The sequence below is a fragment of the Novosphingobium resinovorum genome (assembly GCF_036352595.1).
Classification (GTDB): Bacteria; Pseudomonadota; Alphaproteobacteria; order Sphingomonadales; family Sphingomonadaceae; genus Novosphingobium; species Novosphingobium resinovorum_B.
The window spans coordinates 1-57,671 of sequence record NZ_JAZFAX010000029.1 but is presented as its reverse complement, the minus strand read 5'-3'; the positions used below and the strand labels follow the sequence as shown (position 1 = coordinate 57,671).

General features: G+C 68.8%; 48 protein-coding genes and 2 pseudogenes (1 of these 50 running past the window's edge). 36 read left to right on the top strand and 14 right to left on the bottom strand.

What is annotated here, in order from left to right; all coding sequences use genetic code 11:
• The 7 genes in view from V2S85_RS21320 to V2S85_RS21290 are tightly spaced (at most 30 nt apart) and all read left to right on the top strand, a layout consistent with a single transcriptional unit that may run on beyond the window.
• On the top strand, positions 1–2,453 hold the 3' portion of the coding sequence (locus V2S85_RS21320) for a glycoside hydrolase family 35 protein (protein ID WP_330704825.1). 589 nt of this gene lie to the left of the window's left edge; the window shows 2,453 of its 3,042 coding nt (coding positions 590–3,042); its start codon lies beyond the left edge, outside the window; it ends in the stop codon at positions 2,451–2,453.
• On the top strand, positions 2,450–3,697 hold the full coding sequence (locus tag V2S85_RS21315; protein ID WP_330704824.1) for a glycosyl hydrolase 53 family protein: 1,248 nt from the start codon (positions 2,450–2,452) through the stop codon (positions 3,695–3,697). The genes V2S85_RS21320 and V2S85_RS21315 overlap by 4 nt, the downstream gene beginning before the upstream one ends.
• 12 nt (positions 3,698–3,709) lie before the next feature.
• Entirely contained in the window at positions 3,710–4,825 is a 1,116-nt protein-coding gene (locus tag V2S85_RS21310; RefSeq protein ID WP_330704823.1) for a glycoside hydrolase family 88/105 protein, read from the top strand.
• The gene (locus V2S85_RS21305) at positions 4,825–6,474 is read left to right on the top strand and encodes a glycoside hydrolase family 28 protein (protein WP_330704822.1); all 1,650 of its coding nucleotides are present in this window, start codon (positions 4,825–4,827) and stop codon (positions 6,472–6,474) included. Before V2S85_RS21310 ends, V2S85_RS21305 begins: the two co-directional genes overlap by 1 nt.
• Before the next feature lie 30 nt (positions 6,475–6,504).
• Positions 6,505–8,025, top strand: coding sequence for an MFS transporter (locus tag V2S85_RS21300; RefSeq protein ID WP_330704821.1), 1,521 nt, complete (start codon positions 6,505–6,507; stop codon positions 8,023–8,025).
• Entirely contained in the window at positions 8,022–9,218 is a 1,197-nt protein-coding gene (locus V2S85_RS21295; RefSeq protein ID WP_330704820.1) for an SGNH/GDSL hydrolase family protein, read from the top strand. The genes V2S85_RS21300 and V2S85_RS21295 overlap by 4 nt, the downstream gene beginning before the upstream one ends.
• A complete protein-coding gene (locus tag V2S85_RS21290) occupies positions 9,215–10,207 on the top strand; it encodes a glycoside hydrolase family 43 (RefSeq protein WP_330704819.1) in 993 nt (330 codons plus the stop codon). The genes V2S85_RS21295 and V2S85_RS21290 overlap by 4 nt, the downstream gene beginning before the upstream one ends.
• Before the next feature lie 29 nt (positions 10,208–10,236).
• Here V2S85_RS21290 and V2S85_RS21285 read toward each other — a convergent pair whose 3' ends face one another.
• Entirely contained in the window at positions 10,237–11,355 is a 1,119-nt protein-coding gene (locus tag V2S85_RS21285) for a glycoside hydrolase family 43 protein (RefSeq protein ID WP_330704818.1), read from the bottom strand.
• Between the two features lie 83 nt (positions 11,356–11,438).
• On the opposite strand from V2S85_RS21285, the gene V2S85_RS21280 reads away from it, so the two are divergent.
• Positions 11,439–12,245, top strand: coding sequence for an alpha/beta hydrolase (locus V2S85_RS21280; RefSeq protein WP_330704817.1), 807 nt, complete (start codon positions 11,439–11,441; stop codon positions 12,243–12,245).
• 350 nt (positions 12,246–12,595) lie between these two features.
• Here V2S85_RS21280 and V2S85_RS21275 read toward each other — a convergent pair whose 3' ends face one another.
• On the bottom strand, positions 12,596–13,135 hold the full coding sequence (locus V2S85_RS21275) for an MFS transporter (protein ID WP_330704816.1): 540 nt from the start codon (positions 13,133–13,135) through the stop codon (positions 12,596–12,598).
• On the opposite strand from V2S85_RS21275, the gene V2S85_RS21270 reads away from it, so the two are divergent.
• Positions 13,118–13,468: a hypothetical protein gene (locus V2S85_RS21270; protein ID WP_330704815.1), complete on the top strand. Its 351-nt coding sequence runs from the start codon at positions 13,118–13,120 to the stop codon at positions 13,466–13,468. The two genes, V2S85_RS21275 and V2S85_RS21270, sit on opposite strands and share 18 nt — an antisense overlap.
• Positions 13,469–13,590: 122 nt before the next feature.
• Here the strand turns inward: V2S85_RS21270 and V2S85_RS21265 are convergent.
• The 4 genes and pseudogenes from V2S85_RS21265 to V2S85_RS21250 form a co-directional block, all read right to left on the bottom strand.
• A pseudogene (locus tag V2S85_RS21265) lies at positions 13,591–13,638 on the bottom strand (hypothetical protein); the annotation flags it as partial.
• A 175-nt stretch (positions 13,639–13,813) separates the two neighbouring features.
• The gene (locus tag V2S85_RS21260) at positions 13,814–14,527 is read right to left on the bottom strand and encodes a hypothetical protein (RefSeq protein WP_330704814.1); all 714 of its coding nucleotides are present in this window, start codon (positions 14,525–14,527) and stop codon (positions 13,814–13,816) included.
• A gap of 87 nt (positions 14,528–14,614) precedes the next feature.
• Positions 14,615–16,033 (bottom strand): FAD-dependent oxidoreductase, encoded by a 1,419-nt coding sequence (locus V2S85_RS21255; protein WP_330704813.1) that lies wholly within the window; start codon positions 16,031–16,033, stop codon positions 14,615–14,617.
• Entirely contained in the window at positions 16,030–17,595 is a 1,566-nt protein-coding gene (locus tag V2S85_RS21250) for an MmgE/PrpD family protein (protein WP_330704812.1), read from the bottom strand. The genes V2S85_RS21255 and V2S85_RS21250 overlap by 4 nt, the downstream gene beginning before the upstream one ends.
• Before the next feature lie 47 nt (positions 17,596–17,642).
• Between V2S85_RS21250 and V2S85_RS21245 the strand changes: the two genes are divergently transcribed.
• From V2S85_RS21245 to V2S85_RS21220, 6 genes are all read left to right on the top strand, one after another.
• Positions 17,643–18,350, top strand: coding sequence for an isochorismatase family protein (locus V2S85_RS21245; protein WP_330704811.1), 708 nt, complete (start codon positions 17,643–17,645; stop codon positions 18,348–18,350).
• 135 nt (positions 18,351–18,485) lie between these two features.
• A complete protein-coding gene (locus V2S85_RS21240) occupies positions 18,486–19,463 on the top strand; it encodes a LysR family transcriptional regulator (RefSeq protein ID WP_330704810.1) in 978 nt (325 codons plus the stop codon).
• Positions 19,463–20,902 carry a 3-isopropylmalate dehydratase large subunit gene (gene leuC / locus V2S85_RS21235; RefSeq protein WP_330704809.1) on the top strand — a complete coding sequence of 480 codons (1,440 nt, stop codon included), beginning with the start codon at positions 19,463–19,465 and terminating at the stop codon, positions 20,900–20,902. The genes V2S85_RS21240 and leuC overlap by 1 nt, the downstream gene beginning before the upstream one ends.
• Positions 20,899–21,519 (top strand): 3-isopropylmalate dehydratase small subunit, encoded by a 621-nt coding sequence (gene leuD, locus V2S85_RS21230; protein WP_330704808.1) that lies wholly within the window; start codon positions 20,899–20,901, stop codon positions 21,517–21,519. Before leuC ends, leuD begins: the two co-directional genes overlap by 4 nt.
• 4 nt (positions 21,520–21,523) lie before the next feature.
• On the top strand, positions 21,524–22,405 hold the full coding sequence (locus tag V2S85_RS21225) for an isocitrate lyase/PEP mutase family protein (RefSeq protein WP_330704807.1): 882 nt from the start codon (positions 21,524–21,526) through the stop codon (positions 22,403–22,405).
• Entirely contained in the window at positions 22,398–22,877 is a 480-nt protein-coding gene (locus tag V2S85_RS21220) for a hypothetical protein (protein ID WP_330704806.1), read from the top strand. The genes V2S85_RS21225 and V2S85_RS21220 overlap by 8 nt, the downstream gene beginning before the upstream one ends.
• Before the next feature lie 64 nt (positions 22,878–22,941).
• Here V2S85_RS21220 and V2S85_RS21215 read toward each other — a convergent pair whose 3' ends face one another.
• The 3 genes from V2S85_RS21215 to V2S85_RS21205 all read right to left on the bottom strand — a co-directional run bounded on the left by V2S85_RS21215 (position 22,942) and on the right by V2S85_RS21205 (position 26,646).
• On the bottom strand, positions 22,942–24,414 hold the full coding sequence (locus V2S85_RS21215) for an MFS transporter (RefSeq protein WP_330704805.1): 1,473 nt from the start codon (positions 24,412–24,414) through the stop codon (positions 22,942–22,944).
• Entirely contained in the window at positions 24,411–25,835 is a 1,425-nt protein-coding gene (locus tag V2S85_RS21210) for an FAD-dependent oxidoreductase (RefSeq protein ID WP_330704804.1), read from the bottom strand. Before V2S85_RS21210 ends, V2S85_RS21215 begins: the two co-directional genes overlap by 4 nt.
• A 79-nt stretch (positions 25,836–25,914) precedes the next feature.
• Positions 25,915–26,646, bottom strand: a complete 732-nt coding sequence (locus V2S85_RS21205) for a hypothetical protein (RefSeq protein WP_330704803.1) — start codon at positions 26,644–26,646, stop codon at positions 25,915–25,917.
• A gap of 191 nt (positions 26,647–26,837) precedes the next feature.
• On the opposite strand from V2S85_RS21205, the gene V2S85_RS21200 reads away from it, so the two are divergent.
• Both V2S85_RS21200 and V2S85_RS21195 read left to right on the top strand, forming a co-directional pair.
• A complete protein-coding gene (locus V2S85_RS21200) occupies positions 26,838–27,899 on the top strand; it encodes a sugar phosphate isomerase/epimerase family protein (RefSeq protein WP_330704802.1) in 1,062 nt (353 codons plus the stop codon).
• Positions 27,896–30,142, top strand: coding sequence for a PQQ-binding-like beta-propeller repeat protein (locus V2S85_RS21195; RefSeq protein WP_330704801.1), 2,247 nt, complete (start codon positions 27,896–27,898; stop codon positions 30,140–30,142). The genes V2S85_RS21200 and V2S85_RS21195 overlap by 4 nt, the downstream gene beginning before the upstream one ends.
• Before the next feature lie 37 nt (positions 30,143–30,179).
• Here V2S85_RS21195 and V2S85_RS21190 read toward each other — a convergent pair whose 3' ends face one another.
• Entirely contained in the window at positions 30,180–32,207 is a 2,028-nt protein-coding gene (locus V2S85_RS21190; protein ID WP_330704800.1) for an FG-GAP-like repeat-containing protein, read from the bottom strand.
• Between the two features lie 398 nt (positions 32,208–32,605).
• Between V2S85_RS21190 and V2S85_RS21185 the strand changes: the two genes are divergently transcribed.
• The 11 genes from V2S85_RS21185 (at position 32,606) to V2S85_RS21135 (ending at position 46,382) form a co-directional block, all read left to right on the top strand.
• On the top strand, positions 32,606–34,954 hold the full coding sequence (locus V2S85_RS21185; RefSeq protein ID WP_330704799.1) for a TonB-dependent receptor: 2,349 nt from the start codon (positions 32,606–32,608) through the stop codon (positions 34,952–34,954).
• 310 nt (positions 34,955–35,264) lie between these two features.
• Positions 35,265–36,914: a hydantoinase B/oxoprolinase family protein gene (locus tag V2S85_RS21180; protein ID WP_330704798.1), complete on the top strand. Its 1,650-nt coding sequence runs from the start codon at positions 35,265–35,267 to the stop codon at positions 36,912–36,914.
• Complete coding sequence (locus tag V2S85_RS21175) at positions 36,911–39,094, top strand: hydantoinase/oxoprolinase family protein (RefSeq protein WP_330704797.1); 2,184 nt, start codon at positions 36,911–36,913, stop codon at positions 39,092–39,094. The genes V2S85_RS21180 and V2S85_RS21175 overlap by 4 nt, the downstream gene beginning before the upstream one ends.
• Before the next feature lie 23 nt (positions 39,095–39,117).
• The gene (locus tag V2S85_RS21170; RefSeq protein WP_330704796.1) at positions 39,118–39,534 is read left to right on the top strand and encodes a RidA family protein; all 417 of its coding nucleotides are present in this window, start codon (positions 39,118–39,120) and stop codon (positions 39,532–39,534) included.
• Positions 39,535–39,538: 4 nt separating this feature from the next.
• The gene (locus V2S85_RS21165; RefSeq protein WP_330704795.1) at positions 39,539–40,375 is read left to right on the top strand and encodes an SDR family NAD(P)-dependent oxidoreductase; all 837 of its coding nucleotides are present in this window, start codon (positions 39,539–39,541) and stop codon (positions 40,373–40,375) included.
• Between the two features lie 29 nt (positions 40,376–40,404).
• A complete protein-coding gene (locus V2S85_RS21160) occupies positions 40,405–40,824 on the top strand; it encodes a heme-binding protein (RefSeq protein ID WP_330704794.1) in 420 nt (139 codons plus the stop codon).
• Between the two features lie 28 nt (positions 40,825–40,852).
• Positions 40,853–41,932, top strand: coding sequence for a pyrimidine utilization protein A (rutA, locus tag V2S85_RS21155; RefSeq protein ID WP_330704793.1), 1,080 nt, complete (start codon positions 40,853–40,855; stop codon positions 41,930–41,932).
• 51 nt (positions 41,933–41,983) lie between these two features.
• A complete protein-coding gene (locus tag V2S85_RS21150; RefSeq protein ID WP_330704792.1) occupies positions 41,984–42,946 on the top strand; it encodes a D-glycerate dehydrogenase in 963 nt (320 codons plus the stop codon).
• Between the two features lie 57 nt (positions 42,947–43,003).
• Positions 43,004–44,506, top strand: a complete 1,503-nt coding sequence (locus V2S85_RS21145; protein ID WP_330704791.1) for an NAD-dependent succinate-semialdehyde dehydrogenase — start codon at positions 43,004–43,006, stop codon at positions 44,504–44,506.
• A 32-nt stretch (positions 44,507–44,538) separates the two neighbouring features.
• Positions 44,539–45,297, top strand: a complete 759-nt coding sequence (locus V2S85_RS21140; RefSeq protein ID WP_330704790.1) for an SDR family oxidoreductase — start codon at positions 44,539–44,541, stop codon at positions 45,295–45,297.
• Positions 45,294–46,382, top strand: a complete 1,089-nt coding sequence (locus V2S85_RS21135; protein WP_330704789.1) for a tartrate dehydrogenase — start codon at positions 45,294–45,296, stop codon at positions 46,380–46,382. The genes V2S85_RS21140 and V2S85_RS21135 overlap by 4 nt, the downstream gene beginning before the upstream one ends.
• A 99-nt stretch (positions 46,383–46,481) precedes the next feature.
• Here V2S85_RS21135 and V2S85_RS21130 read toward each other — a convergent pair whose 3' ends face one another.
• Both V2S85_RS21130 and V2S85_RS21125 read right to left on the bottom strand, forming a co-directional pair.
• A complete protein-coding gene (locus V2S85_RS21130; protein WP_330704788.1) occupies positions 46,482–47,690 on the bottom strand; it encodes an FAD-dependent monooxygenase in 1,209 nt (402 codons plus the stop codon).
• An 81-nt stretch (positions 47,691–47,771) separates the two neighbouring features.
• Positions 47,772–48,278, bottom strand: a complete 507-nt coding sequence (locus tag V2S85_RS21125) for an ASCH domain-containing protein (RefSeq protein WP_330704787.1) — start codon at positions 48,276–48,278, stop codon at positions 47,772–47,774.
• 272 nt (positions 48,279–48,550) lie between these two features.
• On the opposite strand from V2S85_RS21125, the gene V2S85_RS21120 reads away from it, so the two are divergent.
• Both V2S85_RS21120 and V2S85_RS21115 read left to right on the top strand, forming a co-directional pair.
• Entirely contained in the window at positions 48,551–49,726 is a 1,176-nt protein-coding gene (locus tag V2S85_RS21120; protein WP_330704786.1) for a class I SAM-dependent methyltransferase, read from the top strand.
• Positions 49,727–49,749: 23 nt separating this feature from the next.
• On the top strand, positions 49,750–50,112 hold the full coding sequence (locus V2S85_RS21115) for a hypothetical protein (protein WP_330704785.1): 363 nt from the start codon (positions 49,750–49,752) through the stop codon (positions 50,110–50,112).
• Between the two features lie 88 nt (positions 50,113–50,200).
• On the opposite strand, the gene V2S85_RS21110 is transcribed toward V2S85_RS21115, so the two are convergent.
• Positions 50,201–50,860 (bottom strand): hypothetical protein, encoded by a 660-nt coding sequence (locus V2S85_RS21110; RefSeq protein WP_330704784.1) that lies wholly within the window; start codon positions 50,858–50,860, stop codon positions 50,201–50,203.
• A gap of 261 nt (positions 50,861–51,121) precedes the next feature.
• Here V2S85_RS21110 and V2S85_RS21105 point away from each other — a divergent pair, with 261 nt between their 5' ends.
• The 6 genes and pseudogenes from V2S85_RS21105 (at position 51,122) to V2S85_RS21080 (ending at position 56,627) form a co-directional block, all read left to right on the top strand.
• Complete coding sequence (locus V2S85_RS21105; protein ID WP_330704783.1) at positions 51,122–51,886, top strand: alpha/beta hydrolase; 765 nt, start codon at positions 51,122–51,124, stop codon at positions 51,884–51,886.
• Between the two features lie 64 nt (positions 51,887–51,950).
• On the top strand, positions 51,951–52,433 hold the full coding sequence (locus V2S85_RS21100) for a (2Fe-2S)-binding protein (protein WP_330704782.1): 483 nt from the start codon (positions 51,951–51,953) through the stop codon (positions 52,431–52,433).
• Positions 52,430–54,589 (top strand): xanthine dehydrogenase family protein molybdopterin-binding subunit, encoded by a 2,160-nt coding sequence (locus V2S85_RS21095; protein WP_330704781.1) that lies wholly within the window; start codon positions 52,430–52,432, stop codon positions 54,587–54,589. Before V2S85_RS21100 ends, V2S85_RS21095 begins: the two co-directional genes overlap by 4 nt.
• Positions 54,589–55,200 carry an Isoquinoline 1-oxidoreductase subunit gene (locus V2S85_RS21090; RefSeq protein ID WP_330704780.1) on the top strand — a complete coding sequence of 204 codons (612 nt, stop codon included), beginning with the start codon at positions 54,589–54,591 and terminating at the stop codon, positions 55,198–55,200. Before V2S85_RS21095 ends, V2S85_RS21090 begins: the two co-directional genes overlap by 1 nt.
• 346 nt (positions 55,201–55,546) lie before the next feature.
• Positions 55,547–56,325: pseudogene (locus V2S85_RS21085) on the top strand (DNA polymerase ligase N-terminal domain-containing protein); the annotation flags it as partial.
• Between the two features lie 17 nt (positions 56,326–56,342).
• Positions 56,343–56,627 carry an alpha/beta hydrolase family protein gene (locus tag V2S85_RS21080; protein ID WP_330704779.1) on the top strand — a complete coding sequence of 95 codons (285 nt, stop codon included), beginning with the start codon at positions 56,343–56,345 and terminating at the stop codon, positions 56,625–56,627.
• A gap of 4 nt (positions 56,628–56,631) precedes the next feature.
• Here the strand turns inward: V2S85_RS21080 and V2S85_RS21075 are convergent, their stop codons facing one another.
• The gene (locus tag V2S85_RS21075; RefSeq protein WP_330704778.1) at positions 56,632–57,354 is read right to left on the bottom strand and encodes an IclR family transcriptional regulator; all 723 of its coding nucleotides are present in this window, start codon (positions 57,352–57,354) and stop codon (positions 56,632–56,634) included.
• Positions 57,355–57,671: the final 317 nt, after the last annotated feature.

Here is a 57,671-nt window from a genome sequence, read left to right as displayed (position 1 = left end):
TCATCCTCCATCAGATCGAGAACGAGCTGGTCGCGACCACCCCCTCGCAGCGTCGCTACATGGACCACCTCTATGCCAGGGCGCGGGCGGACGGCATCACCGTTCCGCTGTTCCACAACGACCCCGGCCGCGAAGGGCGCTGGGTGCCGGAAAGCTCGCAGGTCGCCAACGTCGTCCACGGGCCCAACGACATGTACGCCTTCGACGGCTACCCCGGCGGCACCTGCACGGTGGAAGGCAAGCCCACGCGCGACGTCGCCGCGCCCGACTGGGGCTTCTATGGCGCCGGCGGTGTCAAGGGCGGCGCCTCCGCTTCCCCCGAAACGCCCGGATTCCTGGCCGAGTTCGGCGGCGGCTGGTTCGACTACTGGGGCTCAAACGGCGGCTACGAATGCAATGCGGTACAGCGCGGCAAGCGGTTCCAGCGGGTGTTCTACGGCACCAACCTGGCCAACGGGATCGACATCCAGAGCTTCTACATGACCTACGGCGGCACCAGCTGGGGCTGGCAGCCGGCTCCGGTGGTGTTCGCCAGCTACGATTACGGCGCCGCCATCTCCGAACCGCGCGAAGTGCGCGAGAAGGCGCTGGAGATGAAGCAGCTGGGCGGCCTGATCGCCTCGGTGCCCGACCTTGCGGGCATGGTTCCGGCGGGCCCCGTGGCGATCTCCTCTCCCGCCATCCAGGTCTACCACAACCGCAGCCCGGAAACCGACGGGCGGTTCCTGGTGGTGACGCACAAACCCTCCAACGGCCAGGGCGACGAGAGCTTCACGGTCACCGCCGACCTGCCTGATGGCCACTACGTCCTGCCGCTGCGGCTGAACGGGTTCGACGCCAAGTGGCTGGTCGCCGGGGTGGACCTGGCCGGCCAACGGCTGGTCTACTCGACCTCCGAGCTGCAATCGGCGCAGACGATCGACGGCGCCGGGCTGGTCCTGCTCTACGGCCGCGCCGGCGAACCGGGCGAGACGGTGCTGCGCTATGCCTCGGCGCCGCGCGTGCGCGTGCTGGAAGGCCGGGCCGACTTCGCATTCGATGCCGCCAAGGGCGATCTCAAGCTGTCCTACGTGCATTCGGGCCGCGCGGTGGTGCGTGTCGAGGGCGGCGGACGGCCGGCGCTGACGCTCATCCTTGCCGACGAGGCCGAAGGCGTGCGCTACTGGCGCGCCGCGCCCGACGTGCTGGTGCGCGGCCCGGCGCTGGTGCGCGGCCCGGCGCTGGTGCGCAGCGGCAAGGTGGCGGGCCGGAAGCTGGCACTGACCGGCGACACCGCCGCGCCCGAACCGCTTGAGGTCTGGGCGCCGGCCAGCGTCGGTTCGGTGGCGTGGAACGGCCAGGCGGTGCCGGTGCGCAAGGGCGCGGCCGGATCGCTCGTCGCCGCCGCGCCGCTCCCCGGCCCGGCGCCGGTGGCGCTGCCCGCGCTGACCGGCTGGCGCACCGCCGCCGGCTCCCCCGAAGCGGAGCCCGGCTTCGACGATTCGGCCTGGCAGGTGGTCGGCAGCCGCAAGGGCGCCAGCCTGACCGCCCGCGCCGACGGCCAGCCCGACATGGGGATGGACGCCTACGGCTTCCACGACGGCGACGTGTGGTATCGCGGCCGCTTCACCGGCGCGGCCGCCGCGCGCGAATTGAGCCTCGCCTACGGCGGCGGCGGCGCGGGCATGGTGCAGGTGTGGGTCGATGGTGTCTTCGTCGGCCAGGACGAGCTGCCCTCCGGCCTGCCGCGCCCAATCACCCTGGGCGCCGCGCGCTTCGCGCTGCCCGATGCCGCCCGCGCGCCCGGCGAGCACGTCGTCTCGGTCATGGTGCGCAGCAACGGCCAGAACTGGGATCTGGAGGCGGACGACTTCCACAAGGAGGCGCGCGGTCTCATCCAGGCCTCGATCGCGGCGCCCGAGGGACCAAGCTTCGCAGTGCCGGTCCGCTGGAAGATCCAGGGCGCGCGCGGCGGCGAGGATCTGCCCGATCCCGCACGCGGCGTCGCCAACTCGGGCGGCCTCGCCGGCGAGCGGCAGGGCTGGCACCTGCCCGGCTTCGACGATCGCAAGTGGACCGCCGCGGCGGTTCCGGCACAGGCCGCGCCGGCCGGCACGACCTGGTATCGCACCGGCTTCGACCTCGCCGTGCCGAAGGGCCAGGACGCGACCATCGGCGTGTCGTTCGGCGATGCCGACCGGCCGCGCTCCGCCGCCAGGTACCGGGTGCTGGTGTTCGTCAACGGCTGGAACATGGGCCAGTTCATCGCCCATGTCGGCCCGCAGCGGGTGTTCCCGATCCCCGAAGGCATCCTCGACCATCACGGCCACAACACACTGGCGCTGGCGGTGACCTCGGACGGCGCGCCGGGCGATGCGCTGGAGGCGGTGCGGCTGGTCACCATGCGCAACGTGCGCGGCGGCGTGCCGGTGCGCATGGTCGCGGCGCCGAACGCGCCGGACGCGCTGAAATGACCGGCGGGCTGACCCGGCGCTCGCTGGGACTTGCCGCGGGCGGCCTGCTCGCGGCCGGTCTCGCGCGGCCGGCGCTGGCAGTCACCGCCCCCGCCGCGCGCGGCGGCGGCCGCAGCCCCTGGCCCTACCTGCTGGGCGCGGACATCAGCTGGGTGCCCGAGGACGAGGCCGCCGGGGCGACCTACTACGACGCGGGCCTGCGCCGCGATCCGCTCGCGATCTTCAAGGGCGCGGGCTTCAATGCGATCAAGCTGCGACTCTTCGTCGATCCCGCAAACGGCTATTCCAGGGGCAAGCCGGGCGGTTCTTGGTGCGGCCTTGCCGACACGATCGCCTTCGCCCGGCGGATCAAGGCGGCGGGCCTGCACCTGTCACTGACCCTGCACTACTCGGACGACTGGGCCGACCCGCAGAAGCAGACCAAGCCCGCCGCCTGGGCGCAGCTTGCCTTCCCCCGGCTGGTCGACGCGGTCCACCGTTACACCCGCGACGCGCTGGGCGCGATGGCGAAGGCGGGCGCCGCGCCCGACCTCGTGGTCATCGGCAACGAGACCACGTTCGGGATGCTGTGGCCCGAGGGCCGCGTGCCGCTGACCATCCCGACCGGCAATGCCGTGACCGACCAGACCCACATGAACGTCGCGGGAGCGGGCGGGTTCGATAAATTCGCGCTGCTGCTCAAGGCCGGCCTTGCCGGTGCGCGCGAGGCGGTGCCCGGGGCGCGGCTGGCGGTCCACAACCACCTTGGCCGCCACTGGCCGATCGTCCAGCACTGGATGGACGCGCTGATCGAGCGCGAGGTGCGCTTCGATGCCACCGGCTTCTCCTGCTACCAGCAGGCGGCGCAGGGCGACTGGGCCCGCACGTTCGACGCCTTCGAGGCGCGCTATCCTGGCATCGCCTTCTTCGCGATCGAGTACAGTTCGCGCAAGCGCTACCTCAACGACCTGATCCACGGCCACGCCAACGGCTGGGGCAGTGTCATCTGGGAGCCGACGCGCCACCAGGAAGCGATCTTCACGCGCGGAGGCGTCAATGCCGGCGAGGGCGCCCGGCCCGACCTGATTTCCCAGGGCGCCAACAGCGCCGAGGCGCCGGGCGGTGTCCCGGGCTCGGCACCGGCGGCACCCAGGCCGCCCGAAGACCACGGCGGCCGCTACGACGCGGACCCGCATTTCATAGACCTCTACCGCACCATGGCGCGCGACTACGGCCTTGCCGTGCCGCCCGCAGCGCATACCTGACAGGAGATACCCTTGGCCGCTCTTACCCATGACATCCCGCGCGCAGACGTGACGGCGGCGATCGCGCTGCTCATGGACAACCTCGTCAACATCAAGGACGAGACCGGCGAGTTCCTCCTCCACCTGGAGGACGGGCGCGTGATCGACACCAAGGGCTGGGCCGGGTGGGAATGGACCCACGGCGTCGGCCTGTTCGGCATGTGGCGCTACTACGAGCAGACCGGCGACAAGGCCGCGCTGGCGATCATCAAGCAGTGGTTCGAGGACCGCTTCGCCGAAGGCACGCCCACCAAGAACATCAACACGATGGCCCCGTTCATCACCCTCGCCTACCTCTACGAGCACGAGCCGGACCCGCGCTACATCCCCTACCTCGATACCTGGGCCGAGTGGCTGATGGCGCCCGACGGCCTGCCCAAGACCGAGGACGGCGGCTTCCAGCACATCGTCTACAACGACGTGAACCCCGGCGAGCTGTGGGACGACACGCTGATGATGAGCGTGCTGCCGCTGGCCAAGATCGGCCTGCTGCTGAACCGCCCGCACTACGTCGAGGAGGCCAAGCGCCAGTTCCTAGTCCACATCAAGTACCTGTTCGACCGCAAGACCGGGCTGTGGTTCCACGGGTGGGACTTCACCGGCCGCCACAACTTCGCCGAGGCGCTGTGGGCGCGCGGCAACTGCTGGGTGACGATCGCGATCCCCGAGATCATCGAGATCCTGGACCTGCAGCCGGGCGACGCCTTGCGCACCTTTCTGATCGACACGCTGGCCGCACAGGTGAAGACCCTGGCCGAAACGCAGGACGCGGCGACCGGCCTGTGGCACACGCTGATCGTCGATCCGACCAGCTACCTGGAGGCCTCGGCCACCGCAGGCTTCGCCTATGGCATCCTCAAGGCGGTGCGCAAGGGCTACCTGCCCCGCCACTACGAGACGGTGGGCATCAAGGCGGTGGAAGGCGTGCTCGCCAACATCGACGAGGCCGGCGAATTGAAGCAGGTGTCGTTCGGCACCGCGATGGGGGATACGCTGCAGTTCTACAAGGACATCGCGCTCACTTCGATGCCGTACGGGCAGAGCCTGGCGGTCTGCGCGCTGGCGGAATTCCTGCGGACCTACATCTGATGACGGCCACGGGCGCCTCGCGCCTCGGCCGGTCGCTGCCGGGGGACGGCACCGACCGGCGCGGGCTGCTGCTGGGCGGGCTGACCGCGGCAGCGCTGCTGGCGACGCGCCCGGCCCTCGCCGCCGCCGCGCGGCCCGGATCAGGAGCAGGCGCCCTGCCCGAGGCGATCCTCGACGTGCGCCGCTTCGGCGCCAGGGCTGACGGCGTCACCATCGATTCCCCCGCGATCGACCGGGCCATCGCAGAGGCGGCGCAGCGCGGCGGCGGCACCGTCTACTTCGCGCCCGGCACCTACGCGTGCTACACTATCCACTTGCGCAGCCGGGTCACGCTCTGGCTAGACCGGGGCGCGGTGCTGCTGGCCGCGCCGGTGCCGCTGGAAGGCACCACCAGCGGCGGCTACGACGCGGCCGAGCCGCAGGACCCGGCAATCGCGCCGTTCCAGGACTATGGCCACAACCACTGGCGCAACAGCCTGATCCACGGCGAGGGCCTGCACGACATCGCCATCACCGGCGACGGGCTGATCTGGGGCAAGAGCCTCAGCCGCGGTCACCCGGACGCCGGCAAGCCGCGCGCCGAACTGCCGGGCGTGGGCAACAAGACGATCGCGCTCAAGAACTGCCGCAACGTCCAGCTGCGCGACTTCTCGATCCTGGAGGGCGGCCACTTCGCGCTGCTCGCCACCGGGGTGGACAACCTGACGATCGACAACCTCATGGTCGACACCAACCGCGACGGCTTCGACATCGACTGCTGCCGCAACGTGCGCATCGCCAACTGCACGCTGAACACCCCTTACGACGATGCTATCGTGCCCAAGTCGTCCTATGCGCTGGGCTATCCGCGCGCGACCGAGAACGTGACGATCACCAATTGCCAGGTCAGTGGCAGCTACGCCGTGGGCTCGCTGCTCGACGCCACGTACCGCCCGCTCACCCGTAGCCCGGACACCTGGCTGCTCGGCCGCATCAAGTGCGGCACCGAAAGCAACGGCGGCTTCAAGAACATCGCCATCAGCAACTGCGTGTTCGACAAGTGCTGGGGCCTCGCGCTGGAAAGCGTGGACGGCGCGGTGATGGAGGACATCGCCGTCTCCAACCTGACGATGCGCGGCTGCATCAGCCCGCCGCTGTTCCTGCGCCTGGGCAGCCGCATGCGCGGCCCCGCCGGCGCCGCGATCGGCGCGATGCGGCGCATCCTGATCGACAACGTGACCTGCACCGGCACCTCTCAGCTGCCCTCGATCATCGCCGGGGTGGATGGCCATCCGGTGGAGGACGTGCAGGTGAGCAACGTGTTCGTGGACCAGCCCGGCGGCGGCGACGCCGCGATGGCCGCGCTCGACCCGCCGCACAACGACGCCGGCTATCCCGATCCCGACCAGTACGGGCCGCTACCCGCCACCGCCTTCCTGCTGCGCCATGCCCGCGGCATCGACCTGTCGCATGTCGAGGTGCGCCCCCGCGCCGCCGACGTGCGCCCCGCCTTCTGGCTGCAGGACGTCCAGGGCTTCACCGGCTCGTACTTGCGCTACCCCAAGGGCGCGCCGGGCTTCCGGCTGGAACGCGCGGCCGACGTCAGGCTGAGCATGGCCGGCGACCTGCCCGACACCCGCCTGAGCGCCACCACGGCGCGGACCCTGTAGAACACGGCCGCCTGAGAGGATACGAAGAGAGTGACGCCCACCACACCAAGACCGGTCCACTTGCGCCATTACCTGGCCTACGGCTCCAACGACGTGCTGGGCGCCGGGTCGATGGCGGTGATCTCGGGCTGGGTGCTGATCTTCTACACCCAGTTCTGCGGCCTCAGCGCCGGAGAGGCCGCGGCGATCTTCGCGGTGGCGCGGGTGCTGGACGCCTTCGCCTCGCCGATCATCGGCTTCGTCTCCGACCATTTCGGCGCCAGCGCGCTCGGCCGCCGCTTCGGCCGCCGCCGCTTCTTCATCCTCGCCGCGATCCCGCTGATGCCCAGCTTCGCGCTGATGTGGCTGCCGGGCCAGCAATTCTGGTACTACCTGGTCAGCTACGTGCTGTTCGAACTGGTCTACGCGATGGAGATCATCCCGTTCGAGACGCTGGCGGCGGAAATGTCGACGGACTACCGCACCAAGGCCAAGTTCGCCGGCTCGCGCATCCTGTTCGGGCAGGCTTCGGCGATCCTGGCGGGCTTCCTGCCGCTGTGGCTGATCACCGCGCTGGGCCGCGACAATGCCGACACGTTCTTCTACATGGGCTGCATCTTCGCGGTACTGTTCATGGTGACGTCGGCAATCCTGTGGGCCTTCAGCTGGGAACGCTTCGTCCCCGGCTCGCCCGAGGCGATCGCGGTGGCCCGCGCGGGCGGGGTGTCGAGCCCGGGCGCCGCGCTCAAAGGGCTGTACCGCAACCTGTTCTCCACGTTGCGCATCCGCGCGTTCCGCCTGCACCTGGGGATCTACCTCGGCGGCTACATCGCGCAGGACGTCTTCAACGCCGCCTTCACCTTCTTCGTGATCTTCGCGCTGGCAGGATCGACCGCGATCGCCTCCGGCCTGCTGGGAACCTTGTACATCGTCCAGCTGATCGCCGTCGCACTGGCGATCCAGGCCTCGCTGCGCACCTCGCCGGCCCGTGCCTACCAGGCCGCCGCCGCCAGCTTCGCGCTGGGCATCGTAGCGCTGCTGGGGCTGTGGGGCGCCGGCCTTTCCGCGCTGAGCCCGTGGATCTGGCTGCCGGTCGCGCTGGCCGGGCTGGGGCGCGGCGCGCTCAACTACATCCCCTGGGCGACCTACAACTACATGGCCGACGTCGACGAACTCGTCACCGGGCGCCGCCGCGAAGGCGCCTTCGCCGGGGTCATGACCTTCATCCGCAAGGCGACGCAGGCCGCCGCCGTGGCCGGGGCGGGCTGGCTGATCCAGGCTGGCGGCTTCGTCTCCGGCGCGCCGGTGCAGAGCGCCGGGGCGGTCCGGGTGATCGCCCTCGTGCTGGGCCTGGGCACGCTGGGCATGCTGGCGCTGGGCGTGCTGGTATCGACGCGCTTCCGCCTCGGCCCGGCCACGCACGCGGTGCTGATGACCGAGATCGAGCGCCTGCGCGCCGGTGAACGCACGCCCAGTTCGCCCGAAGCGCAGACGATCGTGGAAGACCTTTCAGGATGGCGCTACGACCAGCTCTGGGGCGCCAACGACGTAGCGGGAAACACACCAGCATGAGCATTTCGAAGTCCATCGCCGGCCTGGCGCTTGCCTGCGCGCTGACCGGTCCCTCTCCGGCCCTTGCGCAGTACTGGTCGCGCAGCTGGATGGCGGCGCCGCTGGTCCGCGTGCCGGCCCCGACCGACCGCCCCTCGATCGTCGATGCCACCGTGCGGCAGGTGGTGCGCATCAGCTCGGGCGGCAAGGCGCTGCGCCTGCGCGTGTCCAACGAACTGTCCGATGCGCCGCTGGTGCTGGGCGAAGTCCACGTCGCGCTCGCCGACACGCAAGGCAGGATCGTCGCCGGCACCGACCGCGTGCTCACCTTCTCGGGCCGCCAGGGCGCGACGGTGCCGGGCCGCGCACCGCTGCTCAGCGATCCGGTGGCGATGCCGGTCAAGCCGCTGACGCGCCTCGCGGTGACGATCCACCTGCCGGTGGGCGCCACGCTGCCCACCGAACACAGCTATTCCGCCGCCACCGCCTGGGTCGCACCGGGCAATCAGGTGGGCGCCGTCCAGCTTGAACACAGCGTACCCCTCAACCCGCGCCTGCTGATCTCGGCCGTGGAAGTGGAAACCGCGCGCCGCGCCCGCACCGTGGTGACGCTGGGCGATTCCATCACTGACGGCGTGCGCGCCACGCCCGACAGCGACCGCCGCTGGCCCGACCTGCTGGCCGAGCGGCTCCAGCAGGCCGGCCTCACGGACGTGGGCGTCGCCAATGCCGGGATCAGCGCCAACCGCCTGCTCAGCGAGGGCGATGGCCAGAACGCGCTCGCCCGCTTCGACCGCGATGTACTGGCGGTGCCGGGCGTCAGCCACGTCATCGTCCTGGAGGGCGTCAACGACATCGGCACCGCCGCGCGCGACGGCCGCCCCATCCCCACCTTCGACGACATGATCGGCGCCTACCGCCAGATCATCGCCCGCGCCCACGAGCACGGCGTGAAAGTCACCCTCGCGACGATCCTGCCCTACAAGGACGCGAAATACTGGAGCGCCGAAGGCGAGGCCGTGCGCGAGGCGGTGAACGCGTGGATACTCAGGAACGACGAGGCCGACGGCGCCGCCGACCTCGCCGCCTCGGTCGCCGATCCCGCCGATCCCCGGCATTTCGCGGCGCCTTACGATTCCGGCGACGCGCTGCACCCCAACGATGCCGGGTTCGCCCGAATGGCGGCGGCGGTCAGGCTCGCGGATCTGAAATGAGGCAGGCGTACGGGGCGATCCTTGCCGCCCTGCTGCTCGCCGCCGGCGCGGCGCCGGCGGTGGCAGTGGCGGCCCCGGCCCGGCCGTTCTACCGCGACCCGGTTCACGACGGCGCCGCCGATCCGGTGATCGTGCGCGATCGCCGCCACGGCGAATGGGTGATGTTCTACACCAACCGCCGCGCCGACCTGCCGCGCGAGGACGAGCGCGACGTACGCTGGGTCCACGGCACCGCCATCGGCGTCGCGCGCTCCGCCGACGGCGCCCACTGGCGCTACGAAGGCACCGCCGCGATTCCCCCCGCCTGCACCGGCGCGACCTTGTGGGCGCCCGAGGTCCAGTGGCTTGCCGGCCGCTGGCACATGTGGCTCACCGTCGTCCCGGGCGTGTTCCGCGACTGGAACGCCCCGCGCTTCATCGTCCACCTCACCAGCGACGACCTGAAGCAATGGCAATGCGGCGAGCGGCTCGACCTCGGCTCGGACCGGGTGATCGACGCCAGCGTGAACGCACTGCCCGGCGGCGGCTGGCGGCTCTATTTCAACGACGAACGCCAGAACAAGGCGATCCGGCAGGCCGACAGCGACGACCTCGTCCACTGGCGCCTCGGCCCCAGGTTGACCGAAACGCCGGGCGAAGGCCCCAAGGCCTTCCGCTGGCGCGGGCGCTGGTGGCTGGTCTCCGATGCCTGGAAGGGCCTGCTGGTGATGTCCTCGCGCGATGGCGAGCGCTGGAGCACCCAGCCGGACTACCTGCTCGCCGATGCGGGGCGCGACCCCACCGACCGCGCCAAGGGTCAGCACCCGGACGTCGTGGTGTCGGGCAAGCGGGCGTGGATCGTCTACTTCGTCCACCAGTCGGGCGAGGACGAGGCGCGCCGCGATCCCGAATGGGGCCGCCGCTCGGTGCTTCAGATCGCCGAACTGCACCGGCGCGGCGACGCCCTTGTCGCGGATCGCACGACACCCACGGCCCTGCCCCGCCCCTGACCCGCCCGGCGCCCGGCCTGCCGATCGCCTCAGCAGCCGGGCATCGGCGTGCCGGTCGGCCCGCGCGCGACCAGGCAGGGATGCGTGGGATAGGCTTCGAGGTCGAATTCGGTCGCCTCGCGCACCACTTCCAGCCGATCGCCGGCATCGCGCATCTCGTAGAGCTTGCCGAGTGCGAACTTGAACGGGCGGTGCAGCACCAGCATCAGCTTGCCCTCGAACGTCCTGAACAGCATGCCATGGCCGCTGTCGCGCATGACCAGCGGGCCCAGCTGCTCCCACGGCCCCTCGATCCGCCCGGACAGCGAGCGCGCCTGCCCCTCGACATAGCCGCCCTCGCCGTAGCTCGACCATAGCATCAGCAGCGTCCCGGTGCGGGTGCGGTAGATCTCCGGCCCGTCGGTGACGTAGACGCGGGTGCCGTCGGCCTGCGGCTGACCGTGGACCCAGTCCGCGGCATCGCCCTTGAACAGCTCGATCGGCGGCCCCGCGGCGGAGAGGTCCGCACCGAGCGGCACCGCCTCGATCGTGCCCACCGTCGTCTGCAGCCATTCGTGCGCGTAGATCATCCATGGCTTGCCTTGCGGATCGACGTAGAGCGTGCCGTCCAGCGTCATCCGGTCGGCCGGCGCGACGGGGGCGCCGCCCCGGACCAGCCCGAACGCGCCGCCCGGACTGTCGGCGGAGGCCAGGATGGTCGACCGCCGATAGGGCTTGCGGCCTTGTCCTGCCGGAAGCGCCGCGCGCTCGTCGTGGAAGGTCGCGAACAGATACCAGCGCCCGTTCCAGCGATGCACTTCCGGCGCCCAGGCCCCATCCTTCGCCCAGACACGCTGCGGCAAGGCGAAGACCATGTGCGGGCGCGTCCAGTGGCGCAAGTCGCGGCTGGTATAGGCCATGATGCCGAGCCGCTTGTCACCCGTCAGCGCCGGCTCGTTGCGGGTATAGAGGTAGTATGTGCGGGTGGCGGGGTCCGCGACGATCCACGGATCGTGCAGCGGCATCTGCGGCAGCAGCAGCGATGCGGCCGGCGGCGCTTCGGCCTGCGCGTCCGCCGTTCCCGAGGATGCCGGGATCAGGCCCAGCAGCGCAAGGCCCAGCAGCGCAGGGCTCAGCGCCCCGGCAAGGCGTGGTCGCACCAATGCCACGTATTTTCTCCCATTTTGTGGATTGAAGATCTAATATGTGGAATTAATCTCGTCAAACCCGGATTTACGGCGGAGAGAGGGCGATGACGGACCCCGAAGCGAAATCGCGTGACGCGCTTGGCGTATTGCCGATGGCAAGGCGAAGCCTGCTGCTGGGCATCGCGGCCTCGACGCTCGCGGCCACCACGGCGCACGGGCAGGGCCAGCCGCTCCCACCGGGGTACGAGCACATCACGCTGTGGCCGAAGCGCCCGCCCGGTGAACGGGGGCCACTCCCCGCGGACACGGTCATGCCGCGTCGTCCCGGCGCCGGACCCGAGGACATCGCCTATGCGCGCGTCGGCGAACCGGCGCTGATCGCGCTGCGGCCCGCCCGGCCCAATGGCGCCGCGCTGACGCTGGTTCCCGGTGGCGGCTATCAGCGCCTGGCAGTGGGACACGAAGGCTATGCGATTGCCACGCGTTTCGCGGCGCTGGGCTACTGGTGCTTCATCCTGCTCTACCGCCTGCCCGGGGCGCCCTGGACGGCTGGTACGCTCGCCCCGATGCAGGACGCGCAGCGTGCCCTGCGGCTGATCCGCAGCCTCGCGCCCGGTTGCGGATATTCCGCAAGCCGCGTTGGCACCGTGGGATTCTCGGCCGGCGGGCATCTGGCCGGCTGGCTCGCCACGCGCGGCGAGGCGACTTATGCGCCGCGCGACGCCGTGGATAGCGAACCGCTGCGACTGGCATTCGCGGCCCTGCTCTACCCGGTGGTGACGATGGAAGGCCCTGCCGCCCATCCCGCTATCGCCCTGAGCGCATCGCTGACCATGCCGACGAACAATGGTCTGCCGCCAAGCCCGATCGGGTTCAGCGTGAACAGCAGCAGCGCGCCCATCGTCGCGTGATAGCGCGGCGGCGCGCCGTTCTGCGTGATCGCCAGCGCCGGAGCGAGATACATGTTGAGCAGGATCATCGGTATCGCGAGCCAAGCCAGAGCCAGCCGCCAGTCGGACGCGTTGGAGAACCCGAACAGGAAAGGCAGCGAACCCAGGATCGCCAGCCCCGGCACGATGCATAAGCGGCGGGATGGCGATGTTCCAGGCGATCGACCAACGCGCCGCCAGACAGGCGCCCAGCCCGATCGAAACGCCGGCCACTAGGCTCTACGCGCCCGCCAGTTGGGACAGATCCATGCCGCGTTCGCGGATCAGGAACGAAAGCACCCAGTTGACGAGCCCGTAGAGCCCGAAAGCCGTCAACCCCGCCGACAGCACCAGCGGCGGCCGCAGGAGAAAATACCCGATAGCCGCCCGCAGCGACGGCGTCGGTGCGTCCACGCCCTCGGGACGGGCCGCCCGAAGACGGGTCCATGCGGCCGCGCATCGGCTCGCGCACGGCGAGCGGGATCAACGGCGCCAAAATCATGCCGGCGCCCCCCCAGTGCCAGGAACACCGCCCGCCAGTCATAATGCGCTGCGATCCAACCTCCACTCGATGCCCCCACGATCGCGCCCAGCGAGTAGATCGCCGACCCGACGCAACGCCGTTTCGGCGGGAAATAGTCGGCGATGATCGAATAGGACGGTGCCGATCCGCCGGCCTCTAACACACCCACGCCGATGCCGGCCGCCGCTAGCGTGACGAAGCCGGTGGCGAGGTCGTACAGCGCCGTGGCCCGGTTAGTGCGGTCGGCGAGCGCCGCCACGGGAATTCCGCAGACCATATAGAACAGCGCGGACATCAACCCAGTCAGCAAGCCGAGCTGGGTATCGCTCAGGTGCAGTTCGCGACGCACCGGCTCGGCCAGCATTTCGACCTGGGCGTGCTGCGTCTCCTCGGTCTGCTCCGCAAGGCCCTGCCCGGCAGCGTGGACGAGGACATCTTCTGGGGCTATCACTTCGTGGCGGGGGCGCTGATGCTTACACTCGGCCACACCGGGCACATCGACAAGCTCTGGGGCGGGCTGTGCAAGTCGGAAGACTTTGCCGCAGTCAAGACGCGCATGGCAACCTTCATGGCCGCCGGGATGATCGCAATGTGCGAAAGAAAGGCGGTATCTGCCAGGCCAGCCGGAGCCAAGACGGGTGCGGCCAGGACGGCAGGGGCAAAGCGCAAGAGCGCGGGTTGATCCGCTGCCCCTCGGCGCTTCACCCAGGGCCAGGGCGTCCGAGGTCCGCCGCATATTGCCCCGAAACGCGCCGCACTGGGCTCCGGGGTTCGCGGAAATGTCCGGCGGTCAACGGCGACGAGCCCGAAATGCCGGCCATATCCCTTGGTCCACTCGAAATTGTCGAGCACCGACCAGTAGATGTAGCCCTTCACCGGGATGCCCTCGGCGATGCACTGGCTTGAGCGACCGTATCGTCAATGAAGGCGATGCGGCGCGCATCATCATCTTCGTGGATTGCGCCCGCAAAATGCTGGGACAGCCGTCCGTCCCGGATTGAAGCCCGACGCCGGCGCGCTCCCCGGATCAGAGGACAAGCTCGCGCGCATCATCGAATGTCTTCACCACGTAGCTATCCAGTTCGTAACGAACCCGCTTCTCGCTGCCGTCCATGCGCACGACGACCGCATCCTCGCCGGTGATCCAGATGTCCAGGTCGCCGTCGAAGGCCAGGGTGTGCCATACGTAATGGTGGCAATCGAAGGTGCCCGCGGGCGTGGTGATCGTTTCCTCGCCCAGATATTCTACCTGCGCCTCCAGCTTGATCGCGTGCTCGAGAGTGCCTCCATTCCAGGTATGCGACAAAGTCAGAAGGTGCATCGTCTGCGGTCCCGGGATGATCCGGCTGATCTTCATCAGCTTCCAGCTCTCGACAGAGCTGGGATGATAGCCCAGCGTGGTGTCAGGGTGATCGAAAGGGATCGTCTGCAGATCGATCGGACCGCCGTCGGCCGGAAAAAGAATCGAGGTCAGCACCCCGTCCACCACCCGGCGCACCAGCATGCCCTGGTACACATTGTCGATAAACAGCCTGGATACACCATCGACAGGCGTGAAATCGGCCGCCACCGTCTGCGTCACGTGCCGTACGACTTGTGTGCCGGGAAAACGCGAAAGCGTCTGTGCCGTGCGGCTGCCGTCGGGGTTGTGCGTGATCGTGAACGTCTCCCAGTCGTGCCGCTCGCCCAGATTGTCGAGCGAGCAGATGATGTGCGTTCCGATGGTACGGGTAAGCGGCATGGATGATCTCCCTGACAGAAAGGAATTTTGCCTGCCCCTGGCCCATATGGGCAGGCCTGCATCGACGGTGCGGCGCGCGCGGGAAGATCAGCCCGAAGCGGCAAGGGCGGCCCCCTCCCCTGCCAGTCGGCCGAACGTCATGGCGGTACATAGCCCCATCGCCGGCAGGTAGCCCCAGGAAGAGGGCCCCGAGACGCTGCGCGCCGCCCCGCCGCCGGCAAAAAGGTTGGCGAACGGCACCCGCCCGGTGTCGAGCGCGCGCGCGCTGCCGTCGATCTGCAGACCGCCCTGCGTGTGATAGATCGCGCCCGTCACGCGTATCGCCGCAAGTCCCTCTTCGCCCCCCGGCCCTGCTCCCGGAGGCGGAGTCTCGGGGCTCCAGCGGCGGGCAAAGGCGTCCGGGCGCCGTTCGGCAGCAGCGGCCTGCGCCTCGGCCAGGGTCGCGCCCAGCACCGCGCGGTCCGCGCCGATCACATCCGCCAGTTTCGCCACGTCGCTCGCCCTGCGCGGTGCACCCATCGCGACGAGGCGCGCCGCGTCGGGCTGATAGGAATTGGCCGCCTCGATTCGCGGATCGAACACGACCCAGGCCGTCGCGCCGGGTTGTGCGAGGACATCGTGGACCATCCCGGCGATGTCCTCCATCTCGTCGACGAAACGCGCGCCCATTGCGTTCACCAGCACCCCCCCTTCGGCCAGATAGCCCGGCGGCACGCTGATTCCATGGGGATCCGCCAGCATGGCGTAACCCTGGAACGCCCCCATGTCGCCAAGCCCGGCGCCCAGGGGCGATGCGAGCCGCACCGCGTCGCCCTGCGATCCTTCGTGCCCGTTGTTTCGGGCCGACGCCATCGCCGGGATGTGCCGGGCAAGCATCGCCGTGCTGGCTGCGAACCCTCCGCTTGCCATCACGAGTGCGCCGCAACTCACCGTTTCGCGCGCACCGTCCGGGCGCAGCAGTTCCACTCCGCTGATGCGGGCCGCGCCGCTGCGTCCCGGCTCGGACCGCAGCGCGACGACGCGCGTGCCGGTCATCACCATCGTATCGACATCCGCGACCCGGCGGTGGAGCAACGCCAACAGATCCTGGCCGTCGTGGCCGGGCCAGCCATGTACGCGCAGCCGCGAATTTCCGTAAGCGGCACGGAAACGCACGTCCAGGTCCAGCGGAACGTCGCAGCAATCGACCAGCCAGTCGAGCGCAGGACCGGAATGCGCCGCGATCGAGCGCGCCAGGACCGGATCCGCCTGCCCGCGCGTCTTCGCCATGATGTCGGCGAAGAATGTATCGGCGCCGTCGGAAACCCCGTGGCGCGCTTGTGCGGCGGTGCCCGCAGCGCAGATCAGCCCCATCGACATGCCGGTCGTGCCGAAGGGATTCGCGTCGCGCTCGACAAGCAGCACGTCCGCCCCCGCCGCCCTCGCCGCAAGTGCCGCAATCGTGCCACAGGCACCACCGCCCATCACGACGACATCGACGTGGGCTTCCGGCATCCCTGCGGTCATCGACGCACCGTCAGCAACGGCTTCAGCGTGGCGACGACGTCGCGCTGGCCGGGGATTGCCAGCACAGCCTCGTGAAGCGCCTTGGCCGCTGCGTGCGCATCCCCTTCGCGGGTGCCACGATCCTGCGCAAGCCCGCCGAAAGCCAGGCACTCCGCCGCCTTGTCGAGCAGTTCGGCTTCGTCCAGCGGGTAATCGGGCGCACCCGGCTGGCGTGACACGCCGATCACGATCGACCTGCCGTCACGGCATTCGACGATAGCCTCGCCCGGGCCGAAGGCTGCGGGATCGGCCGTCCCGTCATCTTCGATTGCAAAACGCTGCGCCAGAGCGAGCAGCACCGGGTCGGACAGCCTTTCCTGCGTGAACGCCGAAAGCGCAACCCGCCCCTGCGTCAGTTGCAGCGCCGCGAGCCAGGCGAAGCACAAGCGGGCATAGGCCACGGTCATGTCCGGCTTTGCCGGGCGACCGACCAGTCGCGCGATCAACGGCGGCGCACGATACGTGAAGCGCACCAGATTTTCGGCGGAAAGGCCGTGATCCACCATTGCCTCGCGCAGAGCCGTCAACCCGCCATGCGCTGCGCGGCCTGTCGGGAACGGCTTGATCGAAACCTCGGTGACGCGCCAGGCTCTGTCGGTTTGCGCCAGCGCCGAGCGAATGTCAGTCTCGTCCTCGAACAGGGCGAGATAGCCGAACGGTCCGCTGATGGCGTCATCGGGTGCCGGGATTCCCGCGCACGCCAGGTCGCAGGCCTCGACGGCCGAGCGCGCGGCATGCGCCACCTGCAGCGCCAGCGTCGGCTTGCCCTCGACATGAGCCTGCATCGTTCCCGAGGCGAAGCTGAGAGCATGCCCAAGCGCGGCGCGCGCAGTCGCCCTCGGCACTTTGCGCAGCCGCGCCAATGCCAGAGCACTGCCGAAAACACCCGCAAGCGCCGGTCGGAAGAAGCGTGGACCGGTTCTGGCGGCCACGCCGAGCGTCGCCACCACCTCGATCCCGGCGATCACGGCAGCCAGGAAATCCGCGCCATGCACCGGTGCGCGCGCCGCTTCGGCCAGAAGCGCCGCGCATACCGTCGCCATGGGATGTGCGACCGCGGGCTCGTGGACACAGTCGAATTCCTGGGCGTGGATCTGAAAGGCGTTGACGAAGGCCGCCTGCGCCGGACTCCATCCGCCCGTCGCACCTCCCAGGATGAAGCCTCGCGCATCCCCGCCACTGCCGCACGCCCCTCCCCATCCGGCAACTGCTGCGCTTACCTGCGCGGCATGCGCCGCACAGTACCCAGCGACACCTACGGCGAGGCTGTCGAACACGAGGGCGCAGGCTGCCGACTGCGTCGCCCGATCGAAGTCCTGCCATCGGGTGTTCAAAGCCTGCGCGACAAACTGCTCTTCGATCTGCGCCACGCGGCCCCCGCTTGCTGAAAACACGATCCCGGATTCCTCCATCCGCCAGAACGGCGAACGGAGGTTCGAAGGCTCGATAAATTTATCATTATTATTTTCAAATCTTCTGTATAAAGCAAATATAAATTGCCATAGAGATTGCCATCGGATCATTTCCGCGACCCCATCGCCCGGTTGTCGGAAAACCAGGAGCAGCCCGGATGAAGCCTGTCGGCACCCGCATGGAACGCAGTTCGCTGACCGCGCGGGAATATTTCGAGACGGTCATGGCCGACCCGCAGCGCGCGCCGTTCGGGTTCGGGCGACGGCTGGCGATCCTCAACATCGACGTGCAGTGCGCTTATACGCAGATCGACCGTTTCGTGACCGCCTACGAGACCGACCCGAAACAGATCGACTGGATCAACCGCCTGTCTGCGGCGGCGCGTGCGGCGGGCCTGCCCGTCATCTGGACGCGGGTGGCCTATCGCCCGGACGGTTCCGACTGTGGTGTGTGGGGTACCCGGGATGCGGGCCCCGATGCCCTCCAGGCGATCCGCGCCGGGTCGGAACGCCACGCTTTCGATCCCCGCTGCGACGTCGATTTCGATCGGGACGCCGTATTCGACAAGCGCATGGCGAGCGCTTTTCACGAAACCCAGCTGGCCAGCCTCCTCGTCTGGCATAAGATCGACACCGTCGTCGTCACCGGCGGCTCTACCTCCGGTTGCGTGCGCGCGACGGCCGTCGATGCGCTTAGCCACGGCTATCGCACCATCGTCCCGATCGAAACGACAGCCGACAAACACGAAAGTCCGCATTTCGCCAGCCTCACCGACCTGCAGCTCAAATATGCCGACGTCGTACCGGCTCAAGCGGTGCTCGATCGCATGGGCGCGCAGCACGACGATGCCGCGGCTTCATCGTGAAACACAGGCAAATGCGATTAATCGCGCTTGGAAAGTCAATGGCAGCGGGTATTGACTGCATCCTGAACGGGGACCGCGCCCGGCGGCTCGTTCCGCAAGCGGCGCCCCCCGACTTGGGCCAAAGGGGTGCATGAGATGGATTTCGACAGTATCGCGCGTTTCATCGCGGTTATAGACAATGGCAGCTTCGCGGCGGCGGCCCGCGTGCTGGACATCACGCCGCAGGCACTTTCCACCTCCATCGCCAAGCTGGAGAAGTCGCTGGGCGTGGTCCTGTTCGACCGCGAACGCGGCGGCATCACCAAGCCGACCGAGTTCGGCGATGCGTTCCTGCCGCACGCCAGGTTCATGATGGCCGCCGAGCAGCGCGCCGTCGAGGAAGTTCACGCCCGGCGTGACGCGCGCAGCGGCTGGGTACGGCTGGGTATCGGCGAGAGCATGGCCGGTGCGCCGGTCGCGCGGGCCATCGCCCGACTGCGCGAAACCGCACCCGACGCGCGCGTCGCCGTGGTCGATGGCTATACCCAGGACATGCTCGCGCGGCTCGACGCGGGCGAACTCGACCTCGTCGCCGGAGCGCCGGACAGCGACCGGGCGCAGGCCCGAGACCTCGTCCAGATCCCGCTCTATGTCTCGCAGGACGTCATCGTCGCCCGCGCCGACCACCCGCTCGCCAGCAAGAGCAACGTCAGCCTCGCCGACATGCAGGACTACACCTGGCTGCTCTCGCACACCCGCCGCGACAGTTTCCAGACGATGATCGACGCTTACGCACGCGAGGGGCTGAAGGCCCCGCAGAACGTGATGTTCATGGATTCGGTCACGGTCGGCATCGAGCTGCTGGCAACCGAAGACTACCTGATCTTCATCTCGCGCGACATCTTCTGGCCGCGCCTTGGCACGGCCGACGCGCAGTTCGTGGTGATCGACGCCAAGCGCCCGGTGATCGAGCGCAACGCCTGCCTCCTTTACCGCTCGGACTACCCGCTCAGCGCCATGGCCGAGCAGTTGCGCGACAACATCATCGCCGAAATCGGCGAAAGCGTGGCCCAGTCCTCGATTCCCCAGCGCGAGGTCAGCTCGACCGCGCGAAAACGCAGCAAGGTCGGGTGATGCCGCAAACCACGAACGGGACTTTATACGAAAAACTCTGGAGCACGCACGTCGTCAGTCCGCTGGGACCGGACGATGCCCTCCTCTACGTCGACCGCCACCTCGTCCAGGAGGTGAGCAGCCCGCAGGCCTTCGAGACGCTGCAGAACCGCGGCCTCCCGGTCCGCCGCCCCGACCTGACCCTCGCGGTCGCCGACCATGCCATCCCCACCGACAGCCGCGGAGGCGCTATCGCCGATCCACTCGCGGCGGCGCAGGTCGCCCGGCTGGAAGCCAATACCGCCAGGTTCGGGGTGCCTTACCTGCCGCTGACCTCGGCCCGGCAAGGGATCGTCCATGTCGTCGGACCCGAACTAGGTTTTACCCTGCCCGGCGCCACGCTTGTCTGCGGGGACAGCCATACTTCCACTCACGGCGCCTTCGGCGCGCTGGCCTTCGGGATCGGGGCGAGCGAATGCATGCTGGTCCTGGCCACCCAGTGCCTGCCCCAGCGCCGGGCGCGGACGATGCGCGTCCGCTTCGTCGGCCCGCCGGCGCCCGGCGTCACCGCCAAGGATCTCGCGCTCGCCCTGATCGCGCAGATCGGCACCTCCGGCGCGGCCGGCCACGCAATCGAATACCAGGGAGAGGCGGTTCGCTCGCTCTCCATGGAAGGGCGCATGACCTTGTGCAACATGGCCATCGAAACCGGCGCCCGGGTCGGCCTCGTGGCGCCGGATGAAACCACCTTCGCTTATCTCGAAGGCCGGGAATATGCCCCGGCCGGTGACGAATGGCATCGTGCCCTCGCCCACTGGCACACGCTGCGCAGTGACCCCGATGCACGCTTCGACCGCGAGGTGACGGTGGACGTCGCGCCGATCCGACCGATGATTACCTGGGGAACCACGCCGGAACAGAGCGTCACGATCGAAGGCCGCGTGCCGGATCCCCGGGCCGAGACAGACCCGGAGAAGCGCGAACGGATTGCCCATGCGCTGGATTACATGGGCTTGGTGCCCGGGACCAGCCTTTCGGACATCGCCATCGACCGCGTGTTCATCGGCTCCTGCACCAATGGCCGGATCGAGGACTTGCGCGAGGCGGCGCGCGTGGTGGCGGGCCGGCGCGTGGCCGACGGCGTGGCGGCAATGGTGGTTCCCGGCTCAAGCGCCGTTCGACTGGCAGCCGAGGCGGAAGGGCTCGACACGGTGTTCCGCAAGGCCGGGTTCGAATGGCGGCACGCCGGCTGCTCGATGTGCGTCGCGATGAACAACGACCGCCTCGCGCCGGGCAAACGCTGCGCCTCGACCTCCAACCGGAACTTCGAGGGCCGTCAGGGTCGCGGTGGACGGACACACCTGATGAGCCCAGCCACCGCCGCCGCTGCCGCGATCAGCGGTCGCCTGGCGCCAGATAGCCGCGGATGCGACGGCGTTCCTGCACAGGTTCTGCCATGACGCCCTTCACACGCTTTTCCGGCATTGCCGCACCGTTCAACGAGGATAGCGTCGATACCGACGTCATCTTCCCCGCACGCTATCTGTTGCTGCTGGATCTTGCCGGGCTCGGCGCGCGCGCCTTCCACGATCGTCGCTACACGCCCGAAGGCGACGAGCGCGGCGACTTCGTGCTCAACCGCGATCCGTGGCGGACTGCGACGATCCTGGTCGCGGGCGCCAACTTCGGCTGCGGTTCCAGCCGCGAGCAGGCGGTCTGGTGTCTTGCCGATTTCGGCATCCGCTGCGTGATCGCGGGCTCTTTCGGCGACATCTTCGCCGCCAACTGCATCAACAACGGCGTGCTCCCCGTGGCGCTCGCGCCGGAGCCGCTCGCGCGGGTGAGCGCTGCGGCTGCCGCCGGCGAGGCGCTGACGATCGACCTGGAAGCGCGCACCATCGAAGGCCCCGGCTTCGCCACCCTGACGCTGCCCATCGCCGACAAGGCACGCGAGGCCCTGCTGGCCGGCCGCGATACGCTGGGGATGATCCTCGAAACCCACGGCGAGGCCTTCGCCCGCTTCGAGGCAGGGCACCGTGCCGCACGGCCCTGGCTCACCAGAACCACCGGAGACTGATACCATGGCCAATCCGATCCTGCGCGAAAAACTTGCGCGCGGCGAATTCTTCTTCGCCCCCGGCATCCACGACATGGTGACGGCCGTGATCGCGCGCGATCTGGGCTACGACGTCGTCTACGCGACCGGCTACTGGCTGACGGCAAGCGCCTGGGGCCTGCCCGATGCCGGCATCGCGACCTATACCCAGATGGTCGACCGTGTCGGCACGCTGGCGCGCACGATGAAGGGCGCCGCAGTGATCGCCGATGCCGACACCGGCTACGGCGGCCTGCTCAACGTCCACCATACCGTGCGCGGCTACGAGGCGGCCGGGGCCAGCGGAATCCAGATCGAGGATCAGGAATTTCCCAAGAAATGCGGGCATACGCCGTTCAAGCGCGTGATCCCGATCATCGACATGGTGGAGAAGGTCAAGGTCACCTGCGACGCCCGGCTCGATCCGGCCAACACCCTCATCATCGCCCGCACCGATGCTCTTGCGAGCGAAGGCTTCGAGGGCGCGATCGCGCGGGGCCAGGCCTATGCCGAGGCGGGCGCCGACGTGATCTTCCTCGAAGCGCTGACCAGCGAGGAGCAGATGCGCGAGGCCTGCCGGCGCATCGGCAAGCCGATGATCGCCAACATGGCCGACGGCGGCAAGACGCCGATCCGTCCGGCGGCCGAACTCGAAGCCCTCGGCTATGCCTGCGCGATCTTCCCGGCGATGACCGCACTGGCCTCCGCCGAGGCATCGCGGCACGCGCTGACGCGCCTGAAGGAGACCGGGACCAGCGTGCTGCCTGATGTTCATCTCTATGATTTCATGCGCTTTTGTGAACAGATCGGGTTCGACGAGGTGTGGGAGTTCGAACGGCGCTGGGCGGCGTCGCGGGCCGATGCCTGACCCCGTCGAGCCCGCCGGCGAGCCGCTTTTCGCCCGGGTCGAAGCCCTGCTGGAGCGCATGTCGCAGGCGTGGCGAGAGGGCGATTTCGCCTTCCTGCGCGCGCTCTGGGACGAGACCGACCATCCCGTCTACCTCGCCGAGGAAGCCGATGGCTTCGCACGCGGCGCCGAGGCGCTGGGGGCCTACTTCGCCGCGACCGAGGCCATGCTGCCCGAAGTGCGCGGCGAGTATCGGCTGGAGGCGGTGACCCCGCTCGGCGGCGACCTGCACATCGCCAGCTTCGTCAACGAATGGGCCGCGCGCGAAGCGGCAGGCGAACCGATGGTTGCGGGAATATGCCGGGGAATCATGGTCTTGGAAGCACGCGGCGCGCGGCTGATACCACGCGCCTACATCGAGGCGCCCAAGGCGCCGCTGCTCTATATGCGTGATCTCTACCGCATGGCGGCACGGGAACGCGGGCTGCACTGAACGGCACCTAGCGGCACCTAGCAGGCACCTGCCGCAACCATGCCGCCGCTTTGGGATGCGATATTCAATCCCGGTCGGCCGCCGGCTCGCCTTCGAGCTGCGGATAGGGACCAAGCCGCGCCAGCAGCAGGCTCGACAGGGCGAACAGACCGACGTAGCACCACAGGACCGGCGCGTAGCTGCCGAACCGGTCCATCGACATCGCCGACACCATCGGCGCGCTCCCTGCCCCCAGCGCCCAGGCCGCGTAGAGCCAGCCGTAGTTCTCGGAATAGGCGCGCGTGCCGAAGTAGCGGGTGATGAGATAGGCGATGATATCGACCTCCGCCCCGGCCGAAAGCCCCATGAACATCGCCGCCAGCACCGCCAGCCAGCCGCCGGCACCGTGCGCGAGCAGCGCGGTCCCGGTCAGCGGGAACAGGATGATGACGGCCGCGACATGGGGCGCGAACAGCCGGTCCATCAGGTAGCCGGAGAAGGCCCTGCCGCAGATCAGGGCCAGACCGAGCGCACCCTGGATGCTCGCCGCCGCCTCCGGCGAGATGCCGTGGCTGCGCAGGATCGGGAACAGCTGCAGCATGACCCCGCCGGTGCCCAGCGCCATGACGAAGAAGGCGATCAGCATCCGCCAGAACAGCGGCTGACGGCGCGACTGCGCGGCGCTGGGGCCGACCGGCGCCGAGACTTCGAGCACCGGCGCATCGCCGTCCATGGCCGGCGACGTCGCCAGCGGCTTGCCGTCAGGCGCCAGTCCCTTGTCCTCGGGACGATCGCGCAGCCAGACGAACAGGATCGGCAAAGTGGTGCACAGCATGAACAGGCCGAGCGCCAGGTAGGCATCGCGCCAGCCCAGGTGCCCGATGAAATACTGCGTCATGGACGAGACCACCGCGCCGCCGATCCCCACCCCTGCCAGTGCGGTGCCGAAGGCCTGGCCGCGCTTCTCCCGGAACCAGCGTGCGACGACGCGCGCGTAGGGAATCGAGGACGTACCGATGCCCAACCCCTGCATCAGGCAGAAGACGAGATAGAAATGGAGCAGCGAACCGGTCAGCCACCGCAGCGACATCAACCCCAGCGCGACCAGGACGGTAGAGCCGAGCGTGAAGTTGCGCACGCCGTAACGGTCGAAGAACCGGCCCGCGAGTGGCCCGACGATGACGAGAACGAATGTCGCGATCGTCAGCACGGTCGAATATTCGGTCTGGCTCCAGCCGAATTCGCGGGTGATGGGCGCCTGGAAGATCGACACCGCGAAAGTGCTGATCGCCGTCGTTCCCGTCGCCAGGCCGGCCATGACCGCAAAGGTGAAGCCGCGCGTGCCGGTGGGCATCGGCGCCAGGATGGCGGTGGCGAAGGCCGCCGCGATGAAGGCCGTGCGGAACAGCGGCGGCACGAACGCCGTCGCCGCGACGATCACCAGCGCCAGCCCGACCAGCCGCCAGTCGATGTCCGCCCTGGCCAGCCAGGGGCGCCAGCCCGCGCCGACGGATGCATCGCGGGTCTGCGCCGCCGCGCCGAGGCCGGTCCCGCTCATGCCGGGACGGTCGCCGCCTTGCCGAGCCGGGTGCCCAGCAGCCGCCCGAAGGTCATCGCCGGGGTGACGCTCATGCCGCCGACGAAGGCATTGCCCGAAGTCGAGCCCATGCCGACGATCTCCCCCGCCGCATAGAGCCCGGGGATCGGCGCGCCCTGCGCGTCGAGCACGCGCAGCGCGCCGTCGATGCTGAGCCCGGCGAAGGCAGTGATGCTCCAGCCGACGTGCCGGACCGCGTAGAACGGTCCCTCCGCGATCGGCCGGGGCCGGTGCTCGCGGCCCATCGGATCGGGCTCGCCGGCGGCGAGCGCGGCATTGTAGGCGCCCACCGAGGCCCGCAGCGCCGCCGTGTCGACACCTATCGCGGCGGCGAGTTCGCCGAGTGTTCCGGCCTTGCGATACCCCGGCAGCGTCTCGAAACGCGATGCCAGGTCATCGCCGGAAATCGTGAAGAAGGCCGGCGCCTCGGCGGCGATCGCCGCGTCCCAGATCGCCCAGAACGCCATGTCGGTCACGTCGAACAGCGCCCGCTCGCGCGTGTCGATGCTGGGATCGTCCTCACGCATGAAACGATGGCCGGCGGTATCGACGTAAAGCTCCCAGGGCTGGCGCTCCTGCGGCGTGGTGATCGTCAGCGCCGTATAGCCGCCGTTCGATGCCGGATCCTCCACCCCCGCGAAGCCGGGCAGGAACTTGTCCTGGTTGATGATCCGACCGCCCGCCGCGACCGCCGCAAGGTGGCCGGTTCCCTGCCCGTAGGGATAGCCGCCGCCCCACAGCGGTTTGCCGCAGCTCAGTTCCGAGAACAGCGCCGAATTCGCCGTGAAGCCGCCGGTCGCCAGCAGCACGCTTGCGGCGCGCACCTCGATCTCCGTGCCGCCGCGCGCGACGACGGCGCCGGTCACCGCGCCATGCCCGTCGGTGGTGAGCCGCACCAGTGGGCTGGAAAGCCAGGTCTCGACCCTGCCGCTCGCCTCCGCCTGCGCGTAGACCGGGGCAAGCGCGCGCAGCACGCTACGCCCACCGTCCTCGCCCCAATACGTTCGCGGCACCAGATAGGGCTCATGGCCGTACGTGATGACGGGATGGTCCGGCAGGGCCTCGAACCCGCAGTCGAGCAGCCAGTGCAGCGTGTCGGCGGCATTGTCGACGGCAAGGCGTACGATGGCGGGGGCGGCGGTGCCATGGCTGATGCGCATGACGTCGTCGTAATGCATCTGCGCGGTGTCGTGGATCCCCTTCGCCGCCTGTAACCGCGTGCCGGCCGCGCTCATCATCCCGCTCGACAGGTGGAACGAGCCGCCGATCCGGTCGGCCGCCTCGACTACCAGCACGCGCGCGCCTTCGCGCGCGGCGAAGATCGCGGCGGGCAGGCCGGCGGCGCCGGCTCCCAGGACGAGAATGTCGTAACGGTCGGTCATTGCGCATGTCTTCCGGCTTGAAAGGGTGGATCTGGAGGCGTCCGGTCGGGCGGGCAACCGACCCCGCACCGGCGCGCGGTCACTCCCAGGGGGAATGTTCGACGAGTTCGAAACTGCCGTTCATGTGCCCGCCGACGGTCGCCTTGACGAAGATGTAGTCGCCAGGCGTGCACCACAGATCCTCGGTCGGATGCGGCTCGTTGGTCGAGCCGCTGGCCTCGCCGATGAGGAAGCGGTAGTGGTCCGTCTCGAACGTGCCGGCCGGAACCGTCACGGTCTCGCGCCCGCAATACTCGATGTCGAGCGCGAGCGAGCCCGGCATCGGCGCGGCGCCGCCGTCATGCTCCATCGAACTCATCCAGTACTGGGCCTGGTGCTGGATCGGCGCCGGATCGCCATGATCGTACCGGGCGAGCGCCATCGCGTCGGTGCTGAGCGGGTGCGAGCACAGCGACAGCGCCGGGCTGGTAAGCACCACGGTCTGCGAGATGCGCCCGTGGGCAGCGCTGGTCGATTCGCAGGTCAGCGCGTCGGCGGTGAAGTTCATCCAGCCCGAACCCGCGAAGGCGCCGTCGACGTGCACCCGGTTGAAGCATTCTATCGGGCGGAACTGCGCATCGGCAACGTACGTGACCTCGCGCAGCACCTCGCGCGGGGCGATCAGCCCGGCGAGCAGTTCGCACTGGGCGCGCAGCACCTGCTGCCCGTCCGCCATCCGGGTGAGCGAGAACCATTCGCATCCGGCGTAGCGCGCGCCCTCGCCCTGCCCGGCATAATAGACGGCTTTGCCGCGGGTGGTCCTGTGACGCATGCGCTCGGCTCCTGCGAATGGGGCCCGGGTGCGGCGCCGCCGTCCGCCGCGAGCGACAGGACGACCGGTGGCCGTGCCGGGGATACCCAGCGAACCTATCCGCGAAAATCGATAGCGCAACAGATTTTTTTTGCTTTTTTATACTCAAACGCTACAAAAATCTTGTTCGCACCTGCAAGGAACCATCCTGCATGACTTTGCGCCGACCCTGCCATGCCGACACGCATCCCGATCGCCGCCGCGTGCTCGCCCTTGCGGCGGGTGCAATCGGCGCGGCCATCGCGGTGCCGGGCGCTGACGCGCGTGCTCAGCTGGGTGCTGGCCTACCTGCCGCGCCTGCCGCGCGCGCGGCAGGACGGCAGGCCGGGCATGGACGGGACAGGCATGGACGGGACAGGATCGCACTGACCACGGTGTCGCTGCGCGCCCTCGTGGCGTTGCACGGGCGCACCGGGCCGCAGGCGCCGCTCGCGCTGGTCGATACGCCGCGGTTCGTGCGCAAGACCTTCGGGCTGGCACATGTCGAGCTGTGGAGCCTGCAGTTCGCCGCCGAGACCGACGCCTACTGCGCCGCGCTGGGTCAGGCGGCGCGGGCGCAGGGCTGCCCGATCTGCAACATCCAGCTCGACGGCCCCTACGATCTCTCCCACCCCGACCCGGCACGCCGCACCGGGGCCGAGGCTTATGCGATGGGCTGGGTCCGGCGCGCCGCGATCGCGGGATCGGCCGCGATTCGCATCAACACCGATGCCGGTGCGCCGGGCGAAAGGCTCGACCCGGGCGTGCTCGTCGCCCCGTTGCGCCGCATCGCCGACTACGGCGCCGCGCTGGGCGTGCGGATCCTGGTCGAGAACCACATCGGCGCGAGCCGCGACATTCCCGCGCTGGCCCGGCTGGCCGACGCGGTGGACCATCCCAACCTCGCCACGCTCGCCGACTGGGGCAATTCGCCCGAACCCGACTTTCGCGCCCGGCTGGCCGATCTCGCGCTGCTGACGCCGCGTCTCGGGCTGGTCTCGGCCAAAGGGCTGCACTTCGATGGCGCGGGCACCCATGTCGAATATCCTTTCGCCCCGCTCGTCGCCGCGACCGAGGCGGCCGGGTATCGCGGGCTCTATTCGATCGAGCTGTTCACCACCGATGCCCCGCCCGATCCGCTTCCCGCGATCCGCGCCATGATCGCGGGCATCGAGAACGCGCTGATCGCCCCGACAACGCCTGCGACGACGCCCGCGACAAGGATCCTGCCATGACCCCAAGCCTGCCCCGCCGTATCTGGCTTCCGGCCTCGCTCGCGCTGCTGGGCGTGGGCGCGGCCGCCGCGCTCCATGTCCGGGCGGGAACGGACACGGCATCAGGAGCGGCGACCCGCGTCGATCTGGCCGACGGGAAGGCGCCGGGAGCGGGCGAATGGGGCTATTTCGGCGGCACGCTCGGTTCGACGCAGTTCTCGCCGCTGGCACAGATCGACCGGTCGAACGTGACACGGCTGGCGGTGGCCTGGCGCTACGACACCGGCGAAAGGCCGACGACCGCAGGGCCGCTGGTGGCGGACGGGACGATGTACGTCGTGCGCGACGGCGATTCCATCGCCGCGCTCGATGCGGCGACCGGGCGCCAGCTGTGGATCGCGCCGCACGTGACCGACCGGACCCGGGGCCTGTCCTACTGGCAAAGCGCCGACTTGCGCGAGAAACGGCTGTTCGTATCGCGGGACCACGCGCTCCATGCCCTGGACGCGGCGACCGGCGCGGCCATTCCCGGGTTCGGCGACGGCGGCAAGGTGGACCTGCGCGAGGGCCTCGGCCGTGATCCGGCGCGGATCGGCTCGATCGAACCGGTCACCGGCGGCAAAGTGGTGGGCGACGTGATCGTGATGGGCTCCAACCCCGGCGAAGGCTACGGCTCGCCGCCCGGGGACGTGCGCGCCTACAACGTGCGCAGCGGCCGGCTCGTCTGGCAGTTCCATACCATCCCGCACCCCGGCGAGGCGGGCTACGAGACATGGCCCGCCGACGCCTGGAAGACCGCGGGCGGCGCCAACAACTGGGGCGGCATGGCGATCGACGCGGCGCGCAAGCTGGTCTTCGTCGGCCTCGGCGCGCCGACCTACGATTTCTGGGGCGGCGACCGGGAGGGCGCGAACTTCTATGCCGATTCGCTCGTCGCGCTCGATCTCGATACCGGGCGGCCGGTGTGGCACTTCCAGTTCGTGCACCACGACTTGTGGGATTACGATCTCGATTCGAGCCCGGTGCTGATGCGCGTGCGCCATCGCGGGCGCGTGGTCGATGCGGTCGTGCAGGCCACCAAGCAGGGCATGGTCTTCGTGTTCGACCGCGCCACCGGCAAGCCGCTGTTCCCGATCGAGGAACGGGCGGTGCCGGCCTCGCGCATGAGCGACGAGCATGCCTGGCCCACCCAGCCGTTCTCGACCCTGCCGCCCTTCGCGCGCACCCGCTTCGGCGTGGCCGACCTCGACCCCAACCTCCCCGCTGCGGAACGCGCCACGTTCGCCGAGCAGATCGCGGCGGCACGCAACGAAGGCCCGTTCACTCCGCCCGGAACCACCGATACGGTCGAGATGCCGGGCAACCACGGCGGCACCAACTGGGGCATGGTGGCCGCCGATCCGGAGGCCGGGCGCTTCTACGTCGCCTCGTTCGACCTGCCCGCGCTGCTCCGGCTCGAAAAGGCCGATGCCGAGCCCGCCTACTTCGCCACCCCGCTGCAGCGCGGCCAGTGGTTATACGGCAATACGTGCGCCATCTGCCACGGCGCCGAGCGGCAGGGCGGCAACGGCGTGCCGTCGCTGCAGGGCGTGGTCGGCCGGCTCGGCGCCGATGCGGTACGCCGCCTCGTGCGCGAGGGCCGCGCGACGATGCCCGCCTTCGCCGGCAGCCTGGAGCCGAACGACATCGCGCAGATCGAGGCCTATCTTGCCGACCCGGCCGCCGCAGGTCCGGCGCGCCCGCAAGCCGCGCACAGCGCCTCCGGGCCCGCGACGGCCGCCTCCGCGCCGGCGCCGGCAGCGCGCGACCGCTGGTATTCCAGCTACGGCTACCTGATCTCGCCGAGCACCGCGCTGCCCGCGATCCGCCCACCGTGGTCGACGATCACCGCCTACGATCTCAACACCGGCACCATCTTGTGGCAACGCCCGCTCGGCGGCACGCCGGGCTATCCCATCGCCCAGACCGGCGTGGCCCGTTCCAAGGGCGGGCTCGTCGTGACCCGGGGCGGCCTGGTCTTCGCCGCCAGTTCCGACGACCGCAAGATCCACGGCTACGACGCGACGACCGGTGCCCTGCTGTGGGAAGCGGAACTGCCCGCCCCGGCACAGGGCGTCCCGGCCGTCTACGAGGCGGGCGGGCGGCAGTTCCTCGCCGTGCCCGCCGCCTATCACTGGGCCTCGGGATCGAGCCCCTTCGGGCCGATGCGCCGCAAAGACGGGCGCAACGGCTATGTCGTCTTCGCCCTCCCCGCGCGGCGCTGAGCGCAGCGGCGAGTCAGGGCGGCGCGTCAGGCCGCGGTCACCGACGCGGCGGCGCGAGGTTGCGGAACAGGAAGGTGCCGAGCGCCCCGCTGACCAGGATGTCCGGCCGTCCGTCGCCGTCCACGTCGCTCACCAGCGGATGCGAGCCGACGCCCGAGGCGTTGTCGACCAGTTCGGGCGCGAAGCGCGCGCCGCCGGGCGCCGCCGGATCACGCACCGTGCGATAGACGTAGAGCACCGCCGGCCCCACAGGATCGGGATCCTTGAGGTTGAACAAGTGCGACATGAGGCGCTTTCCGGTCACCATGTCGGGCACCCCGTCGCCGTCGATATCGGCGAACGTCGCCCCGTGCGGCTCGGTGAAGGTGACCCCGCCGGCGTTGTCGTCGAGGAACCCGTCCATGATGACGTGCCGCTCCCAGCCGATCGCGCCGCCCTTGCGCACCTGGCGATACCAGGCGAGCCCGAAGCCATGCCCCTCCAGCGTGGTCACGACATCGGCCAGGCCATCGCCATCGACATCGTAGACCCCGATCCTGGCACCGCCCGCACCGCCCTGGCTGGCACCGCGCCGACCGAAGGCGGCCGGATGCCAGGTCCAGTTCCCCGCCTCGGGATGCCGCGCCGGCTGCTGCCACCAGCCATAGGCGCCGACGAAATCCGGGCGGCCGTCACCGTCGATGTCGCCCAGGCCCATGCCATGCACGACGTTCTCGCCCCAGGGGCCGGGCGCGGTGATCTTCGTGGTCGTCCAGACCCTGCCCCGATCGCTCCACTTGGTATAGGCGAAGGCCTTGTCGACGGCGTGGAGCAGTTCGGGCCGGCCGTCGCCATCGACGTCCTCGAACAGCGTCTCCTCGTTGCCGATCAGCGTCAGGATCCGGCGCTGCGCCCAGTGCCGCGAGACGCCGCCGGGATTGGTGTAGAGCGTGACCTCGCTGTAGCCGGAATTGCCGCCGACCGTCAGCACGTCCGGCCAGCCGTCGCCGTCGATGTCGTGCACGAAACTGATGAACGACTTCTGCGGATAATCGCTCGCGGGGTTGTAGAACGTGGGCACCGCGATCTCGTGCGCGCGGGCGAAATCGGGGCCCTGCCACCAGTACGGGCCCGCGACGATGTCGGCGTGCCCGTCCCGGTCCATGTCGCCGACGGCGGCGCTCCACGCCATCGCCCAGGGGTCGAGCTGGCGGCGCTCCCAGCCCGGGCCGGTCAGCGGCGCGGGCGTGTCGCGCACGTCGAGATCGCGCGCCCGCAGGTTGCGCACCCGGACCCGCCCCCGCCCTGCGACATAGAGGCCCACGCGCCCGAATGCCGGCACCGGCGCAAGCGTGGCGAGGCCCGTTCCCGCCGGCCGGCCGCCGTTGAGCGTGGCGCTGAGCGCGGTGCCGTAGGCGACGAGGTCGAGCGCATTCCACGCTTCACCGCTCGCCTTGCCGCTCCGTCCCACCATCCACGCCCCGTCGGCCGGTTCGAGCGCAGGCAGCGACACGCCCGCCGGCATCGGCAGCGGACGGTAGGGCGGCGCCGCCTTCATCGCGTCCGAGACGATCACCCCGAACGGCGAAGGCAGGCCGGTCTTCCCCGCGCCGGCGGGAAGCGGCTGGCGCGAGACGATATGGCCTTGCGCGTCGATCCGCACTTGCGCCATGCCGTTGGCCCGGCCGCTTGCGGGCGCCGCCGCGCTCACCAGGATTGCCCGCAGCCCTCCAGTACCGTCGGGCTCGGCGCGAATCAGCAGGCCGGTCTCGCAGGACGCGCAGGACGTCTCGGCATAGAGACCGACATTTTCGTAAGCCGCATCGAACAGCAGCACGCCCTCCGCGCCGCGGCCGAGATCGATTCGATAGCCCGTGGCATCGTCCGACCAGGCGACGGCGCCGATCCGCCGCACCTCACCGCGCGCCAGCGAGGCATCCGGGCGGAAGCTGGGCCCGGGTCCGCCCAGCAGCGCCGCCGGGCTCGACGCGAGCAGGCCGCACAAGGCCAGCATCACGCCCGTGCGCACCGCGCTGCGCACGGGCGTCCGTGCCGGGCCCGCCAGGCGCCGACGACCATCACTCATGTGATTGAAGTGGAATAATTTTCCTGAAACCTTGGGCACTTCGGCGACCTTTCCGGCAAGAAGCGAAGCAGGCAAGCGTCACGCGCCGGGGGGCGCGGCGGCGGTGGGGCGCAGGACGCGCAGCGCCACGGGCGCCGCTGCAGAATGAAAGTCGATGTGCACACGCAGCATGCATCGTGAGCAGCATGCGAAGTTGTACCGGAAGGGTTTTCGCAATCAAACAGATTTTTTTTGGCTTTGACTCTATTTTAGCTAGTAGAAATTGTTTTGCTATGTCACGTTCCGGTCAGCTTGAGCATTCGGGTGCATCAAGCACAAAAAATTCCGAACCTTCGCGCTAACAGGCGCTAAACCTCAGTTCAGGGGGCTGCTCAATGACGTCCAGATCACCCAGACGCATGCTCAATCTCACCATGGCCACGCTGCCGCTGCTCACAGCCTGCGGCAATGCTGCATTTGCTCAGGGCGCCGCGGCTCCGGCCGCCGACAACGCATCCGCCGGCACCCCGCTCGGCGACATCGTCGTGACGGCGCGCAAGCGCAAGGAGAACCTGCTCGATGTTCCCGTGGCGATCAGCGCCATGGGCGCCGACAAGCTGGACGCGCTCAACGTCAAGACGATGGAACAGATCGTCGCGGTGACGCCGGGCATGTCCCTCAACAACGCCACTTCGGGCGCTGCGCGCTCCGACCGCAGCAAGACCGCGATCATCATCCGCGGCATGTCGCCCAGCGTCGGCAACCAGACCAGCTCCACTTTCGTAAACGGCGTGCCGATCTCCGACGGCATCGTCACATCGATCTTCGATTACGATCACGTCGAGGTGCTCAAGGGCCCGCAGAGCGCCTACTTCGGCCGCCAGACCTTCGGCGGCGCGGTCAACCTGGTCACCAAGGAGCCGACCGACACTTTCACCGGCGACCTGAGCGCGCTGGCCGCCACCGGCAACCACTTCGACTTCAACGGCGCGATCGGCGGCCCCCTGATACCGGGCATCCTCTCGTTCCGGGTCGGCGCACGCTACTTCGAATCCGATGGCACTTGGAAGAATAACGCGGAACCGGGCCACACGCTGGGCGACCAGAGCACCAGGAGCGGCACGCTCTCGATCAAGTTCACGCCCTCACCCGACCTCACCGTCAAACTGTTCGGTGCGATCGGCAAGGATGACGACGGTGCGGGCGCGACCGGAGTGCTCGATGCCTCGCAGTCCAACTGCGAGATCGGCGGCAATCCGTATTTCTGCGGCACGCTGCCCGCGCTCGCGGCGGGCCAGCCCAGCGCGCGGACCGAAGTGACCCCGGGCGTCGCGGCGCTGCTGAAGGATTACTCGCCGCTGTTCTCGTCCAACGACAACATCGATCACTTCGGCATGCTGCGCCATACTACCAACCTGAGCGCCAGCGTCGAATACGACCTGGGATTCGCCACGATCAACAGTCTCACCGGCTACAACAAGGACGACTGGACGGTCCTGTACCAGCTCAACGGCCGCGCTTCGCCGTACGAGGCGCCGATCACCGGGTTTCCGTACCAGGACTACACCGACTGGCCGTTGGGCATCCAGCACAAGCAGCGCGACTTCTCGCAGGAATTCCGCCTGACTTCGAAGCAGGACCAGCCGCTGCGCTGGATGATCGGCGGCAGCTACTTGTGGCAACGCGGCGACGAGCGGTTCATGCAGCTCTACTATTTCAGCGGACTGTCGATGGACAATTCGGCGACCAACGAAAGCAAGACCTGGGGCGGCTTCTTCAGCCTAGCCTACGACATCACCGACAAACTCACGATCAACGCCGAGGGCCGCTACCAGTCCGACAAACTCATCAGCCGCGATGGCGGAACATATGAGATCGGCTACCAGAAGACCTACAAGAACTTCATGCCCCGCGTCAGCCTGGAATACCATCCCAGCACCGATACCATGCTTTACGCCACGTACTCCAAGGGCGTGAACCCGGGTCTGGGCAAGGATCCGCTGCTGTCGGTACCTTCGGACTACGTCGACGACCTGCTGGCGATGGGCGTCTCGCACGGGGTGAAGCCCGAAACGCTCGACAACTACGAAGTCGGCTTCAAGGGCAAGCTGTTCGATGGCCGCCTCGTGTTTCAGGGCGATGTCTACTACGATATCTGGAAGAACAAGATCACCGAATCCACCGTGCTGATCCCGCGCGAAAATTCGACTCCGGTGTTCGTCTCGGTCTTCACCAACCTGGGCAAGGTGATCCTCAAAGGCATCGAACTGCAGGCCACCGCCGAACCGGTCGACGGACTGATCGTCGACCTGGCCGGCGCCATCGCCGACAGCAACATCCGCTCGGGCGACTGCTCGTTCTGCACGACGATGACCGGCGACGGCGATGCCAAGGGCAACCAGCTGCCCAATTCGTCGAAGTACACCGCGCAGGGATCGGTCGAATACAGCGCCGGCTTCGTGCCGCTCCCCGACTTCAAATGGTATGGCCGTGCCGAGTTCAACTACAAGTCGGGCATGTACGAGAGCGAAGGCAACTACGTGAAGACGCAAGCTTCCAAGGTGTTCAATTTCCGCGCCGGCCTGCGCTCGGACCGGATGAGCATCGAGGCCTTCGTCACTAATGCCTTCAACAACAAGGCCTACACCAGCCTGTTGCCCGACTGGGAACTGGACAATCCCTCGCAGACCTTTGCGGTCTACGACACGATGTACGTCGGCCTGCCCGAACTGCGCAGGGTCGGCGTGAAGATCGGCTACCACTTCTGATCGGGGGGCCTGCGCAGCCCAACACCGCAGGCACTTTGACCGAAGGCCGCGCAGGCACCGCCTGCGCGGCCTTCGGCATGTCCCGGGCCGCCTCGCCCGTTGATGGGTATATAAACTTTTGTTGGTCTAAACTTTGATATAAATCAAAATATATTGACAATCACATTACCCCTCCATAGCCTCGGGAGCAGAAGGCAACGCACTGTCGCGCTGCCGCCAGGCGGCGCCTGCGGGCCCGCCGATCCGGCAAGGACCGCCCTTCCGCGATGACCAGCAGCACCCTCCCGGCACGCAGCCGCGGCCCCCGCGCATGAGCGCCGTCACCGCTCCGGCGCCGATCGAGGCGAGCCGGCTTCCCGCTGGCATCGACCCGGTCCGGCTCGAAGTCATCAAGAACGGCCTGCTCGCGATGACCGAGGAGCAGGGCGTGGCGCTTTACCGCGCCGCCTACTCCACCAACATCAAGACGCGGCGCGACTATTCGTGCTCGTTCCTCGACCGCGACTTGCGGGGCGTGGCCCAGGCGCTGGCCCAGCCGTCGCACCTGGCGGCGATGAAGTTCGCGATCCCCGCCGCGATCGAGATGTACGGGATCGACCGGCTGCGTCCGGGCGACGGCATCCTGTCGAACATTCCGCACCTGGGCTCGACCCACCTGAATGACATCGCGCTGATCTCCCCGTTCTTCTGGGAGGGAAAGCTGTTCGGGTTCTTCGTGAACTTCGCGCACCATGTCGATGTCGGCGGGGCCGCGCCGGGCAGCCTGGCGATGGGTAGCGAGATCTACCAGGAAGGCGTGGTGATCCCCCCGATCCGCTTCGTGCGGGATGGGCAGATCGACCGGGACTGCTACGACCTGCTACGCTGGAACGTGCGCTCGGGCCGCGAGATGGGCGGCGATCTCGGCGCGCAGCTGGCCTCCAACAACGTGGGCGCGCAACGCCTGGCCGAACTGCTCGAACGCCACGGCGCCGAGGAACTCTCGCGCTATGTCGATGCCCTGCTCGACTATACCGAAGTGCGCTCGCGCCAGGAGCTGCGGTGCATTCCCGAAGGCGTCTACGCGGCCGACAGCTTCCTCGACCCCGACGACTTCAACCCGCAGCCCACCCGGGTCGCGCTGACCCTGACCGTCGCGGCCGGGCGCGTCACCGTCGACCTCACCGGATCGGCCGGCCAGCTGCCCAATTCGCTGAATGGCACGATCGGCGTGACGTTCGCCGGCGTCGCCTATGCGCTGCGCTGCCTGTTGTCCGATGACATCCCGGTCAACGACGGCTTCTACCGCTCGTTCGACCTGATCGCGCCCGAAGGCACCGTCGCCAACGCGCAGTTCCCCGCCGGCGTCATCGCCGGAACCGAGATCGGGCTGCGCTGCGTCGACCTCATCTTCAAGGCCCTGAGCGAGGTGCTGCCCGACCGGGTCACCGCCTGCTGCAAGGGCACGCTGATGCAGGTCGCCTTCGGCACCTTCGATCCGCGCCGCGGCGAGGCGAGCGCCTATTACGAGACGATCGGCGGCGGCGAGGGCGCCCGCGCGCACCGTCCCGGGCAGCATGCCCTGCAGACGCACATCCAGAACACCGAGAACGCTCCCATCGAGGAGATCGAGGCCAGCTATCCGGTCCGCATCGCCCATTACGGGCTGCGCAAGGGATCGGGCGGCGCCGGCGCGCAGCCCGGCGGCGAAGGCATCCGCCGCGACTTCGCATTCCCCCACGGCCCCGCGCGCTTCACCATACTGGCCGACCGCTGCCACGAAGCGCCCTGGGGCCTCGCCGGCGGGGAGGCCGGCGCCCATGCCGAGTTCGTCGTCATCCGCGACGGTGTCGAGCATCCTTCCACCGCGCGCGCGGTGATCGACGTCGCCCCCGGCGACATCGTCTCCATCCGCTCGCCCGGCGGCGGCGGCTTCGGCCACGCCGCATCGTCCTCGAATACCGAAGAGTCTCGTCCATGACCGCTTCCGCCAGCCGCCGCATCGCCATCGACATCGGCGGCACTTTCACCGATTGCGTCGTCGTCGACGAACGGACGGGCACGCTCGACGTCATCAAGGTGCCGTCCACCCCGGACGACCCCTCGCGCGGGTTTCTCGATGCACTCGCGCGCGTGACCGGCGGGCTGGGCGTCGATCCCGCCGATGTTTCGCTGGTCATGCATGCGACGACGGTGGCGACCAACGCCATCCTCGAAGGCAACCTTGCCCGGACCGCCTTCGTGGTCACCCGCGGCTTCGGCGACATCCTGGAGATCGGCCGGCAGGTGCGTCCGCAGCTTTACGACCTGGAATCGATGAAGCCCGAGCCGCTGGTCGCGCGCAGCCTGGTGTTCGAGGTAAGCGAGCGGCTCGACGCCGAGGGCCGCGTCGTCACGCCGATCGACATGGCCGACCTTGCCGCCGCCGCCGACGGCATCGCCGCCGCCGGGGTCGAGACGGTGGTGGTCTGCTTCCTGCACGGCTACGTCGACGACCGGCACGAGCGCGCCGCCGCCGATCATCTGCGCGGTGCGCTGGGCGCGGCCACGTACATATCGGCATCCAGCGAAGTCTGCCCGCAGATGGGCGAATACGCCCGCGCCTGCACCGCGCTGGTGAACGCCGGGCTGGTGCCGCATGTGTCGGGCTACTTCGCGCGTATCGGCGCGGCGCTTGAGGCGATGGGGATCACCGGCGCGCTGCAGGTGATGAAGTCCGATGGCGGGCTGATGCCGGCCGCCCTCGTCGTGGACCGCCCGGTCGACATCATCGAATCCGGCCCCGCCGCGGGCGTCATCGGTGTCGCCGAGCTGGCACGCCGCAACCATTTCCCGCGCGTGGTATGCTTCGACATGGGCGGGACAACCGCCAAGGCGGGGCTCCTGCTCGACGGCCAGCCGATCCTGGCGCCCTCGTTCGAGGTCGGCGCGCGGGCGCAGGCCGGCGGCGGCATGGCGCGGGGCGGCGGCTATCCGATCCGCGCGCCGATGATCGACCTCGTCGAGGTCGGCGCCGGCGGCGGTTCGATCGCCTGGATCGACGGCGGCGGCATCCTGCGGGTCGGCCCGCGCAGCGCCGGGGCATCGCCCGGACCGGTGTGCTACGGCAAGGGCGCGACCGAGCCTACCGTGACCGACGCCAACGTGGCGCTGGGCCGGATCGACCCGGACTATTTCCTGGGCGGCGAGATCCGCCTCGACCGCGACCGCGCCTGGGCCGCGATCGAAGAGAAGATCGCGCGGCCCCTGGGCCTGAGCGTCCCGGCCGCCGCGCTCGGCATCCTGGAAGTCGCCAATGCCACGATGCTGGGCGCGCTGCGCATGGTGAGCGTCCAGCGCGGCTTCGACCCCGCCGAGTTCTCGCTGGTCTGCACCGGCGGCGCCGCCGGGCTGCAGGCCGATACGCTGATGCGGCAACTGGGCGTCGCCGACGCGGTGCTGCCCCCGTCGCCCGGTGTCGGCACCGCGCGCGGCATGCTGTTCGCCGACGTGCGCCGCGAATTCCGCGCGACACTGCTGCGCCGCCTGGATGCCGAGGGCGCAGGGCTGGCCGGCGCCGCGCTCGAAACGCTGACCCGGCGCGCGCAGGAGGCCTTTGCGACGATCGCACTAGTCGAGACGCTGGGCTTCGCCTTCGCCGCCGAGCTGCGGTTTCTGGGCCAGTCGCACCAGTTCCTGATACCGATGGCGAACGGGGTGCTCGCCGGAGACGAACCCGGAGATGAGATCGCCGCGCTGGCCGAGGCATTCCGCGCCGAACACACGCGGATGTACGGCTTCGCATCGCCGACCGAACCGATCGAGATCGTCGAGCTGGTGGTCACGGTCACCTCGCAGCTGCCGCGCCCCGCGATCGCACCGCTCGCGCCGGGAACGGGCAACGGCGGACCGGCGCTCAAGGGCCGGCGCGCGATCTGGTTCGACGCGGATGCCGCTGCGGACACGCCGATCTTCGCGCGCGACCGGCTTGGCGCGGGCGATCGCCTGCCCGGCCCGGCACTGGTCGAGGCGGGCGACACCACCATCCTCGTCGCCCCCGGCAGCGAGGCCCGTATCGACGTCGCCGGCAACCTCACCATCGCCCTATGCGCACCTGCCGCCGACGCATCCGCGCCCGCATCGGCCATCGCCGCACCCACCCGCTGCGAAGCGCCCGCCTGACCCCTTTCCCCACGGAGTATCGCATGTCCAAGCCCGGCATCATCGAAGCCGTCACCACCGACAAGGCCTTCTGCCCGCCCAAGGAAATCCCGATCTCGCAGGCGATCAGGGCCAACGGCTTCATCTTCCTGATGGGCGTGGGCCCGCGCGATGCCGCCACCGGCCGCATGGTCGGCGACGAGATCAGGGAACAGACGCACCAGACCATCCGGAACGTGAAGGCGATCCTCGAAGCCGCCGGAGCGGGTCTCGAACATGTCGTGCGCTGCACCAGCCTGATTACCGACCGCGAGCAGTTCGACGGCTTCAACGCGGTGTTCGACGAGTACTTCGCCGATATCCGCCCTGCTCGCTCGACGTTCGTGATCTCGGGCTTCCGGCCGGTCGACATGCTCATGGAGCTGGAAGTCACTGCCGTCGATCCCAACTGGAAGGGCTGACATCATGTACGAGAGTCTGAAGGGCAAAGTCGCCGTCGTCACCGGCGCGGGTCGCGCGAAAGGCCTGGGAGAGGCGATGGCCAAGCGCCTCGCCGCCGAGGGCGCGCTGGTCGTGCTCCATGATCTCGGCAAGGCCGGGGACCGCTTCACACCCGAACACGGCGTCGGCACCGCCAGCGAACTGGAGCAGCGCGTCGAGGAAATCCGCGCGGCGGGCGGCACTGCCGTCTCCTTCACCGGCGACCTGCGGGTCGAGGCCGAAGTGGCCGCACTCGTCGCCTTCGCGGTCGAGACCTTCGGCGGCCTCGACATCTGGATCAACAATGCAGGCGTCGGCTACCTGTTCGGCCCGCTCGTCGACATGGAAAGCGACGAGTGGGACACCGTGCTCGACGTCAACCTGCGCGGCTGCTTCTACGGCATGAAGCACGCCGCGCGCCAGATGATCGCGCAGGGCCGCGGCGGCCGGATCATCTCGATCGCGAGCCTCGCGGGGAAGTCGGCGGTGCTCTACACCAGCGCCTACACCGCCTCGAAGCACGGCCTGATCGGCCTGACCCGCACTGCCGCGCTCGAACTGGGGCCGCACGGGATCACCGTCAACGCGATCTGCCCCAACCACGTCACCACCGGCCTGGGCGCCTGGCAGAACGACTTCAGCTCGGGCGCCAAGGGGCAGGCGCTCGACGAGTACATGGCCCGGATGACGGCGGGCGTCCCGCTCGGCCGCGTCGGCGTGCCGCAGGACACCGCGCGCGCCGCCGCGTTCCTGTGCTCCGACGAGGGCAGCTACATCACCGGCGAGGCGATGAACGTCTCGGGCGGCGAGGAATACCACTGAACCCGAACGCAAATGACGGAGCCGTTGCCATGCTGACCGAACTGACCATCTCGCAGGCCCTCGCCTCCACCGCGATCGACGCCATGGCGGGTGCCGCCACCGGACAGGGCAAGGCCGCCGTGTTCTGCGTCGTCGACCATCGCGGCGAGCTTGTCGCGCTGCTGCGCCAGGACCATGCCAGCCGCGTCTCCATCCAGGTGTCGCAGAACAAGGCCTTCACCGCCGCGCGCCTGCTGGCCCCCTCGCGCGTGGTGGGAGAGAGCGCCGACTACGACCTCGCGAACCTCGCCGACCCGCGCATGACCTTCTTCGGCGGCGGCATGCCCATCCTGCATGAGGGCGCCTGCGTCGGCGCCATCGGCGTGAGCGGCCTGACCAACGAGGAGGACGAGGAACTGGCCGTCATCGGCCTTGCCGCGATCGAAGCGGCGCTGGCCGCCGCGGCCTGACCCATCCCAACACCGGAGCACGAAACCCATGGATATCGGCGTCTTCATCCCCATCGGCAGCAACGGCTGGCTGATCTCGACCACTTCGCCCCGCTACAAGCCCTCGTGGCAGCTCAACCGCGAGGTCGTAGTCAAGGCCGAGCAGTACGGGATGGACTTCGCGCTCTCGATGACCAAGCTGCGCGGCTTCGGCGGCGAAAGCGAGTTCTGGGACCACGCGATGGATTCGTTCACGCTGATGGCCGGGCTGGCCGCAGCAACGACCAGGATCAAGCTGTTCGCCTCGACCGCCGTGCTGACCCTGCCGCCCGCCATCGTCGCGCGCATGATCGCAACGATCGACGACATCTCGGGCGGACGCGTGGGCGTCAACATCGTGTCGGGCTGGCAGGAAGCCGAATACTCGCAGATGGGCATCTGGCCGGGAGAGGATCACTTCCGCAACCGCTATGCGTACTGCGCCGAATACGTGTCGGTGATGAAGGATCTGTGGGAGACCGGAACGTCCGACTTCAAGGGTGACTACTTCACCATGGACGACTGCAAGCTCAGCCCCCGCCCCGCCGGGAAGATCGAGATCGTGTGCGCCGGCCAGAGCGGCGGCGGCATGGCCTTCGCGGCACAGTACGGCGACTACAACTTCTGCATGGCCTCGGGCGTCAACACCCCGACCGCCAATGCCGGCAGCGTGGCGCGCCTCGCCGAGGCGGCGGACAAGGCCGGCCGCGACGTCGGCGCCTACGTCCTGTTCATGGTCATCGCCGACGAGACCGACGAGGCGGCGATGGCCAAGTGGAAGCTCTACAACGAAGGTGCCGACCCGGTGGCGCTGTCGTGGATGTTCGATCAGGCGAGCAACGACAAGACCGCCGATGCCGGCTCGACCGCCGCGACGCTCCAGATCCCGGAAGGCGCGGTCAACACCAACATGGGCACGCTGGTCGGCTCCTACGAAAGCGTCGCCAGGATGCTGGACGAGGCCGCCGGGATCGACGGCGTCAAGGGGATCATGCTGTGCTTCGACGACTACTCCGTCGCGATCGATGATTTCGGCACGCGCATCCAGCCGCTGATGAAGTCGCGCGCGGACCGGCTCGCCACCGCCTGACCCGCGCCACGGCAGGCGCCTGAACGGACGATCAGCGAAGAGAGCAGAGCAATGGCACGCCCGCGCGCCTTCCTCGCCCGCCGGTTCACCCCGGCGGTCGAGGCGGCCATCGAACAGAACTACGAGGTCGTCCGCGCCGGTCAGGACCGGGGCATGTCGGCGGAGGAAATCGCCGGTGCCGCGCGCGGCGCCGAGGTGATCTTCGTGTCGACCGCAGAGCGCGTCACGGCGGCGACCATCGCCGCCCTCGCCCCTGCCCTGCGCGTCATCGCCACGCTTTCCGCCGGCCACGACCATATCGACCTCGACGCCGCACGCGCCTCGGGCGTCGCCGTCCTCACCACGCCCGACGTCCTGTCGGAAGCCTGCGCGGAAATCGGCATGATGCTGATCCTCAACGCCGCGCGCCGCGCGCACGAGGCGGACCTGCTGGTGCGCGGCGACAACTGGCACGGCTTCGCGCCGACCCTGCTGCTGGGGCGTGGGCTGGTCGGCAAGCGGCTCGGCATTCTGGGCATGGGCAGGATCGGCCGCGAGGTGGCCGCGCGCGCGCGGGCCTTCGGCATGGCGATCCACTACCACAACCGCTCGCGCCTTGCCGAGGAACGGGAAGCCGGCGCTACCCATCACGCCAGCCCCGAGGCGCTGTTCGCACACAGCGACGTGCTGTGCCTGTGCGCGCCGGGCGGCACGGCGCTGGAACGTGTCGTGGACGCACGACGCATCGCGCTGCTTCCCGCAGGGGCCATCGTGGTCAACCTCGCCCGGGGCGAGATGATCGACGACGACGCCCTGATCGCCGCGCTGGGCAGCGGGCACGTGTTCGCTGCCGGGCTCGACGTGTTCGCCGGAGAGCCTGCGATCCATCCCGGCTATCGCGGCCTCGCCAACGTGTTTCTCTCACCGCATATCGGCAGCGCGACGATCGAGACGCGCGACGCCATGGGCATGCTGCTCGTCGATGGGCTCGATGCTCTTGCGCGCGGCGAGACCCCCTCCAACCAGCTCTGCTGAGGGCCGCATCTCCCGCAGGCCACACTTTCCAGGGGCCGCACTTCCAGAAGGATTGCCATGCTGACCGAACCTGACACCCGCGCCAAGTCGCCCGGCGGCGCCGCGCTGGGCCTTGCCGATCCCGACCTGCTGCGCGAGGCCGCATGCATCGGGGGCGATTGGGTGGAAGCCACCGCGGGAGCCGCCATCGCGGTCACCTCGCCAGCAGACGGACGCCTCATCGCCCACGTGCCGGACCTGCCGCGCGGACAAGTCGAAGCCGCGATCGCGGCCGCCGAGGCCGCGCTACCCGGCTGGCGGGCGAAGACCGCGCGCGAACGCGCGACCCTGCTGCGCCGCTGGTTCGACTTGTGCATGGCGGCCCAGGCCGATCTCGCCCGCTTGCTCACACTCGAACAGGGCAAGCCGCTGTCCGAGGCCATGGGCGAGATCGCCTATGGCTCTGCCTTCCTCGAATGGTTCGCGGAGGAAGCGCGCCGCACGTACGGCGACGTCATCCCTTCGAACCGCCCCGGCCAGCAACTGGTGGTGACCAAGGAGCCGGTCGGCGTCGTCGCCGCGATCACGCCCTGGAATTTTCCCAATGCGATGATTACCCGCAAGGCCGGCGCGGCGCTTGCCGCCGGGTGCACCGTGATCGTCAAGCCGGCCTCCGCGACCCCGCTTTCCGCCCTCGCCCTGGTCAGGCTGGCGGAGCGCGCGGGCATTCCGGCAGGCGTGCTCAACGTCGTCACCGGCTCTGCGCGGATGATCGGCGAAGTGCTGACCAGGAGTCCGGTGGTCCGCAAGATCAGCTTCACCGGCTCGACCGAAGTGGGCCGGGTACTGCTCGAGCAGGCGGCCTCGACGATCAAGAAATGCTCGATGGAGCTTGGCGGCAACGCCCCGTTCCTGATCTTCGACGATGCCGATCTGGACCGCGCGGTCGATGGCGTGATCGCCTCCAAGTTCCGCAATGCCGGACAGACCTGCGTCTGCGCCAACCGGATCTACGTCCACGACGCGATCTACGAGGCATTCACCGCCCGCCTGATCGCCGCGATCCGCGAGATGCCAGTGGGCGACGGGCTCGCCCCCGACGTCGCCTTCGGCCCGCTGATCGACGCCGCCGCCGTTGCCAAGGTGGAGGAACACGTCGCCGATGCGCTCGCCCGGGGTGGCCGGGTCGCACTCGGCGGGCGGCGTCATGCCCTGGGCGGCAATTTCTACGAACCCACCGTCATCACCGACATCGCGCCCGGCTCGCAGCTCCTCGTCGAGGAGACCTTCGGCCCGGTCGCCCCGCTGATCCGATTCACCGACGAGGCCGAAGTGATCGCCCGCGCCAACGACACCGAATTCGGCCTCGCCTCCTACCTCTACACCCGCGACCTCGCCCGCGCATGGCGCGTTTCGGCCGCGCTGGAATACGGCATGGTAGGGATCAACGAGGGCCTGCTTTCGACCGAGGTGGCACCGTTCGGCGGCATCAAGCAATCGGGCCTCGGCCGCGAAGGGTCGCATTACGGCATCGAGGACTACCTCGAGACCAAGTACTTGTGCATGGGCGGCCTCGCCTGAGCCTCACCAATCCAGAAAACAGAGGATAAATCATGGACTTCACGGGACAGACCGTCGTGGTGACGGGCGCGGGCGGCGGCTTCGGCGAGGGGATCGCGGAACGCTTCGCACGCTTCGGAGCCAGCGTGGTGGCGGTCGACATGCGCGCCGAGGCGGTCGAGGCGGTATCGCAGCGCATCGCCGCTGCCGGGGGCAAGGCCATCGGCGTGACGGCCGACGTGACCAGCGACGCGGACATGGGCAAAGTGGCGCAGGCTGCACTCGATGCCTTCGGCGGAGTGGACGTGGTGGTCAACAATGCGGGCATCACCCACAAGAACCGCCCGATGCTGGAGATCGACGAGGCGATGTACGACCGCGTCTTCGCGGTGAACGTCAAGAGCATCTACCTGTCCGCCCGGCATTTCGTGCCGCTCATGCGCAAGGCCGGGGGCGGCTGCTTCGTCAACATCTGCTCGACCGCCGGGGTGCGGCCCCGCCCCGGCCTTACCTGGTACAACGGCTCCAAGGGCGCCGCGATCATCACCTCGCGCTCGATGGCCGCGGAACTCGCGCCCGAGGGCATCCGCGTCAACATCGTCAATCCGGTGATGGGCGAAACGGGCATGCTGGCCGACCTGCTGCCCGGAGAGGACAGCGCGGAAGTGCGCGCACGCATCGTCTCGACGATCCCCCTCGGCCGCATGAGCCAGCCGCGCGACATCGCCAATGCCGTCACCTTCCTCGCTTCGGACGAGAGCGACCTCATCACCGGGGCCTGCCTGGAAGTTGACGGCGGACGCTGCGTATGACCGCGCCTGCGGCGGCTCGTCGCCATCGCATCGCGGTCATCGCCGGCGACGGCATCGGCCGCGAGGTCATGCCCGAAGGAATCGCCGCGCTGGAGGCGGCCGCGCGCCGCTTCGGCTTCGCGCTGGAGTTCACGCATTTCGACTGGAGCTGCGAGACCTGGCACGCGACCGGGCGGATGATGCCGCAGGACGGCCTGGAGCAGCTTGCGGACCATGACGCGATCTATCTGGGCGCCGTGGGCTATCCAGGCGTGCCCGACCATGTGTCGCTGTGGGGCCTGCTGATCCCGATCCGCCGGGCCTTCGAGCAGTACGTCAACCTGCGCCCGGTGCGCCTGCTGCCCGGCATCACCCCGCCGCTGCGCGCAGAACTGGCCGGCGGCATCGACTTCTGGGTCGTGCGCGAGAATTCGGAGGGCGAGTATTCGCAGCGCGGCGGCCGGTTCGAAGAGGGGACCGAGGACGAATACGTGGTGCAGGAGGCGGTGTTCACCCGGCGCGGGACGGACCGGATCCTGCGCTACGCCTTCGACTTCGCCCGCGCCATCGGCCGCCCCCACGTCACCTCGGCGACCAAGTCCAACGGCATCTGGCATTCGATGCCGTTCTGGGACGAGCGCTTCGCTGCCGTTGGCGCCGACTATCCCGAGATCGCGACCGACCAGTACCACATCGACATCCTCGCCGCGCGCTTCGTGATGAGCCCGGAACGTTTCGACGTGGTGGTCGGCTCCAACTTGTTCGGCGACATCCTGTCCGACCTTGGCCCCGGGGTCACCGGGACCATCGCTGTCGCCCCCTCGGCCAACATCAACCCCGACAGGCGCCACCCCTCGATGTTCGAGCCGGTCCACGGCTCGGCCCCGGACATCGCCGGCAGGGGCATCGCCAATCCGGTTGGCATGATCTGGTCGGGGGCGATGATGCTCGATCACCTCGGCGAGAAGGCGGCCGGGGCAGCGGTGCTCGCCGGGATCGAGGCGGTGCTTGGCGCCGCGGACGCGCCGCTGACCCCGGACCTTGGCGGCAGCGCCACCACCCGCGATCTGGGCGCGGCGATCACGGCATCGATCGCCGCCGGCTGACGGGCCCGCCGACCCACCCAGGACACGAACAGCAGGGCCGGCGATCCCGATGAAGGATCGCCGGCCCTGTCGCGCGCCGTCCGAGAGGTGCGGGGACGGTCAGACCTCGCCGGTCTCCGCGTGCGAACCCGCCTGCACCAGCGGCACCGTGCCGGGATCGTAGGCGTAGATGTTCCAGTCCATCAGGGCCGGCTGCGTAATCACGTCGAGCGCGCTGCCGCCCATGTAGATCTCGCCGAGCCGGCGCGATGCCAGCAGCGCCGAATTGGCCCGCAAGAGCCGCGAGCGCTGGTAGGTCTGGAGCGCAAGCAGCGGGTCGGGCTCCAGCGCCATGGCGCGGCCGAGCACGACGCCGTCCTCCATCGCGATCGTCGCGCCGATCCCGTAATAAGGCAGCATGGCATGCGCGGCGTCGCCGAGAAGCGCGACGCGCCCGTCCACCCAGTTGTCCAGCGGATCGCGATCGAGCAGCGGCCACTTGAACAACATGCCTTCGGGGATGCGCTCGATGATGTCGATCAGCCCGTGATGCCAGCCTGCGAGTTCGCCGGTCAGTTCCTCCACCGTCGAGGGGGTCGCCCAGCCGTCGCGCGCCTGCGCGTCGGTACGTACCAGGCCGACGCAGTTGAGCATCGTGCGGTTGCGCACCAGATAGCGCATGAAATGCGCGGTCGGGCCGAAATGGATGGCGATGTCCATGCCGCCCAGCAGATCCTCGACCAGTTCGACCGGGACCAGCGCGCGCCAGGCGACCGCACCGGTATGGTTGGGCTCGGCATCGCCGATCATCTGCGCGCGCACTTTCGAGCGCAGCCCGTCGGCACCGATGAGCACGTCCCCGTCGAGGCGGCGGCCATCGGCAAGCAGCGCGGTCACGCCGCCGCGATCCTGCTCGTAACCGATAACGGACGCATCGGTCAGGATGTCCACACCCGCATCCAGGCACGCATCATTGAGAAGCGCGTGCAGGTCCGCGCGATGGGTGACGCGCGGGATGAAGCGATGGGGCCCTTCCTGCTCGCCATCCTCGAGGTTGGGCACCGCGCGGTTGTAGAACATCTCGCCGGTGGCATAGTGGATCAGCGGGGTCGAGGGCGCGGGCGCGCTGGCGGCGTGGATCTGCCGCCTGAGCCCGAGCGCGTCCATGGCCGCCATGCCCGGCGCGGTGATCGTGATCCCCGCGCCCGCCGAGTCGGAGAAATGCGAGGCGCGCTCGATGACGAGGACGTCGTGCCCCGCCTGCCGGACGGCCAGCGCCGCACTCAGTCCCCCCAGGCCAGCACCCACGATGATGATACGCTCGGACATTCAATCTCCTTGACCCCTGGTGCGCCGCGCCGCGGTTCGCGGGCGTGAGGCGCACCTGTCGAAGTTCGGTTTGAGGCGCGGTCAGCCCTGCCTGGGCCACCGCGAAAACAACGGCGTGAACCGCTCTATCCAGATCGGCATGCCATCCGTGACCGCGAGGCCGAAAGGCGCGAGCATGCCGTCCCAATATGTTGTGTGAAGCGGGATCCACGTCCGCAGATCGCGCACCGGGGTACCATCGACCGCGGTATGCGCCTCGGTCAGGGCGCCCCACCGGGCGGTGTCGATCGCATCGATCCGCACGATCATCGAAGGGATGCCATCATAATCGATGAGCACGATGCAATCGCCGGGCCGCGCTTCGGGCTGGTCGGTGTGCTCGACGATCCAGGGCAACGTGAACGTACCCGTCTTGTCGCCTGCCAGGATGAGGTCGAGCACATCGCTGGTGCCCTCGCGGTAGGTGCCGATCCATCGCACCGTGTACCGCTCGGCGAGCGTACCGGCGGGCAGCGCCGCCAAGGCCTCCTGCCAAAATGCCGCGAGCGCTTCGGGCCGCGGACGCGCGCACCCATCGGGCAGATACATCGGCGCTTCCCTTCCTGCTTGAACTCGTGTCGTGAAAACTTGATCTAAATTGAATTAGATGCAAAATAAACAAAAAAATGTTGCGCAAGCACGACGCCGGGCATATCCCTTCGGATGACGGTCGCGCCAGGTTGCACGCGCTGCGTCGTGCAGGTGGCGGCACCTGTTGCCGGTCGGGCGCAAAGGCCACTTCCGCGCACGGAAAGCCCCGCCCGCCCGCGCAGGCGCGCAGTTTCGGCCCGCCGCCCCACCACCTCCAGATGGAGACGAGCATGCCAGAGCCTTTGCAGCACGGCCTGAAAATCGATCACGCGCGCGATTCGGTCGCCCGGCAGGACTTCGTGATCGGTCTCAGGCGCTATGTCCTCAACGACCTCGCCGAGGCGATGCGCCGCCGCTACGACGACCAGGTCGCCCCCGCCTTCGCGCGCCGACAGGGCCGGCCCTTCGAAAGCCAGGACGAGATCCACCGCGAGATGCTGGGGAACACCACTTTCCAGTTCTATTCCGCCGCGCGCTACAACGCGCAGGAGATGAGCTGGCGCTCGGTCATTCCCGAAGTCGCCAGCCACATCGACGAGATCGCGCAGAAGGCCGCCGCGATTACCGGCACCGCGCAGGGCAGCCTGACGCTGGATCCCTCGCTGGAACTGCCGCGCAACGTCACCGAACTCGACGTGCACCTGATGCCGGGCGGCTACGAATCGCGCGGCGACTATCTGGCCGGCGCGGTCTACGACAACGGCCTGACCGTCTTCAGCGCCGGGCTGCTGGGCCCCCACATCGACGACATCGGCCAGAGCTTCGCGCATTACGTGGCGGAACGCTTCCCCGAATTCTCGCCCCGGCGCATCGTCGATTGCGGCTGTACCGTCGGGCACAACTCGGTGCCCTGGGCGCAGACGTTCCCCGGCGCGCAGGTCCACGCGATCGACGTCGCCTCGGCGCCGCTACGCTACGGCCATGCCCGTGCGGAAAGTATGGGCGTACCCATCCATTTCCACCAGATGGACGCCACAAGCATGGCATTCGAGGACGAGAGCATGGACCTCGTCGTCTCGGCCCAGTTCCTTCATGAGGTGTCGCTCAAGGACATCCGCCGGTACTTTGCCGAATGCTACCGCGTGCTCAAGCCCGGCGGCATGCTGATTACGATGGAACTGGCGCCGGCACGCTACATGCAGCCCTACGACTGCTTCTATCTGGACTGGGACGCCTACTACAACCGTGAGCCCTATTACCGCGCCTTCCGCAACGCCGACGCGCTGGAACTGGCACGGCCCGCCGGCTTCGCGGCCGAGAACTTCTTCGAATTCACCGTGCCGCAGTACACCAAGACCGAGCCCGCCGAGTTCGCCCGCCAGGCCCGGCTCGACCTTTCCTTCGACAACTACTGCGGCCAGCTGCGCGACGACATGCGCTATTACGGCTTCGGGCTGAGGAAATGAGCCAGACCATGAGCGAGATACCGATGACGTCCCGAACCGACAGCGAGGCGATCGCGCTACTCAAGCGCCAGGCCGCGCGCCGGCCCGAGTTCTTCTCCGAGAGCGGGCTGGACCAGATGTTCAGCCTGGTGATGGAACTGGCCGCCGAGGTGTGGGTGCTGCGCGAGCGCGTCTTTGCCATCGAATCGGTGACAGGCGCCGAGGACGGCGCCATGGCCGCCCGGGTCGCGGCCTGGCAGCCGAGCGTGCAGGAGGCCGCGACCCTGGCCGAGATGCGCCACGCCATGCTGCAGAACCTGTTCCGCACCATCGACACCGGCATGCCGGCAGCCGCCTACGAAGGCGAGACCGCCGACCCCATCCCGCCCGAACGCTCCGTACGCTGAGCGGATCGCATTGCCAGGAAAAGCCGCCGGACCTCTGATCCGGCGGCTTTTTCGTGTCTGTCGCAGGACGCCCGGTCAGAACGCCCGGTCAGGGCTGGACGACCCCCAGGAAACCGGCGACGAGCACGGCGGCATAGATCGACAGCACCCATCGCAGGCTGACCCACATGCGCCGCGTCAGCACCGTCTCGCGCGCAGGCGTCGAGCCTTGCGCCTCGATTTCGGCGAAGGCGCTGACGACGGGGCCGAACGAATGGTCGAGCACCAGCCCGAAGAAGCAGATGCAGCCGAAGGCGATCAGCTTGCCGGCGTACCAGCCGGGCACCTCGAGCATACCGTCCAGCCCCGCCAGTCCCGCGGCCCACAGCGCCAGGCCGACGGTCACCAGCAGCACGCGCTCCGCCATCTGGAACGGGCGGGCACCAGGCGCACCCGCCTTGCCGATGATGATCGCCACGATCGCCGTCCACACCGCGCTGGTCGCCCAGGCCAGGACCATCGCCCAGGCCGGGATCGGCAGGATGCCGAGCAACTGCGATATCTGCAGCCCCACCGGCAGCATCGCGACGAAGCACACGCGCGGGAAGCGGTCGATGACGATGCCGAAGTCCATCACCGCCTTGCGCTCGGCAATGGGACGCGCCGCGTCGATGTAGCGCAAGGCCGACCCGAAGACGCCGACGTCAGTGCCCAGCCAGAACACCATAAGCAGGATATGGACGAAGAGCAGTATCGGCAGAAGCGTCATGGCGGGGTACCCTTTCGTGGGAGGTCGCACCGACGCCCTCTGCGTCGGACGCGGATTCAAGAAACAAATAATTTTTGCTCTTGATGTTATCAAGTCAAATTATACTATGGGCCATGGATAAGCGGGAACGTGATATTTCCGCCTTGAACGGGACACTCGCCAGATGCTTCCTACCCGCACTTCGTGCCCTATCGCCTGCGTGAAACGGACGTGATGACGAGCGCCTCCGGAACAGCCGCGCCACGTCGAGGGTACGTCGATGTGGGAGGCCGCCAGGTCCATTATGCCGAGGCCGGGGCAGGTCGCGCGGCGATCCTGATCCACCAGGCCCCGGCCAGCGGCGCGATGTGGGACGCGCTCATGCATCCGCTGGCGGCCCTGGGCCATCGCTGCGTCGCCTTCGACCTGCCGGGTTACGGTATGTCGGATGCATTGCCAGCATCGCCCCGGCTCGAGGATTATGCCGACGCGATCGATGCCGCCGCCGAAGCGCTGGGCCTCGCCGAATATGATCTGGTCGGGCACCATACCGGGGCATCGGTGGCCTTGTGGATGGCCACGGGGCGACACAGCGCACGGATCGGTCGCGCGGTGTTCTATGGACTGCCCTTCCTGCCGGCCGCCGATGCCGCACGGCTCGCGAACGAGCCGCCACCGGCATACGATGCCGAAGGGGCCGAGGTCACGAACTGGTGGCGGCGCTGCGCACCGTTCCTGCCCGCAACCGCACACGGCACACGACTTGCGCGGTATACCGCGGACATGCTGGCGCCCGGACCGGCGCGCGCGGCGGCGCATCATGCCGTGGGGCGCGGCGATCACCTCGCTCGCCTTGGCGCCCTCGCCCTGCCGGTGCTGGCGGTGCAAGGCACCCGCGACGTGCTCTACGAGGCGACGCGCGCTGCGGCCGAACTTTCGCACTCCATCGAATTCCGCGATTTCGGCGATGCCGGAATCTTCGTTGCCGACGAAGTTCCTGATGAATTCGCCGCGCTTTGCCACACGTACTTCTGCCCCGCGTCATAATGCGGCGGGGGCATCATCGGCGCTGGCCAGCCACGCGAGATTGCGCCAGACTTCCCCGGCAACAATGACGTCCGCCCCTCCTCCTTCCTTACGGTCCGGACCGACGCGCATCCGCATCAACGGGCGCTGGCTTGAGATGGACTGCGAAGGCGAAATGCCGCTGGTCTGGGCGCTGCGCGAGGTGCTCGGGCTGACTGGGACCAAGTTCGGCTGCGGCGCCGGCCAATGCGGAGCGTGCACGGTGCATGTCGATGGCCGCGCGGTGCGTTCGTGCTCGATCCGGATCGACGACGTCCACGGGGAAGTTACCACGATCGAGGGCCTGACAGGCCCCATCGCGCAGCGCCTGTTTCAGGCCTGGGACGCGTTGCAGGTCGCGCAGTGCGGCTATTGCCAGCCCGGCCAGGTGATGAGCGCCGCCGCACTCCTTGCCGACACCGCGGCTCCCGACGACGACGCGATCGATACCGCGATGAGCGGCAACTTGTGCCGCTGCGCCACGTACTTGCGCATCCGGGCCGCAATCCACCGGGCAGCCCGCCCATGAACGCGCGCTCCGACGGCCCCCGACTGGCTCGGCGGCGCTTTCTGGTGCTAGGTTCGGCCGGGCTGATGCTCGGCACCCGTGCTTTCGGCGCCACGGATGGGCACGCCAGGCAGGAGCCCGGAACCCCGGCGCCGGCACTGGCGCAGCGCTTCCTCGCGATCGCGCCAGACGGCACGGTGACCGTCTTCGCCAAGCACGTCGACATGGGTCAGGGCATCTGGAGCGGGCTGGCCGCCATCGTCGCGGAGGAACTGGGGGCCGAATGGACGCAGGTTCGCGTCGTCGGCGCGCCCGCAAAGCTGCCGGACTATGCCCACACGATCTACGGCGCACAAACGACCGGCGGATCGACCTCCATCGCCAATTCCTGGGACGAGTTGCGCGCCGCCGGCGCGACGGCGCGCGCCATGCTGACCGCCGCAGCGGCAATGCATTGGCACGTTTCACCGCAGTCCGTGTCGATCGCCGCGGGCCGCGTGCAGTCCGACCACCATAGCGCTACGCTCGGGCGCTTCGCCGCCGCCGCCGCGCGCCTTCCGGTGCCGGACGCCGCGCCGCTGCGCGATCCATCCGCCTTCCGCATCGTCGGCCAGCGCCGCGCGCGGCTGGACCTGCCCGACAAGGTACGCGGCAAGACCCGCTATGGCCTCGACACCGGCTGGGACGGCATCAAGGCGCTGGTCATTCTGCATCCACCGCGCTTCGGCGCGACCTTGCGCGACTTCGATGCCGCCGCCGCGCTCGCCCTGCCCGGCGTGCTCGCGATCGAACGCATCCCCGGCGGGATCGCCGTGATCGGCGAGACGACGTGGCACGCCTTGCGCGGCCGCGCCGCGCTCGTCGCCGACTGGGACGAGAGCGCGGCCGAAACCCGCTCCACCGACACGATCCTGGCTGACTTCCACGATCAGATGGCCAGCCGGCCTCCCACCGCAGAAACCCGCAAGGGCGAGGTGACCACCGCCCCCCCCGCCCATGTGGCCGAAGCGACGTTTACCTTCCCCTACCTCGCCCATGTTCCGATCGAACCGCTGTCCGTCGCCGGCAAGCTCGCAGGAGGGCGATGCACGCTGCGCTCCGGCTTCCAGTCGCAAAGTTCGAACCAGGCAAGCGCGGCGCGCATCCTGGGACTGCCGATAGAGGCAGTCGAACTGGAAACGGTGCACGCCGGCGGTTCCTTCGGACGCCGCGCCGACTTCGGGCCCGACTGGTTCGACGAGCTGATCCATGCCCTGAAGGCAACCGGAGGCCGCTGGCCGCTGCGCCTGATGTGGAGCCGTGACGACGACATCACGGGCGGGCGCTACCGGCCCATGACACTGCACCGCATCGCGGCGCAACTCGCCGCTGACGGCACGATCACCCGTCTCGACCACGGGATCGTCGGCCAGCCGTGCTTCCCCCTGCCCGCAGGCGAACCGCTGCCCAAGGAACCGAGCGACGGCGCGGTAACCGGCCACTTCGCGGAGCAATACGCCTGCACCGCCAGTCGCCTCGCCTGGTGGTATCCCGAAGTGAAGATCAAGCCGCACACCTACCGCGCGATCGCCAACAACCACAACGGCCTCGTCAAGGAGATCTTCGTCGACCGGCTGGCCCGCGCCGCGCGGATCGATCCCGTCGCCTATCGCCTGTCGCTGCTGGCGCATGAACCACGTCAGCAAGGCGTGCTGCGGCTTGCCGCCGAAAAGGCGGGCTGGGACCGTCCGCCTGGGCAAGGTCTGTTCCGCGGCGTCGCCGTCCACCGCGCCGACGACAGCCATGTCGCGCAGATCGTGGAAGTCAGCGGATCCCCTTCGGACTTCCGCATCGAACGCGTGGTCTGTGCGATCGACTGCGGCATCGTCATAGACCCCGACACGGTCACCGCGCAGGCCGAGGGCGGAATCGGCTTCGGACTGTCCAGCGCGCTGTTTCAGGAGATCACGCTGGACGACACCGGCAGGGTCGAGCAATCCAATTTCCACGACTACCGCATACTGCGAATGCCGGAGATGCCGCGCCGGATCGAGGTGCATATCGTGCCCAGCACCGAACGCCCCACCGGGGTCGGAGAACCGCCATCGGTTCCGGTCGCCGCCGCGCTGGTCAATGCCCTGGAGGCGATGGGCATGGAACCGGTCGCACGCTTTCCGCTGGTCAGGAGCGCCCGGTGATGCTGCCACGAGGAACCTTGCTCATCCCGGCGCTGCTCTTCACCGGCGCCGCGATTGCGGGATCGACCACGTCTGATCCCTCGTCCGCTCTGCGCAGTCCGGACAGTTTCGCCGGGATCGCCGATCGCACCGAACGCTCCCGCGCGATGTTCGATGAGATGGCCCGGGTGATCCAGCATCCGCGTTGCCTCAACTGCCATCCCGCCACCCGTGAACCGCTGCAGCGCGACCTCGAGCGCCACCAGCCAGCGGTCTCCATGGACAAGCAATCGCGCGCGCTGGAGTGCCAGACCTGCCATCATGAGCACAATACACCCACCTTCGCAGGCGGGATCGCGTCGATTCCCGGTGCGCACGGCTGGAAGCTGGCGCCTGCATCGATGTCGTGGGTGGGCAAGTCCCGGCGCGAAATCTGCCAGGCGCTCAAGGATCCCGCGAAAAACGGCAAACGTGACCTTGCCGCCATTCACGAGCACATGGCTCAGGACCACCTCGTTGGCTGGGCCTGGCATCCCGGCGGCACGCTGGGCCCGGCGCCGGGCACGCAGGCTTCCTTCGGCGCGCTGGTACAGGCGTGGATCGATACCGGCGCCGCCTGCCCCGCCGCCTGACCGCCACGCGCATCCGCCAGAGCGGCATTCGCGGCGCGCATTCGCGCAACTGACCGGCATGACATGGGAGTCGACGGCAAAGCCGGCTGCTCCGGCGCGCCGAAACATCCATTGGTCGGGGAAGACGGCTCTCGCGGAACGGCTTCCATCGATCGCCTATGGACCTGCGCGGCAAAGTGTCCGCTGCACGTGGTTTCGATGCCCAGCGAAGCGCTTGCCGGGAACCACCTGCCCCGCTTCCGGCTTGTGCGGTGAGGAAGGACACTGCCCATGCTCGCTTGCGCGTACCGCCAAGGCCTGACCGAGGAAGCGCCCAAGCCTGCCGCGAAGAAGGCCTCGTCCCCGGGTGGCAGCCGTGCCCGCAAGCAGGCGTAGCGGCAAGACCGGCGACGCCGGTGCCGACCTCCTCGCCGAATACAACCGCAAGCGCGACTTCGCGAAGACCGCCGAACCTGCGGGCAAGACCGGCAGGACCGGCGGCAATTCCTTCATCGTGCAGAAGCACGCGGCGCGGCGGCTGCACTGGGATTTCCGCCTTGAAGTCGATGGCGTGCTCAAGTCCTGGGCGGTGACCCGGGGGCCGAGCGCCAACCCCGACGACAAGCGCCTTGCCGTGCGCACCGAGGATCACCCGCTGTCCTACGGCGAATTCGAGGGCTGCATCCCCAGGGGCGAGTACGGCGGCGGCACGGTGATGCTCTGGGACCGGGGCACCTGGCGCCGATCGCGGGCAAGAGCGCGAAGGAATGGGTCAAGATCAAGTGCACCCGGCGGCAGGAGTTCGTCATCGTGGGATGGGCGAAGTCAAGCGCAAAGGGCCGGCCGTTCTCCTTGCTGCGGCTGGGGCAGTATGAGGGCAAAACGCTCGTCTATAGCGGCAAGGTGGGCACCGGCTTCGACGCCGAGGGCCTCGCCGACATGGCGGGGCGGCTTGAGAAGCTGGCCCGCAAGACCCCGCCGCTGGAGGTCGACAAGGCCGAGGCGCGCGGCGCGAGCTGGGTCACTCCAAAGCTGGTGGCAGAAGTCGCTTTCGCCGAACTGACCAGCGAGGGCCGCGTGCGCCATGGCAGCTTCCTTGGCCTTAGGAACGACAAGAAGGCTGCGGCGGTGAAGCCGGGAAAAGCGCAGGATCGCGCTATTACTTGCTGGGCCCGGCGCCGAGCGCCGAGGCGCTGCATGCGTTCTCACTTCAAAACCACATCGGCGCCGATACGCCGCCGACGTTCCTTGCCCACGCGCTGGACGACCCGACCGTCCCGCCCGAAAACAGCCTGTCACTGCTGGCGGCACTTCGTGAAAAGGGCGTGGCCACCCAGTGCCACCTCTTCGAGAGCGGCGGGCACGGCTTCGGCCTCGCCGGCCCCGACAGTCCGCCCGCGCAGTGGCCGGAGCTACTGGCCGCCTTCGCCCGCAGGCACGGCGCCTGACGCGTCAGCGCTCGCCGCTATGCCCCACCGCCGCGCCGATCTGGCCGGCGGTCTCCACGATCCTGCGGGTCAGGTCCGGGGCGATCTCGTCCGTGAGGTAATGCGCGGCGCTGGCGATGCTGATGGCGATGCAGATCTCGCCCCGCGCGCCGCGCACCGGCGCCGCGATCGAGCGCACGCCGTCGCCCAGCTCGCTGTCATGCGCGACGTAGCCCAGCGCCGCGTGCCGGCGCATCTCGTTCAGGAACTCGGCCAGCCGCACCGGCGTCACCGCCTCGCCGAAGGCCAGGCGATAGGAGCATTCCCAGCTCGCCTCGTCGTCGTCGAGCAGCAGCGCCTTGCCGAGACCCGTCTCGGCGATCAGCCGGCGATCGCCCGGTGCCGTCGCCACGCGCAGGCGCTGGCGCCCGGTCACGCGTTCGAGATGGCGCGACCAATCCCCCTCGCGCTTCGCCACGAAGACGCAGAAGCCGGTGCGTTCGGAAAGGATTTCCATGAACGGCCGGGCGATGCGCACGAAGTCGATCTGCTCGGTCGCATGGACGCCCAGTTGCAGCAGCTTGGGGCCGAGCGCGAAACCGTCCTTGGTCACCGACAGGTAATCACGCGAACGCAGCGCCTGAACCAGGCGGTGCGCCGTGGTCTTGCTGATGTTGAGCTTGCGGGCGAGGTCCGCTGCACGGATCGGGCCAGCGATGACCTCATCGAGAATGTCGAGTGCCCGCATCAGGGTCTGGGCCCCTTTGACTGCGGGTTCGGTGCGTTCAGCCTGTTCCATCGTACTCTATCGTTCGGCGCGGAGCCTCGGCCGGCGTTCCGGTCGATCTGCCGGATGCATACATGATAGAACGATCACACACAATGTGGACCGCCATGGCCGGGTGAGGCCGACCATGGCGGAACAGGAGAGAGGGTTCAGACGATGCCGGCGCCCAGGCCCACGGCCTTGCGTTTCTGCGCCTTGCGGTCGCGCCAGCGGCTTTCGCGGTAGACGCCCAGCACGTCCGCCGCGCCGCCTGCATCGATGCGGGCCTTCGCCAGGAT

What these genes read in the sequence shown, in the direction of transcription:
- V2S85_RS21315 (WP_330704824.1), top strand. Translation starts at nt 2,450, where the DNA reads ATGACCGGCGGGCTGACCCGGCGCTCGCTGGGACTTGCCGCGGGCGGC.
- V2S85_RS21305 (WP_330704822.1), top strand. Translation starts at nt 4,825, where the DNA reads ATGACGGCCACGGGCGCCTCGCGCCTCGGCCGGTCGCTGCCGGGGGAC.
- V2S85_RS21295 (WP_330704820.1), top strand. Translation starts at nt 8,022, where the DNA reads ATGAGCATTTCGAAGTCCATCGCCGGCCTGGCGCTTGCCTGCGCGCTG.
- V2S85_RS21290 (WP_330704819.1), top strand. Translation starts at nt 9,215, where the DNA reads ATGAGGCAGGCGTACGGGGCGATCCTTGCCGCCCTGCTGCTCGCCGCC.
- V2S85_RS21280 (WP_330704817.1), top strand. Translation starts at nt 11,439, where the DNA reads ATGACGGACCCCGAAGCGAAATCGCGTGACGCGCTTGGCGTATTGCCG.
- V2S85_RS21260 (WP_330704814.1), bottom strand. Translation starts at nt 14,527, where the DNA reads ATGCCGCTTACCCGTACCATCGGAACGCACATCATCTGCTCGCTCGAC.
- V2S85_RS21255 (WP_330704813.1), bottom strand. Translation starts at nt 16,033, where the DNA reads ATGACCGCAGGGATGCCGGAAGCCCACGTCGATGTCGTCGTGATGGGC.
- V2S85_RS21250 (WP_330704812.1), bottom strand. Translation starts at nt 17,595, where the DNA reads ATGATCCGATGGCAATCTCTATGGCAATTTATATTTGCTTTATACAGA.
- V2S85_RS21245 (WP_330704811.1), top strand. Translation starts at nt 17,643, where the DNA reads ATGAAGCCTGTCGGCACCCGCATGGAACGCAGTTCGCTGACCGCGCGG.
- V2S85_RS21240 (WP_330704810.1), top strand. Translation starts at nt 18,486, where the DNA reads ATGGATTTCGACAGTATCGCGCGTTTCATCGCGGTTATAGACAATGGC.
- leuC (WP_330704809.1), top strand. Translation starts at nt 19,463, where the DNA reads ATGCCGCAAACCACGAACGGGACTTTATACGAAAAACTCTGGAGCACG.
- leuD (WP_330704808.1), top strand. Translation starts at nt 20,899, where the DNA reads ATGACGCCCTTCACACGCTTTTCCGGCATTGCCGCACCGTTCAACGAG.
- V2S85_RS21225 (WP_330704807.1), top strand. Translation starts at nt 21,524, where the DNA reads ATGGCCAATCCGATCCTGCGCGAAAAACTTGCGCGCGGCGAATTCTTC.
- V2S85_RS21220 (WP_330704806.1), top strand. Translation starts at nt 22,398, where the DNA reads ATGCCTGACCCCGTCGAGCCCGCCGGCGAGCCGCTTTTCGCCCGGGTC.
- V2S85_RS21215 (WP_330704805.1), bottom strand. Translation starts at nt 24,414, where the DNA reads ATGAGCGGGACCGGCCTCGGCGCGGCGGCGCAGACCCGCGATGCATCC.
- V2S85_RS21210 (WP_330704804.1), bottom strand. Translation starts at nt 25,835, where the DNA reads ATGACCGACCGTTACGACATTCTCGTCCTGGGAGCCGGCGCCGCCGGC.
- V2S85_RS21205 (WP_330704803.1), bottom strand. Translation starts at nt 26,646, where the DNA reads ATGCGTCACAGGACCACCCGCGGCAAAGCCGTCTATTATGCCGGGCAG.
- V2S85_RS21200 (WP_330704802.1), top strand. Translation starts at nt 26,838, where the DNA reads ATGACTTTGCGCCGACCCTGCCATGCCGACACGCATCCCGATCGCCGC.
- V2S85_RS21195 (WP_330704801.1), top strand. Translation starts at nt 27,896, where the DNA reads ATGACCCCAAGCCTGCCCCGCCGTATCTGGCTTCCGGCCTCGCTCGCG.
- V2S85_RS21190 (WP_330704800.1), bottom strand. Translation starts at nt 32,207, where the DNA reads ATGAGTGATGGTCGTCGGCGCCTGGCGGGCCCGGCACGGACGCCCGTG.
- V2S85_RS21185 (WP_330704799.1), top strand. Translation starts at nt 32,606, where the DNA reads ATGCTCAATCTCACCATGGCCACGCTGCCGCTGCTCACAGCCTGCGGC.
- V2S85_RS21180 (WP_330704798.1), top strand. Translation starts at nt 35,265, where the DNA reads ATGAGCGCCGTCACCGCTCCGGCGCCGATCGAGGCGAGCCGGCTTCCC.
- V2S85_RS21175 (WP_330704797.1), top strand. Translation starts at nt 36,911, where the DNA reads ATGACCGCTTCCGCCAGCCGCCGCATCGCCATCGACATCGGCGGCACT.
- V2S85_RS21170 (WP_330704796.1), top strand. Translation starts at nt 39,118, where the DNA reads ATGTCCAAGCCCGGCATCATCGAAGCCGTCACCACCGACAAGGCCTTC.
- V2S85_RS21165 (WP_330704795.1), top strand. Translation starts at nt 39,539, where the DNA reads ATGTACGAGAGTCTGAAGGGCAAAGTCGCCGTCGTCACCGGCGCGGGT.
- V2S85_RS21160 (WP_330704794.1), top strand. Translation starts at nt 40,405, where the DNA reads ATGCTGACCGAACTGACCATCTCGCAGGCCCTCGCCTCCACCGCGATC.
- rutA (WP_330704793.1), top strand. Translation starts at nt 40,853, where the DNA reads ATGGATATCGGCGTCTTCATCCCCATCGGCAGCAACGGCTGGCTGATC.
- V2S85_RS21150 (WP_330704792.1), top strand. Translation starts at nt 41,984, where the DNA reads ATGGCACGCCCGCGCGCCTTCCTCGCCCGCCGGTTCACCCCGGCGGTC.
- V2S85_RS21145 (WP_330704791.1), top strand. Translation starts at nt 43,004, where the DNA reads ATGCTGACCGAACCTGACACCCGCGCCAAGTCGCCCGGCGGCGCCGCG.
- V2S85_RS21140 (WP_330704790.1), top strand. Translation starts at nt 44,539, where the DNA reads ATGGACTTCACGGGACAGACCGTCGTGGTGACGGGCGCGGGCGGCGGC.
- V2S85_RS21135 (WP_330704789.1), top strand. Translation starts at nt 45,294, where the DNA reads ATGACCGCGCCTGCGGCGGCTCGTCGCCATCGCATCGCGGTCATCGCC.
- V2S85_RS21130 (WP_330704788.1), bottom strand. Translation starts at nt 47,690, where the DNA reads ATGTCCGAGCGTATCATCATCGTGGGTGCTGGCCTGGGGGGACTGAGT.
- V2S85_RS21125 (WP_330704787.1), bottom strand. Translation starts at nt 48,278, where the DNA reads ATGTATCTGCCCGATGGGTGCGCGCGTCCGCGGCCCGAAGCGCTCGCG.
- V2S85_RS21120 (WP_330704786.1), top strand. Translation starts at nt 48,551, where the DNA reads ATGCCAGAGCCTTTGCAGCACGGCCTGAAAATCGATCACGCGCGCGAT.
- V2S85_RS21115 (WP_330704785.1), top strand. Translation starts at nt 49,750, where the DNA reads ATGACGTCCCGAACCGACAGCGAGGCGATCGCGCTACTCAAGCGCCAG.
- V2S85_RS21110 (WP_330704784.1), bottom strand. Translation starts at nt 50,860, where the DNA reads ATGACGCTTCTGCCGATACTGCTCTTCGTCCATATCCTGCTTATGGTG.
- V2S85_RS21100 (WP_330704782.1), top strand. Translation starts at nt 51,951, where the DNA reads ATGACGTCCGCCCCTCCTCCTTCCTTACGGTCCGGACCGACGCGCATC.
- V2S85_RS21095 (WP_330704781.1), top strand. Translation starts at nt 52,430, where the DNA reads ATGAACGCGCGCTCCGACGGCCCCCGACTGGCTCGGCGGCGCTTTCTG.
- V2S85_RS21090 (WP_330704780.1), top strand. Translation starts at nt 54,589, where the DNA reads ATGCTGCCACGAGGAACCTTGCTCATCCCGGCGCTGCTCTTCACCGGC.
- V2S85_RS21075 (WP_330704778.1), bottom strand. Translation starts at nt 57,354, where the DNA reads ATGCGGGCACTCGACATTCTCGATGAGGTCATCGCTGGCCCGATCCGT.